A 57,671-nucleotide genomic window follows, 5' to 3' on the forward strand; every position below is an offset into this window, starting at 1 on the left:
CAGGGCCAGCAGTCGGTCTATCCGTTACTGCGCAAACAGGCCGGATATAAGACTGCAACCGTTCTCGCCTAGCCACACATTTCAAAAATTCGATTGCCACAAAGGAGGCGTCCATATAAGACAACATGTTGAAAAAAAGGATCTTATCTGCCCTGAGTCTTGGCATTTCGCTGGCGATCACAAGCACTGCATACGCCGCCTACCCTGAACGTCCCGTCACGCTTGTCGTACCCTACCCCCCTGGCGGCACCACCGACTTGCTTGCCAGACTGGTGTCGATGAAGCTCACAAAAAGCCTGGGCCAAACCTTCATCATCGAGAATAAACCCGGCGCGGGCGGCCAGATAGGTACACAAGCCGTCGCCAAAGCCAAGCCCGACGGCTATACGCTGGTGATGGGAAACATCAATTCTCACGGAATCAACGCAGCTCTTTACAAAGAACTTCCGTATCGACCAGTAGAAGATTTCGCACCCATCATCATCGTCGCCGAAACCCCGAACGTCATGGTCGCGAATAAAAATGCCCCATTCAAGAGCTTTGATGAGTTCATTGCCTACGCAAAACAGAATCCAGGAGTGGTCAGCTTCGGATCAACCAGCATCGGCGGAAGCCCTCACATGTCCGGGGAGCTTCTCAAAGCAAAGGCCGGGATCGACATGGTCCACGTGCCTTACCAGGGCGGCGGCCCCATGCTTAACGACGTTCTCGGCGGCCAAATCCAGGTCGGCTTTGATAACTTACCTTCGTCCGCAGGTCATATCGAGTCGGGCAGCCTGCGCGCGCTCGCCGTAACCACCACCCAAAGGTGGCCCACCTTCAAGGACGTTCCCACCATGGCAGAATCAGGCGTGGCAGACTATGAAGTGTCCGCCTGGTTCGGTATTCTGGCGCCGGCCGGCACACCGGACGATGTGGTACAAAAACTGAACCGGTCCATAGCGTCCGCATTGACTGAAGAAGATATGATAAAGCGGCTTGAGGGCTTGGGTGCACGCGCGGTGAAGAATACACCTGAACAGTTTTCGGACCACATCCGGGCGGAAGTAAGGAAGTGGACGGAAGTGGTCAAGACCAACAAGCTACCTATGCGATAGTCGTTCCACCGGCCTCCTGCGGGACGCCGGCTGCCTTTAGTTCCCCAAAACGTCCACGACTACCAAGCCTCGCCCGTCGACCGCGGCCATAACTCCGGCTGCCTATATACTTGAAAGCCCGAACTGCTTGATCGACGCATGGCTTACCGCATCCCCCAGTTTCAGCGCTTTTTCTACAGTCATCACTTTTTTGGCGGCTTGCGCCAAGCGATAGGAGTGCTGCTTCCCGCGCTGCTGCTAGCCGGCGTCTTCCAGCTGTACAGCATAGGCATGGTTGCAGCCATTGGCGCCGCGTGCGTGGCGATCATCGACCAGCCGGGCGGACCTCGACGCTATGGCACGAATGGGATGTTGGGCGCAGTCCTCCTGGGCTCCATCACTGCTGCCGTCACGGGCCTGGCCACAACGAACAGTGTGATGATCTGGCTGGTGGTGCCGGCCCTTTGTTTCATGTTTTCCATGTTCACCGTGTTTGGCAAGCAAGGAGGATTACTGGGCTTCGCCTGCCTGCTGCTGATGACGCTAACCATGCGCACTCCGCTGAGTCCCCATGACGTTCTGCTCCACACGGTGTATTCCTTTCTGGGCGGAGTCTTTTACTTCCTCTTCAGTTTCGTTGTTCATCGCCTGCTATGGCACCGCGAAGAACAGCAGGCCCTATCGGTCGCCCTGTTCGCCACAGCCGACTACATCGAAGCAAGATCGCAGTTCTACGACGTCAATGCGGATCTCGACGCGACATATCGCAAACTGATACATGCCCAGTCGGCGATGACCGAGAAGCACCAGGCCGCGCGCGACACCGTCTTGCGCGAGTTGCCGAGAGACGGCAGGCATGGCGACCGGCTGAGGGCTGCGTCGCTGAATGTCTTCATCGACATGGTCGCCCTGCTCGATAGTCTGGTCGCGACGCACACCGATTACGCCACGCTGCGGCGGATGGTACCTGACAGCGATGTCCTGATGTTTGCCCGCGATGCCTTGCACAAGCTTGCTGTGAATGTCGCACATATTGCGCTGAACATCGCCCGCAATAGACGTGTCAAGGAACGAAACAGCGTCAAGGCGGAGATTCGTGCCATTGAATACGAAATGGAAAAATACCGGGTAGCCGGACTGGTCGAGAAAGAACCTGAAGTTTATGCCTTGCTGATCCAGGTGTTGCGCCGAATTCGGAATGCCACCCGATTGGTGGACCGCATGGCCGAACACACAAGCAACACCAACACCGCACACCTGGTGGACATGCGACTGGATAAGGCACTCGATCGGTTTCTTTCGCGGCAAACCTGGCGCATAGGCATGTTGACCAGCAACCTGCGCCTGGATTCGCCGCATTTCCGGTATGCAATCCGCGTCGCTATTGCCGCATTGCTCGCCATGACGATTACAGCGCTTGTGTCGTATACCAGTCTGCGCGACCTGGTTCCAGGAGCAGGGCTGCATGGTTACTGGATTATCCTGACGATACTTGTCATCATGAAACCAGGCTTTGCCTTGACCCGACAGCGTAATGGCTGGCGGCTGGTCGGCACACTCATCGGCTGTGCTCTGGCACTGATACTTTTCAATGTCACCAGCAGCCCCGACATTTATCTGGCGGTGCTGGTTATAACCTGCGTATTGGGATATAGCCTGATTCAGGTGAACTACATGGTTTCCGCCATATGCAATACGTTATTTGTACTGCTGGTATTCCATTTTCTGTCGCCGACCACGAATGTCCTGATTGTGGAGCGCTTGGTCGATACCCTTATCGGCTGCGGAATCGCCTTGCTTTGCAGCTATATCCTACCTTGGTGGGAGCATGGTTTCATGGGATCCCTGGCCAACGCGGTCCAGAAAGCCAATCGGGAATACCTGAAGGCAGGCCTCCATTACGCGTCGCTAACTCGCGCACAAGCGGCCGCAAGCGTATTCGGATCCACTGCGGGCAACGCGCTGGACGCCGACCAGCATGAGGCCGAAATGCGTTGGAGACTGGCGCGTAAAAATGTTTACATTGCCTTTGCCAACTTCGCGGGCGCCTTCTATCGAATGATGGAGGAGCCAGTGAAACGTCAAAACAATGTCCCCGAGCTGAACAATCTGATGATTCAATTCCATGTACTGGCCTTGCAGATTAGCGCCACGATCCCCATTCTGGCGAGCCTGGCTACTGTACCGGAAGGCGTCCAGAAATCGCTGGATGCAGTAGGCAATTATCTGGAGGGCAGCGACGCGCATCCTCCCGCTTCCATCGAAACTGAAGGCGAGCTGGCATCGCTGGCGTATCCGTTGCGTCAGATGGTCAAGGCCGCGCAACTGGTTCAACAGGAAATGCGCGGTGTTGCGACACCATGACTGAAGGGCGCTAGGCGGGCGTGGCGCGCCTGAACACCAGCTTCTCCGGTGTGGAAACCTTAGCGTCGAACGCGTATCCATCGCTGTCGAAGTCGCGCAGCTTTTCAGGATCGGTAATCTTGTTGTCGATGACATGCCGGGCCATCAAGCCACGTGCGCGTTTTGCGTTGAAGCTGATCACTTTCCAGGCGCCATTTTTAAAATCCTGGAATATGCATTGCACCACCCTGGCCTGCAGCACCGCAAGATCCACCGCCTTGAAATACTCTTCAGACGCCAGGTTGAGCACCACCGGTTTGCGTTTGCCCACGCCGGACAAGCGGCTGTTCAAGTACGCGGCGATGCGGGGCCGCCAGAAATCGTAGAGCGTCCGGGCTTCGCTGGTAGGCAGGCGTGTACCCATTTCCAGGCGATACGGCTGCATCAAATCCAATGGCCGCAAAACCCCATACAAGCCGCTCAGGACCACAACGTGGTCTTGCGCCCATTTCAGTTTGGCGTCAGACAAGCCTGATGCATCCAGCTTCTCGTAGACATCGCCATTAAAGGCCAGGACAGCCTGGCGCGAATTCGTCTGCGTGAAGGTGGGTTCCCAGGCAGCATAACGTTGCACGTTCAACTGGGCGAGCGTATCGCTGAGCTTCATCAGATCGGCGATCTGGGTCGCGGATTTCTTCTTCAGCACTTTGATCAATTCGCCAGCCTGTTCGACGAACAATGGCTGCGTATGTAGTGTTGTCCGTACCGGTGTATCGTAGTCCAGCTTCTTTGCCGGCGACAGTAACAGCAACATTGTTCTCTTTCCTTATTGCTTATTGGTTTGCGCCATCTGCGTGTTCTTGATGCGCAAGCACCCGACCTTGTCGGCCATCTACCTTGCTGTCCAGCCGCCATCGAGCGTAAGCGTCGTACCGGTCATTTGCTCTGCCGCTTCGGAAGACAGGAATACCGCTGCGCCGCCCAGCTGCTTGGGCGTGACGAATTGCAGCGACGGTTGCTTCTCTGCCAGGAGTTGCTTGGCCGCCTCGTCAATGCTTACATGATTTTTCTGGGCCAGCGCTTCAATCTGTTTCTCAACCAGCGCTGTACGCACCCACCCCGGGCAAATCGCGTTGCACGTAACGCCGTTACCGGCATTTTCGAGCGCAGTCACCTTGGTCAAGCCGACGACGCCGTGCTTGGCGGCAACATAAGCGGATTTCGTGGCTGAAGCGACCAGGCCATGCGCCGATGCAATGTTAATGATGCGCCCCCAGCCCTGCTTTTTCATGTAGGGTAAAACAGCCGCGGTACCGTGGAACACGGCCGACAGATTGAGCGCAATAATGGCGTCCCAGCGATCGACGGGAAAGTCTTCGATCAGGTCTGTGTGCTGGATACCTGCATTATTGACAAGTATGTCAATGCCGCCCAGCGCCTGAGCCGCCTCGTCGATGAACTGGCGTGTGGCGGCAGCCTGCATCAGGTCGGCATTGATGTAATACGCCTTGACGTCGAATTCAAGCTCCAGATTGACCCGCTCTTTTTCTATCGCGGCGGCGTCACCGAAACCATTGATGACCACGTGGGTACCGTTGGCGGCCAGTTCGCGAGCGATCGCCAGACCTATACCACTGGTTGAACCAGTAATGACTGCACGTTTACCTGTAAGCATGTTGTTCCTTTCAGAGTGGGTCCCGATTCAGCGCAAGGCTGCCGCATTAGTGTACCGTCTCGACGCATTGCCTTTGGGACGCTGATGTCCATATCGGACCGATTATGAGTTTTTTTATTTCCTTGCTAGAATAGCGGACTTGCTCGATATGCATCAAATCTCGACCGATTTTTTGCTCGATTTACGGCCAAGCGATATAGCGATCTTGTGGACACCCATCAGGCAGCATATCGGTAGAACAAACAGGACAGGTGGCAGAGTGGTCGAATGCGCTGGACTCGAAATCCAGTGTACGTTTAGGCGTACCGTGAGTTCGAATCTCACCCTGTCCGCCACTCAGACAAGTCGTCCAGCGCCGTCAAGGTGCTTTCTCTCGGCGCCGTTTCCCTCGCCATTGACACACATCTGTTCGAAAAAACACTTCTGCGCCACATCGCCGAGCGACATATTCCACTTGTAGGTATCATGACGTAACCACAATCACCGGAAAATCTCTCCATGATTCACGTCATAGCCACCATTACCACCCAGCCAGGCCAACGCGACAAGGTGTTGGAACTTTTCAGTGCCAATGTTCCCGCCGTGCATGCCGAGGACGGCTGCATCAGCTATGAAGCGGTGGTGGATGTTCCCGCTTTCGGCAAGCCCCAAACGTTGTTGGGCGACGATACCTTTATCGTACTGGAAAGATGGGAAAGCGCTCAGGCGCTCAAGGAACATGGGGCATCGGCCCATATGGCTGAATACGCCCGCAAGACCAGGCCAATGTTGGCCCAACGCGTCATAAACATACTCGAAGCCTGCTAAACACCCGACCTCGGGCCATTCACGTCGGACTTCAGGCTGGCCCGCATTCCGTGATATTGTCAAATCCTTGCGTACCTTTCCTTCATGGATGCGTCAACCTAACCCCACAGCCTTTCCTCTATGCAACCTGTTCTGCCCGCATTCCTGATCGCCCGCTGGTTATTGGTACTCGTGGTACTTGCAGGACTTTATTTCCTCAGCGGCTTTCTGGTTCCTGTACTGGCCGCACTGATCGTGGGATTGGCAAGCTGGCCCTTATACCAGCGTCTTCTACGCCGCTGCGGCGGGCACAATGCCATTGCGGCTTCACTGGCCCTGGTCATCGTCATCATCGTGCTGATTGTTCCGCTGTCGTTGGCATTGACCTATGCCATCCAGGAAGCAAGCAGTTTCATCGCCTGGACCCTGGAAGCCAACCGCAACGGCATGCCGACGCCTGGTTGGATACTAGCCCTGCCTCTTGTCGGCCCCCGTTTGGCAGAATACTGGGCCAACTATCTGGGTGAACCGCATGCGCTCGGAACGGTTGTGGAAATGGTCAGCGGCGAACATCTGGGCAACATCTATCGGATGATGCTGACCGCCACCGGCGACATCTTCCGACTATTGCTCACTGTCGTGTTCATGTTGATTACCCTGTTTTTCGTCTACAAGGACGGCGTCTACATCATGGGCCAGATCGACATCGTCGGCGAGCGCATCTTGCCCGCGCGGTGGAAACGATTCTCCCGCGTCGTGCCGGCCACTATCAATTCCACTGTGACGGGCATGGGCCTGATCGCGCTGGGCGAAGGTGTCGTTTTGGGTTTGGCTTACTGGATCGCTGGCGTGCCGTCGCCCGTGCTGCTGGGCGTGGTGACGGGCTTCATGGCCTTGATACCCGGCGGTGCCCCCCTTTCCTTCACCCTTGTCTCCGTATACCTGGTCGGCTCGGGCAATCCGATGGCCGGCCTGGGACTATTTGTATGGGGTACGGTTGAACTGTTCATCGTCGACAAGACCTTGCGACCGCGTCTGGTTGGAGGACCTGTCAAACTTCCGTTCCTGCCTACCTTTTTCGGCCTGATCGGCGGGGTCAAGACCATGGGCCTGGTGGGCTTGTTCATCGGTCCAGTGCTGATGGCACTGCTTGTGGCGATTTGGCGCGAATGGATACTGGAAGACAAGCACGATGATGTCATTTCGCGGTCGCCCCTACCCCATCCGACAGAATCCCAGCCCAACGCCGCGCTTCTTGTGCATCCGCCGCGCAAACCAAGATGAGGCCATGTCCGTCATACGGCTGGCGAGCGCAGCAAGCGTTCCGTGCCCTGCGGCGCGCGCCGACGCCACACGCCGCCATACTGCTGTCCCACAAGAATAAAAGCTACGCTGGACAGCCTAGCCTGAGCTACCTAGGTCGACAAGCTTAACGCTTCCGGCTGATGGCTGGCCGAAACTCAAATCTGCTACAAGTTGTACATATTTTGGACCTATGGTGATAGGCGGGGCTTCAGCCTTTATGCGGACCGAAAACGATACATTGTCGACGACGCATTCTCCTCTGAACTCACCGGTTTCAAAAAAGAAAATCAACAGCAGACTGGGGAGACGTGATGCATTGCCAGCTAAATAAATCGTCCGAAACAATGGGCTCGCCGTTACATTTCGCAAGTATCGAAGATGCGCCTGGCACACCCCCGGCTTGGTACGTAGCCTATACAGAATCCCGACAGGAACAACTTGCATCCACAAATCTGCAACTGCAAGGATTCCTGACCTACCTGCCCATGTACCTCGGCAACCGGAAGAATCCGGCAAAAGCGATTGCCGAGCCCATGTTTCCGCGCTACCTGTTCTTCAAGCCTGCCAACCAAAAACAATCCATCAGCAGCGTCAGATCGACGCGCGGGATCAGTGCGGTCGTGAGATTCGGTTCCTATTTCGCACAAGTTCAACCCGAAACGTTGGCATCCATCCAACATCATGAAGAACTCAGCGCTCAACAGAACCAGTCTGCTGGCGTACTGCCGCAACGCGGTAGTCGTGTCAGGCTGTCTGCTCCCACACTGAATGGCATGGAGGGCCTTGTCCATTCGGTTTCAGCCCAGCGAGTGATCGTACTGATGGAAATTTTAGGCCAAGAGACCAGGGTGAAGTTGCGGCCGCATCAAGTGGAGCCTAGCTGAGCTATTCCAAGGAACACGTTCAATAACACCTCGCTGGGGTGAGCGAGGCGCGACAGCTGTGTTCAGTCCACTGACCCCGAGATCAAACATTGCAGTAGTGGAAGCCCAGGTGATTTTGCCTTTTTTGGCAAAAACACTGCGGCAGCCTGTTCAACGTTCGTCAATGAAAAAGTGGATCCGATGAAACAATGGCATATTTCCCCGCGCTGGCATGCAATGCCGCGCCTAGCCTCCGTCAGTGTGATGATAGCTACTTTCGCGCTGCTCTCTGCATGCAGTATGTCGCCAGGCATGCATATGGGCAAGCCGCAGGATGTGGCCAAGGCTCTTGAAGAAGAAGGTGCGCCGCCGGGCGCGCTGATGACGATATCCCCACAGCTCATCGAGCAGCAACGCTCCGCCCGCGACAGAACGGTCAATCATCAGGTGAAGCAATTCTTCGGTGCACCAGAGGAATACAGGGTGGGCCCGGGCGACATCCTGAATATTGTCGTCTGGAATCACCCCGAACTAAGCTTGCCGATGGCCGGGTCCAACGTAGCCACCAACGCGCTGAACATCGCCGACGTGGGCAATGGCTACAACGTCAGTCCCGACGGACGCATACAGTTCCCCTTCGTCGGAGCCGTCAAGGTGGCGGGCATGACCGAGTATCAGATTCGCACCATGCTGACGCGCCAGATGAGTCCGTACGTTAGCGAGCCGCAGCTCACGGTACGTATCCAGGCTTATCGGAATGGACGAGTATATGTCGACGGCGAGGTACGTTCACCAGGTCTGCTGACCATGAACGACATCCCCATGACCTTGCCTGAGGCCATCAATCGTGCCGGCGGCCTTACCCCCGATGCGGACCGTTCATCGATCGTCTTGACGCGCAATGGAGTGGCGACCCCCATCAGCATGCCGCAACTTACCCGCAATGGCATCAACCCCGCGCAGATATACCTCGCCGATGGCGATCTATTGCGTGTCATCAATAAGAACGACTCCAAGGTCTTCATGCTGGGTGATGTACACAGCCCGCGTGCCCAGGCGCTGCAGGACGGCGAACTGACACTGGCACAGGCCCTTGGCGAGGCTAGCGGCATCAACCCCGAAACTGGAAATCCGCGGCAGGTCTACGTCATTCGTAAAGGCAGCCAGGGGAACGCCGAAATCTATCATCTCGACGCCAGTGTGCCCACTGCCCTGGTCCTGGCCGCCGATTTCGAGCTCAAGGCCCGCGACATGGTATTCGTCGATCCTGCTCCGATCGTGAGATGGAACCGAGTCATAAGCATGCTGCTGCCCAGTTACGGTGCTGTCAGCGCCACCCGGGATATGACACGATGAACCGCCCCGACATGAACACTCCCTATCCACTGGCTCCTGCCGGCCAGACCTCGCCGGTGATCTTTGCCCAGCCCTATGCACCGCAAATGAACAGTGAAGACATCAATTTTCTGGGACTGCTCGATACCGTAAGGAACGCACGTTGGCTGGTCATCAGCACTGTCATGACGGCCTTGCTGATAGGCGGTGCCTATGCGTTATTCACCCAACCCGTCTACCAGTCGGACGTACTCATCCAGGTCGAGCAAAACCGGACGAGTCCAACGGGAAACCTGCTCAGCGAGCTGTCATCCATTTTCAATGTCCAATCTCCGGCAACCGCCGAGATCGAGATCCTGCGGTCTCGTCTCGTTGTGGGCGAGGCCAGCGACAGGTTGCAGCTGTATGTTGACGCGAAGCCGAACTACCTGCCCATTGTCGGTCGATGGCTTTCCAAGCATGTCACCGGTCTCTCCAACCCCCGCCTGTTCGAAATGGGAAGCTATGTTTTTGGCGGCTATGTCTGGGGGAAGGAATCCATTAGAGTGGGCCAGCTTGATGTCCCTCCTGAACTGGAAAATAAAGAGCTCACGCTCACACGCACCTCAGCAGGCTACACGCTGCACGGTCCTGATGGGGAATTGCTGGCGGAAGGCGCCGTCGGGGCCATTGCGCGGATTCAATCGGGCGACCAGCAAGGCAGCATAGTGATAAGCGAACTGGCCGCAAAGGTAGATGCTCGATTCACCCTGATACGTCGAACGCGTCAAAACATCATCCAGGATTTGCAGGACAAACTGGTTATCGATGAAAAAGGTAAACCGTCCGGCGTACTTTCCATGACGCTCAACGGAACGGACCCCCTGCAAATCACCAACATACTCAATGCCATCGGCGTCGCCTATGTGAAGCAGAATACGGAACGCAAGGCCGCCGAAGCGGAGAAGTCGCTGGACTTCCTGGAAGGCTTCCTGCCTCAGCTCAAGAAGCAGATGGATGACTCCGACAATAAGTACACCGCGTTCCGGGACGTGAATGGCACCTTCAATCTTGGGACGGAGGGCACACTCTCGCTGAATACCTCGGTCGCCATGCAAACCAAACTGTTCGAACTGCAACAGCGACGCAGGGAACTGAGCGCACAGTTTGGCGCTTCACATCCCACGATCCGTTCCCTTGACGGCCAGATCACGGCGTTGGAAGGCGAAGTGGCCAGGCTGACCGCACACATCAAGACACTGCCCGAGCTGGAACAGCAGCTGCTTAATCTTATGCGCGATGTAAAGGTCAACGGTGAACTGTACGCCAGCCTGCTCAATAGTGCTCAGCAACTGCGACTGGTCAAGGAAGGCAAGGTCGGCAATGTACGCATGGTGGATACGGCAGTGATACCAGATCTGCCAGTGCGTCCTGACCGTCCCCTGGTATTGGCCATTTCGGCGCTGCTGGGTCTGTTGCTCGGCACAGGTCTCGCCTTGATGCGCGGATTCCTTCGCAATGGCGTCAAGGCACCCAACGATATTGAGTCGACCCTGGGCATGAGCGTATTCGCCACGGTGCCCCGGGTGATGCCTGGCGCTCGCCGCTCACCGCGACTCACCGGGCGTAAAGGCGTGAAATATGTGCTTGCTGAAAGCTCCCCGGGCGATCCCGCAATAGAAAGTCTGCGAAGTCTGCGCACCACGCTGGGCTACGCGCTCCAGGATGCCGAGAACAACATTATCATGCTGACCGGACCCACTGCGAATATCGGTAAAACATTCACCAGCGTCAACCTGGCGGCCGTGTTGGGGGCAGCCGACAAACGAGTGCTGCTCATCGACGCAGATTTCCGTAGCGGCAGCATGCACCGGTATTTCGAACTCGAACGGTATAACGGATTCAGTGACCTGATCCACGGCAGTGCGACGCTGTCCGAAGTCTTGCACAAATCGGTCATGCCGAATGTCGACCTCATCACCACCGGCGTGCTCCCGCACAATCCTGCAGAAGTGCTGCTGTCTCCCAATGCAGTCCAGTTGCTGCATCAGCTGGCAGAAAGCTATGACGTCGTCCTGCTCGATACCGCACCAGTACTGCTGGTATCCGACGCCATGGCGTTGGCGCCTCATGTGGGAACAGTATTCATGTTGGCCCGGGCACAGGTAAGCACCTTGAGCGAACTGGAAGAATCGGCAAAACGCTTGAACCAGGTTGGCGCGCAGGTCAAGGGCGTGATCTTCAATGATTTCGATGCCTCAAGCCAGCGCTTCAGTTCGCGTTACGGCAATTATCAACACGGCTATGTCCCTTACGGGAGCAACGTATCCCGATGAACAGCAATAAAGAAAAATACCAGAAGCTGTGCACCGCAGAGCCTTCCATTCCGATCTTTTCGCAAGACTGGTGGCTGGATGCCGCGGCAGGTTCCAGCAACTGGGACGTTGCCCTGGTGGAGAACCGCGACAACATCATTGCATGCATGCCCTATGTAAAAACCAAACGGGCCGGCCTGAAGATTTCAACGGTTCCGCCGTTGACATATTGTCTCGGACCATGGGTGCGACCTGTTACCGCCAAGAACGTCAATTGCATCAGCAGGCAGAAAGAGGTGCTGGAAAGCTTGATCGAACAACTTCCCACGTTCGATCATTTCAAGCAGCAGTGGCATTACAGCCAAACGAACTGGTTGCCTTTTTACTGGCGTGGCTTTGAACAAACGACTCAGTACACCTATGTAATCGGCCTGCAAACCGACGCCGGCTCGACTTGGCAAGGGCTGCACGAAAGCACAAGAAGGGAAATTCGAAAGGCCATGGGCAGGGGAGGACTTTGTGTGCGCGACGACCTGTCGGTGGATGAATTCCTGCCACTGCACAGGAAGGTCTACGAGCGTCAAAATATGTCCATGCCGTACTCCGAGGACGTCGTAAGGGTGTTGGATAACGCCTGCGCCGGACGTAATCGCCGGAAGATTTTTATTGCCGAAGACCCGCAGGGGGCACGACACGCCGGGGTCTATCTGATCTGGGACGATACCAGTGCCTATTACCTCATGGGCGGCAGCGATCCCGAATGGCGCAATAGCGGCGCGATGAGTCTGTGCATGTGGGAAGCGATCAAGTTTGCATCCGCCACGACGGAACGCTTCGACTTCTGCGGCTCCATGATAAAGAGCGTCGAACGTTTCGTGCAGGCATTCGGCGGAATGCAGACGCCGTACTTCGCGGTTTCAAAGACGTCGTCCAAACTGGCAGCTTCCATGCTGTTCGTCAGGTCCCTGACGAACGCTCACGCAGCACGATGAACAGCATGGACTTCCTCATGTCGTCACGAGACAGCACAATCTCGTGGCTGAACACGATTCTGTGCGAACGCCTCAGCAAACACCTGAAACTCATGCAGTGTGGGAAGGGGTATCTTCTTCTAACGGTATCCGGTAGCGCGACCAACATCCGGATCCGGTCCGAGCCAGCGACCTTTTCGCAGGCTGGTTCGGATTTACCCTGCGCCAGCTGGGATCCCCAACCTGAAGGGTGGAAATCCGCCCTGGGTGTTCCTCTACCCGCCCCCGGTGCCTCAAGCGTACCCTCGCCATTGATCGAGAAGATCGACACAACTTATATCATTCACTACGACCTCCTTGGACTCGCTTGCTGGATGCTGTCGCGCCAAGAGGAAGTCGGCCGTGTAGACCTGGACAAGCATGGGCGCTTCCCAGCCCGTTCGTCGCATGCCTACAAGCACGGTTACCTGGAACGACCTATCGTCGATGAATGGCTTGCCATACTGGCGCAGGTCGTACAGCGTGCATGGCCTCAACTGGCACTGGCCAAGCCACAATTCACGGTTCGGGTTTCGCATGATGTCGACACTCCTGCCCGCTATGGCTTCTCCAGTGTCGGAAGACTGCTGCAAACCATGGCTGGCGACGTTCTGCGCCGACACGAGGTGCTTGAAGCGCTGCGGGCGCCGCTGATATGGTCGCAGTCCAAGAAGAAGCTGCACAGTGCCGACCCCTTCAACACCTTCAACTGGATCATGAGCGCTTCCGAGCGCTACAAGATCATCAGCGCTTTCTATTTCATCTGCGGCAAGACCTATCCGGCTCATGACGCACGCTATGACGTCCGACACCCAGCCATCCGGGAACTCATGCGCGGCATCCATACAAGGGGTCATGAAATAGGCCTGCATCCCAGCTACAACACGTACAAGAGACCGGACATCATCGCTTCGGAGGCGCGTGTCCTTATCCGGACTTGCCGTGAGGAAGGCATAAAGCAGGCCACTTGGGGCGGCCGCATGCATTTTCTGCGCTGGCAGACACCCGCAACGCTATATGGTTGGGAGCAGGCCGGCATGGCGTACGACAGCACGCTTACCTACGCCGATCACCCGGGTTTTCGTTGCGGAACATGCCATGAGTACCCTGCCTTCGATCCGGTCGCCGGCAAGGCACTGCAGCTGCGCATTCGCCCACTGATAGCCATGGAATGCAGCGTTCTCGCGCCCCGCTACATGAATCTGGGCTCCGGCGACATTGCCCTGAAGAAGTTCATCCAGCTGAAACAGTCTTGTCGGGCTGTGAACGGCGACTTTACTTTGCTGTGGCACAACACCCTGCTGGAGCGTCAACAGCAACGCGCTCTTTACGAGCACGTGCTGACTGCATGAGCACCGCCATCCTGCACGCGAGGTAGCGGATCGCCTGGTTGATTACGAGCACTGAAATGAACGACAGAAAAAAAAGAATCCTATTGATCAGTTGTTTTTTTTATCCGCAGAACCGGATTCCAGTCCTGCGGATCGGGCAGTGGGCCAAGTACTGGGCCTCGGAGGGTCATGAGGTCACCGTGCTGACAACAAAAAAATATTCGTTCATGGGACCGTTCGGACTGGACCCCGACCTCCCGGCAGAAGTGCTGGTGATCGAAGTGCCCAGCCTCCCGCAGATTTTTGACCGTGCCAAACCCAACACCGAAGGCGGCAAGAGCCACACCGCAAGTGAGCCCATCAATGCCGAGTCGGGCTTCAAGAAAAAAGTAAGGAGCCTGCGCGGTTACATCGGTTCAACCGTCGACATTCATGATTTCTGGATCGGACCGGCCTACAAGACCGGCATGAAATTGCTGGCGGAGAATCGGTACGACGCCATAGTGAGCTCTTATTCACCGCCGGCAGCTCATATGGTGGCCAGCAAGCTGAAGGAGAGGCACCCGGAGCTAGTCTGGTTTGCCGATTTCCGCGACTTATGGGCAAACAACCACATCACGTCGGCAAAAGGGGTATTCAAGTGGATAGAAAGTGCCAGGGAAAACAGATGCCTGCGCGGACGTGCCAACGCGATCATTACGGTGTCGAAACCGCTCGCGATAGATCTACAGGCACGCCATCCCGAACTACCGGTCTGGGTCATTGAAAATGGCTTCGACCCACAGGAGTTTCCCAGATGGATGCAGGCGGTGTCCGATGGACCGCAACTGACAGGAAACATCACAATATGCTATGCCGGTACGATTTATCCCAACCGGCGCGATCCTACGCCCTTGTTCAATGCCGTGAACGAACTGATCGACAGCGGACAGGTAAGCGCCGAAAAGATCACCATCGAGTTCTACGGTCAAAATGAAAAAGAGCTGGCGGAAATAATCCAACGCACACGCGCCAACCGGCACAACATCATCAAGATAAAGGGTTTTGTATCGCGCCAGGTTTCTCTGGAGGCACAAGGCCGCAGCGATCTGCTGTTGCTGCTGGAATCGGGTGAGCCGCTAGCCAGGGGCATGCTGACCGGCAAGGTGTTCGAGTATCTCGTTAGCGGCATACCTATTCTGGCGGTTGGAATCGACAACACACACGCTGCTGGCGAACTGCTGGAGAACACCGGTACTGGCTACTGTGCCAGCGACTCCGATGAGTTGAAGCGCCTCTTGCTGGCCGCCATCGAGCTGAAATACTTCAGCTTCTACCGGCCGCGCAAGGATCTGATCGCCAAATTCTCCAGGCAGATACAGGCCCAATCGATTATTGACCGGTTGGCGGCGTTCCAGGGCGCGCCATCGTGCTGACCGCGCTCAAAGCGTACTACTTGTCGGCGTCGCTGCTACTGTTCCTGTTCGCCGTCTACTCGAACCGGAACGCCGCGCATGCTTTTGGCTATGGCGTCGCACTGAATATATTCCCACTGGCCTTATTGCCGGAGGTATCAATGGACATTGCGCGTATCGCGGGCATGCCATTGGCCTACCTGCCTGTCATCACGGCGGGGTTGGCCTTGGCGGTACGCAATCATGCGCGTGTGCCGCAGTCCTACCAGACTATGCTGGCACTCGCATTTGTCTATTGTGTGTACACCTTCTTTACCACCGTGATCATGGGCGGCATAACGATCGCTAACGTAGCGTACTGGGCTGCGTGGCCGCTGAACTTTCTTATCTACTTCTCCGCGGCCGCTTTTTTTTCGCGAATAGACACACAGGCCGCGAACAATGTGATCAAGGCTACGGCCGTCATCCTGGTGCTGGGTTGCCTTACAGGACTGGCACGTTACGGCCTGGGTATTGCGCCAGACGCGAATTTCATGCCGCTGGTAAACCGTAATGGAACTGTGGTGTTCATTGTGATGGTGTTCCCGCTGCTTTTCCATGTCTATAAAGAGCAGGAGAAGGCCAGAGCCCGGCTATTGTTTTGCATAGGATGCATATTCGTGACCCTGGCCTTTACGTTCTCCAGGTCGGGAATCATCGGCGTGGTGGCGTGCATCCTCTTGTACTACTTGCGGTTCTCGCTTGGCGGCCTGGCAAAAACGGCGGCGGTCGTGCTGTTGATTGTGACGGTGGCGTACAGCGGTGTGGCAGACAAATCATTGCAACGACTCGAACGCGTTATCGTCACTTCGCAGATGTTGATACACGGCGAAAGCCTGGACAACAGCATGAATGACTTTAACCGCGTGATGTTGCTGAAGGGTGCCATCGCCACGGCGACGGACAACTTCTGGTTCGGCACCGGGTTGGGACTGGAGAACTACCAAAAGGCCTTCCACAAAGTCAGTGATTACGGGCAGGCATCCAAAGCTCACAATTTCTACATCTCATACTTTGCCGAGCTCGGTCTGATGGGCTTCTCCTTGCTCATGCTCATTCTCTATCTGGCCTCATGCAAGCTATACCCCCTTTCAAGCCGACATAAGGCGTTCAAAGTTTCATTTGTGGCGATGGCCTTGATGATGACCATGAACGAATACATCCTCATGCCCGAGCTCTGGTTCTTTTACGGAATGCTGGCCGGAATATCGAGGGCCCGCGATTACCTGCTGGTGCCCTTCCAATCGCGTCATCTTCCCGAGCAGCTCTTCAATCGCGTTCCCAATCGGAGTCCCCATGTCTAAGAAGTATGGCTCGCTGGAGCGCAAAATCGCGAAATTCCTCGAACAGTTTCCACTGCTGAAATCGGCCGTCAAGAACGTCTATGGTCGCCTGGTCTTCATGCTAAACAGGCCAGCGAGCATAACCGTTTCAGACCATCGGCTTGAGGCGGTGGGTGACGGCATTCTCAACACCTTCTTTGGCTATTACGATAAAACACCGCTCTCCAAAGCGGGCTTCCTGCTTTGTCACTCGACCACACACGCGACAGACCGAAAACCGGACTGCAGCAAGACACTGGACATACTGGTTTTCTCCGTCGACGACCTGAAGCATCCCGTGCTCAGCGTAAAGACCAGCGTATATAACTGGCAGCAAGGCGCTCGAGCGCACTGGCTGGATGACGACACCTTCATTTTCAATGATTTCGACGCGTCGAATCAGTGTTATATAAGCCGCGTATTTTCGCTGAAAGAAAGCAGGGAAATCAAACGATTCGATTTTCCGGTGCAGGACTCATTTCGCGATGACTACTTCCTTTCCATCAACTATCGGCGTATTCAATCGTTGCGGCCAGACTACGGCTACCGCAACATGCCGGGTCTGGACGATCGGGGCATGGCTGAACTCGAGCAAGACGGGATATGGAAGATAGATCAGAAAACAGGGGCATCGTCACTGCTGTATTCCATTGCCGATGTCTGCGCAATCGCGCCCGACAGTCGGTTCGACGCCGCCCGGCACAAGATCAACCACGTCATGATATCTCCAGGCGGCGACAGGTTCATATTCCTTCACCGCTATTTCGTCGGGAATAGAAAATTCGACCGTCTATTTCTCGCCGCCGCGCATACGCCCGATCTGAAGATGCTGGCTGACAACGAAATGGTGAGTCACTGTTTCTGGATTAACAACCATTCAGTGATTTCCTTCATGCGCGGCCCTTCGGGACACGATGGTTACTACGTACTAAATGTCGACGATGGCAGTATCAGCTCTTACTTCAACGGCAAGCTCGATTCAATGGGCGATGGCCATCCGCACGTACATGATGACTGGTTCATCACCGACACGTATCCCGACAAATCCCGTATGCAGCATTTGTTCAAGGCCAGCCTGACCACCGGCGACGTGCAGGAAATTGGACAGTTTTTCCAGCCTTTTGAGTTCCGTGGGGAAACCCGCTGCGATCTGCATCCGAGGGTGTCTCCGGATGGCAGCAAAGTCTTTTTCGATTCCGTATTCAATGGAAAAAGAAAGCTCTACGTGTTGCAACTTCATGCTTGAAGCGCCGTCTGCTTCACGCTGAGTGACCCACGTCACGCTTCTGATTTCCACTACTTCAGTGGAGTTAAACCATGTCTTTCTCAGTTCTGATGTCGGTCTACCACGCCGAGAATCCAGAGTTTCTGCGCCAGGCGCTCCAGAGCTTGAACGACCAGACGCTCAAGGCCAGCGAAGTGATTTTGGTGGAGGATGGACCTTTGCCGGATGCTATGACCCACGTCATCGCCGCCTTTCGGGAAGCGTTGAATATCCGCTCGATCCAGCTTGCGACGAACGGCGGCCTCGCGCGTGCGCTGAACGAGGGTCTGAAGCATTGCCGCCACGATCTCATCGCGCGCATGGACAGCGACGATATTTCGCTGCCGGACAGATTCGAAAAACAGATTACCTTCATGCAGCGCAATAGCGACATTGCTGCCAGCAGTGCTGCGCTCGATGAATTCGACGAACAAGGGCGTGTCTTCTCTTCGCGCATATTGCCGCTCACTCACGAGGAATTGACGAAATTTGCCAAGACGCGCAGCCCCATCAGCCATGCCGCCGCAGTGTTCAGGAAATCGGCCATTGATGCGGTGGGCGGATATCCACCGTTCAAGCGCTCGCAGGACGTCGCCTTGTGGTCGCTGCTGATCGTGCGGGGATACCGGCTGGCCAATCTGCCCGACAAGTTATTCATGGTACGAGCCGGCGCAGGATTCATGGCTCGCAGCGGACTGCATAGTTTCAAATATGAATATGCGGTGATTTGCTACCAGAGGAAAATTGGCTTCCTTTCGACCTTCGATTTCGTCAAGAATACCCTGATCAGGTTCTTGCTGGCCATCGCTCCGGCACGCTTAAAGAAGCTGCTCTATTCTCACGCGAAACTGGACATTGACGGCGTCTGGAATGCACTTCCGAAACGAACATTCGACCTGGCGTTCTCATTCCTGGGCCTGGTCCTTCTGTCGCCACTGATCTTATTGGCCTGGGTCGCCGCCACGCTGGACACGCGCAGCAATGGCCTCTTCGTTCAGGAGCGTATCGGGCGGGCAGGGAAAAAATTCAACATTTACAAGATCAAGACCATGCGCGACCGCGAGGACCCGGGAAGTTCCATAACCACCTCGTGCGACACCCGGGTTACGCGCACAGGCGCCTTCCTGCGCAAAACCAAGCTCGATGAGCTGCCGCAACTATGGAACGTGCTGGTCGGGGACATGAGCTTTGTCGGACCGCGACCCGATGTTCCCGGCTATGCCGACGACCTGCAAGGCGAAGACAGGATCATTCTTTCGCTGCGGCCCGGCATCACCGGACCTGCTTCGTTGAAATACAAGAATGAGGAAGAAATTCTTGGCCAGCAAGCCGATGCCCTTCGCTACAACCGGGAAGTCATCTGGCCCGACAAGGTAAGAATCAATAAGGAATATATCCGCGAGCACAGCTTGCTCAAGGACATCAAGTACATCATCAATACCGTTGCCAAGGGCAACTCCTGAGCAGTCGACCCCACAATGCCATCACTATCCTGATATACGAAGGTGCGCCCATGCTTAACACCCCTTTTCCACCGTGGCCCAGTTTCACGGCCGAAGAAGCCGATGCAGTCCGCGAAGTCATACTATCGAACAAGGTGAACTACTGGACAGGCCAGGAATGCCGTAAGTTCGAGCAGGAATTTGCGGCCTGGACCGACTGCCAGCATGCGGTTGCACTGAGCAATGGCACGCTGGCCCTTGATGCTGCGCTGAAGGCACTGGGCATTGGGCCCGGCGACGAAGTCATTGTCACGCCTCGTACCTTCCTTGCTTCTGTTTCCTGCATTGTCAATGCCGGCGCAAGACCCGTGTTCGCCGAGGTGGATCGCGATTCACAGAATATCACCGCATCCACCATACGGGCCGTGCTAAGCGAGAGAACCCGGGCCATCATTTGTGTCCACCTTGCCGGCTGGCCATGCGACATGGACCCCATCATGGCATTGGCCCAAGAGCGCGAACTATTCGTCATCGAGGACTGCGCGCAGGCACACGGCGCTTACTACAAAGGCCGGCCTGTGGGCTCAATAGGCCATGTCGGCGCCTGGTCTTTCTGTCAGGACAAAATCATGACGACCATCGGCGAAGGCGGCATGACCACAACCAACGACCGCCGCCTATGGTCCAGAATGTGGTCGCTCAAGGATCATGGAAAGAGCTGGGACGCGCTTTACAAGCGCGAGCATCCGCCCGGTTTTCGTTGGCTGCATGAAAGCTTTGGCACCAATTGGCGGATGATGGAAACGCAGGCGGCAATTGGTCGCATCCAGTTGCGGCGCATGTCCCGCTGGCATGCTTCGCGGCTCGCAATGGCCAGACAAATTTGGGCGACGGCGGCGGAATTGCCGGGGCTGCGCGCACCGGTGCCGCCGTCCGATCTCACCCACGCCGCGTACAAATGCTATGTCTTCGTCGAGCCGGAAGTGCTGGGAGCCGGATGGAGCCGCGATCACATCATGGAGGAGATCAACGCCCGGGGGGTACCTTGCTATTCCGGCTCATGCTCGGAGGTCTACCTGGAAAAGGCGTTCGACGCCACGAATTTTCGCCCGGAACGGCGCCTGCCGATTGCCAGAGAACTGGGGGAAACCGCATTGATGTTTCTGGTACATCCTACGTTGGGCGAGCAGGAAATCGAGAAAACATGCAGCACGTTGACCCAGGTCATGCGGCGGGCGGTCCAAAAACATGCTTATGCTTAGAAAGTTCAGTTTCAGGGGTGAATTCTTCAAGAACGTCATCACGCTGATGACGGGGACCATCGCCGCCCAGCTATTTACCGTTGCCGTCAGCCCTATTCTGACTCGGCTGTATACGCCCGCCGACTTTGGCGTGCTCGCCTTGTTCACTGCCATGAATGCCGTCCTGAGTATTGTGGCCGCCGCCCGATATGAGACGGCCATCATGTTGCCGCGTGAAGACGGCGATGCGCTGAATATCGTGGTGTTGTCGACTGCCGTTACGCTGATATTCGTTGCGCTGCTGCAGGCGGGTATATTTGTATTTGAAGGGCAAATAGTCGCCATTGCGGACACCCCTTTGATGGGCAAGTGGATTCATGCCTTGCCGCTAAGCGTAGCCTTGACCTCATGCACCCAGATCATGGTCTTCTGGAATAACCGCGCCAAGCGGTTTCGGCAGTTGTCTACTGCCCGGGCGCTACATGGGATCGGCATCGGAAGTACCCAATGCGTGCTTGGATACGGAGTTGCCAGTTCGATAAGCTTGATCATTGGACACATAACGGGACATGTACTGGGGCTTGTGGCACTGGTTAAGGCCAATATGGCATCCATGACGGAACTCCGCGCTTCCATCAGTTCAGTGGCAATCAGGAACAATGCGAAACGGTATAGGCGTTTTCCGATGTTTTCCATGTGGGGCGCCCTGTTCGACAGCAGCGCCGCACAAGTTCCGCTATTCGTTGTCGCCAGCTTCTATTCCGCGTCCGAAACGGGACTGGTCGGATTCACCATAAAGGTGTTGTCCTTGCCGCTGTTCCTGGTTTCGAGCGCAATTTCTGAAGTCCTATATCAGAAGACAACTCAATTGGACAGCACGAATCCGGCTGCGCTCGGACGCCACATCGTGGGGATTTTCATACTTCTAGGCGGCATTGCCATCCCGTTCTGCACATTGTTCATGTTCTACGGCGTCGAAATATTTTCCTTTGTATTCGGTCAGAACTGGGCACGCGCCGGCGAGTTTGCCGGGCCTCTGTCGGTGGCGGCGGGAGTCCGGTTCATGGTCAGCCCGTTGAGCGTCGTATTGAATTTGAATCACAACGTCAAGAAAGCGGTGGGATGGCAAGTCACTTACTTTTTAACTCTTACCTCCTTACTGATACTGAGCTCGCAGCAGAGTATCAGTTTCCTGCTCGATGCTTTCGTGGCCCACGAAATCGTGTTGTTCACCGTGTATTTTGCCATCATCCTCAAAGCGACACGCTACAGGAATCCCGTTGAACGCGGGTCTTCTCCAGGCGATGTACTGTCCCGCGGCCAGGCCATGGGCAGTGCCCCCGCAAAGTGATGGCGCCATATCCGAAAACCCAATAGCTTCTGGCACGGCCAAGGAGAAATTTATGTGCGGTATCACTGGCGGCTGGTGGGCGGAACCACCCCGCGATCTGGGTGGGCGCTTGACGAACTCGTTGAGCAAGCTCAGGAAACGCGGTCCGAACGACGAAGGCCGCGAACTGTTCGATGTCTGTAACGGCCAATTGGCGCTGGGACATACCAGACTTTCCATAATCGATCTGAGCGATGCAGGACACCAGCCCATGCACACTCGAGGGCGGCGGTACAGCATCGTCTTCAACGGCGAAATATACAACTACCGTGAGCTGCGGCAGGAGCTAGTGCTGCTTGGCCACACATTCCACTCCGACTCGGACACCGAAGTACTTCTAAAGGCCTGGCAGCAATGGAATGTTGACTGCCTGGTGCGCCTGGAAGGCATGTTTGCCTTTGTCGTCTACGATGCCGGTAAACGCACCTTGAGTTGCGCGCGAGACGCTTTTGGCATCAAACCATTTTATTTTGAGCAAAAGCACGATTCTTTCACGTTCGCTTCGGAGCCGGCCGCGCTTGGCACACTACGTCAGGACAGGACCCAGGCGAACTGGCAACGTTGCTATGACTACCTGGTGCACGGCGACTTCGATAATCAGCAACACACATTCATCAACGGAATCCAGCAATTACTGCCCGGGCACTGGATGGAGGTCGACCTGACCAACCCCGCCTCTGGTGTGCAGCAGGTCTGGTGGCAACCGGACCTTGCTCAAACCAGTTCACTCAGCTTCGAACAGGCAGCCGAGGCGGTTCGCGAGCAATTTCTTCACAATGTCCGCTTGCATCTACGCAGCGACGTGCCACTGGGCGCGGCACTTTCCGGCGGGATCGATTCGTCGGCCATTGTGTGCGCCATGCGATATCTGGACCCCGGCCAACCGATAAATACGTTCAGCTACATTGCCCCCGGATATAAACAATGCGAGGAAAGCTGGATCGACCGGATCAACCAATTCACGGGCGCCAAGGCCCATAAGGTCAGTGCCTCCGGTGAAGACCTGACTCGAGACCTCGACAACTTGATTCAACTACAGGGGGAACCGTTCACCAGCACCAGCGCTTATGCGCAGTATCGGGTGTTTCAACTAGCCCATGAAAACAACATGACCGTCACGCTCGAAGGACAAGGTGCCGACGAACTGCTGGCAGGTTACGCCGGCTACCCCGGGCACAGGATGCTGAGCATGCTCGAATGCGGCGACCTGCCCGGTGCCGAACGCTTTGCCAGGAACTGGGCGCGCTGGCCCGGACGCAGCTACGGGCGCGCCTGGCAGTACCTGGCTGCCATCACTCTCCCGGATACTCTGTTCGGCGTCGCCAGCAAGGCGATGGGACGCAGCTTCACGCCATCGTGGATCAACGCCGAGGCCCTTGCCAACGCCGGCGTCAGCATGGTGTTTGAGCGCGAGAAAATTCATTCCGATGCCAAGGGTCGTCGCGTCATGGAACGACTTGCGAGCTCATTGACAAATCGGCATCTGCCGGGCTACCTGCGCGAAGGCGACCGGAACTCCATGCAATTCTCGCTGGAAAGCCGCGTACCCTTCCTGACCTTACCCCTCGCGAATCTGCTTTTTTCGTTGCCCGAGCATTACCTGATATCGCGTGGCGGCGAGACAAAAAGCGTATTTCGGGCCGCGCTGCGCGGCATCGTTCCCGATGATTTGCTGGACCGCAGAGACAAGATAGGTTTCGAGACGCCGGAGTCATCATGGTTCATCGAAAAATCCGAAAGCGTCAGACAGTGGTTGCAAACGAGTCACGACATACCATTCCTGAACGCGCGGGCGCTTCTGAATCAGTTCGACTCGATTGCCGGCGGTAAAGCCCCGTGCACGACACAAGTGTGGCGTTGGGTCAATTTCCTGAAATGGTACGAACAGTCGGGCTGCACCGAAAATGGCTGATATATCGGTCCTCGACTATGGCGCAGGAAATGTGAACTCGGTCATACGAATGATAGAGAGGGCTGGCGGACAGGCACGGCGGATCTCCTCGCCGGAAGAAGTATCAGAGTCGGCGAAGCTGATTCTGCCCGGAGTCGGAGCATTCGATTACGGGATGTCGCAGCTTCATGCACGGGGCCTGGTCCCTGCCCTGACTACCATTGCGTTGGAAAAATCCATTCCAGTATTGGGAATATGCCTGGGAATGCAACTCATGTGCACGGGAAGCGAAGAAGGGACGTTGCCCGGCCTGGGCTGGATTGACGCCCACGTCAGGCGTTTTTCATTTGCGGATAATTCCAGACTGCGAGTGCCACACATGGGCTGGAACACAGTCCAGGTGCCAAGGACCAACCCCTTGCTGGCCACCGACGAGGGCGAGCAGCGGTTCTACTTTGTGCACTCATATTTCGTGTCGTGCAATGACCCGGGCGATCCAATTGCCACCGCCAATTATGGCGGGAAATTCGTCGCGGCGTTTCAACGAAACAATCTCTCCGGCGTACAGTTTCACCCGGAGAAAAGCCATCGCTTCGGCCTGCGGCTTATGAATGCCTTTGTTGGTGACGAACATGCTTGAGCATCGAGTGATACCGGCACTGCTCCTGCGCGATGGAGGTCTGGTCAAGACGCGTCGATTCAAGGACGCCAAGTACATCGGAGATCCCATCAACGCCATCCGCATCTTCAACGACAAGGAAGTGGACGAGTTGATTGTGCTTGATATCGATGCATCAAGGCGTTGCAGTGAACCTGACTATGCAACGATCGAACAAATTGCGGGAGAGTGCTTCATGCCCGTTTGCTATGGCGGCGGCATACATTCGGTCGAGCAAGCCGCAGGGCTGTTCAATCTGGGAATCGAAAAGATTTGCCTGCAGTCTGCCGTCTTTGATGATCCGGATCTGATCTCACGGATTGCCGATCGATTCGGCTGCCAGAGCGTCGTCGTATCGGTGGATATCAAGCACAACTGGTTGAAGAAGCCGATGCTGTATGAAAGCCGCAAGGGCCGCAAACGCGAGCAAGACTGGCTTGAGTTCGCCCAAGCCGCAGTCAAGGCGGGTGCGGGCGAAGTACTCCTTACCGCAGTAGAGCGTGAGGGCGCGATGACAGGCTACGACCTGGCACTGGTCAGGCAAGCAGCCGATGCACTGAAGGTACCGCTGATTGCACTAGGGGGGGCGGGAAGCCTGGCCGATATCAAGGCAGTCATAGACGCGGGCGCTTCGGCAGCGGCCGCGGGATCGCTATTCGTCCTCCATGGACCTCACCGGGCCGTGCTGATCACTTACCCGCCCTATGCGGAGCTTGAAAAACTTCAGGAGCAATATCGATGAATCGACCGTACCAAGTATGTACCCGTTGTGTCATGGACACGAGCGCTTCAGATATTGTTTTCGATGCGATGGGCGTCTGCAATTACTGCAGCCAGTTTCTCATCCACTCGAAAGACATCATTTACCAGGACCCCGTCGCCAAGAAGGCAGAACTGGACCGTATCGTCGCCCAAATAAAAGCGGCGGGAAAGAACAAGCGCTACGACTGTATCGTAGGCGTGTCTGGAGGCGTGGACAGTTCATGGGTGCTATACCAGGCCGTCAAGCTGGGGTTGCGGCCGCTGGCCGCACATATGGACAATGGCTGGAACAGCGAGCTGGCGCAGCACAATATTGCCAATCTGGTGCAAGGCCTGGGGGTGGATTTGCATACGCATGTCATAGATTGGCCCGAGTATAAGAAGCTGATGCAGGCTTTTTTCGATGCGGACGTCATCGATGTGGAATTACTCTACGACAACGCGATGCTGGGCGTGAATTATCGGCTGGCCGTCCAGCACGGCACCCGGTACATACTTGCTGGCACCAACCAGGCGACCGAGGGCATGCGCATGCCGCCAGGCTGGAACTGGTTCAAGTACGACAAGACGAATATCAAAGCGGTGGCCCGGAATTTCGGCCGGGTGCAGATGAGGACGTTTCCCGTGATCGGCACGCTGGATTATGTGCGATATCGCGTATTGAACCGAATCCGATGGACGTCGTTTCTGGACATGATGCCGTTCAACAAGTTCGAAGCGCTGAACGAGTTGACCGACAGGTATGGCTACAAGCCCTATCCCTACAAGCATTACGAATCGATATTCACCCGGTTCTATCAGGGCTACATTCTTCCGAACAAGTTCGGCATCGATAAGCGCCGCCTGCACCTGGGGACGCTGGTGGCCGCAGGCCAACTCAGTCGCGAGAAAGCGCTTGAAGGTCTTGAAGGAATTGCCTATGCCAGCAATGCGGACCTGGAACGTGATAAGCAATACTTCATCAAGAAAATGGGCTGGTCCTCTTCAGACTTATCGGCCTACCTGAGTCGCGACCCAAAGCCGCACAGCCTCTACGGAACCGAACAACCATTGTGGAATATGTTCCAGCGCAGCTATGCAACGCTTTGTCGGGGTCAGGCAAGATAGTCCGGAGCATCGGCCACCAGACTATCTTGCCTAGGCGATCACGGCTTGCAAGCAGAAAGTCTTCACCGCGTCGGCAATTTCCACCAATTCCTGTTCAGTCAAATGCTCACCGATCGGAAGGCTGAGCAAATGGCCATCATTGCGATTGGCGAACATATGCTGGTCGGGTTCGCCCAGGTAGCGGTATGCCTGAAGCTTGGGCAATGCGATCGGATAATGCACTCCCGTCTGTATGCCGCCCTCTTTCAGAAAGGCGGCCAGTGCTTCGCGCGACGCGGTACGCACGACGAACAAGTGAAAGGCGTGACGACAGCCATCGGCAACCCTGGGTAATGTGAGGCCATCAATGCCATCGAGTTGGGTGGTATAGAACGAGGCCACCTCGTTGCGACGATTTATCCATGCATCGAGATAGCGAAGCTTGACCGTAAGGATCGCTGCCTGCAGGCCATCGAGCCGGCTATTGCGACCCTCGAATTGATGATCGTACTTGTCGACACGACCATGGTTGGCAATCATGCGGCACTGCCGTGCCAGACGTTCATCATTGGTCGTGATGGCGCCACCATCACCGTAGGCGCCAAGATTTTTCCCCGGGTAAAAGCTGAAGGTCCCTGCATGCCCGATGGCGCCCACACGCCGGCCCTTGTATTCGGCCCCATGTGCCTGAGCACAGTCCTCGATAAGCTTCAATCCCGACTCACGGGCCAGCGCCATCAATCCATCCATGTCACAAGGATGGCCATACAGATGGACCGCTATGATGGCAACCGTTCGCGATGTGATGCGGCTATGCACATCGGCCACATCGAGCGTATAAGTGACTGGGTCCACATCGGCAAACACTACTTTGCAACCGCTGCGCGTCACGGCTTCGCTAGTGGCAATAAAGGTGTTGGCCGGCACAATGACTTCGCCGCCACGCGGGAAGTTCATCGCCTCCAGCACTATTTCGATGGCATCCGTGCCATTGCCCACACCGACGCAATGTTCGGCCTGCTGATACGCGGCGAACCTTCGCTCGAACGTCTCCACGACTTCGCCGCCGATGAATGCGGAGTCCCTTATGACTCCTGCAATGGCCTTGTCGATCTCGGATTGCATGTGCAGGTATTGGGAATGTAAATCAAGGAATTTGATCATTGATGTCTCTTATTTTGCGTGCGGGACTACCTGCATAAACGCCAGGCGCGACAATATCTCGTGTTACCACTGCACCGGCACCAACCACCACGTCATCGCAGATTTGAACCGGCAGTATGGTTGCATTGGTGCCTATCGATACCCTGTTGCCCAGGCGCGTCGGCATCCACAGCGTCTTGTTGCCCCGCGCTGGCCCTCCGTGGCGAAACAGGTCATTTACAAACTTGGCCCCGTGTGAAACAAAACAGTCCTCACCGATTTCGACCAGTTCACAAACAAAGGCATGGGACTGTATGCGGCAGCGGTTGCCAATCTTGACGCCTCTTTGGATTTCGACGAAAGGGCCGACAAACACGTCGTCACCCAAAGTGCAGTCATAAATATTCACCGGATCGACCAGGGTCACCCTTGCGCCGAACACGACATTGGCAACGGAGATGCTTCTGATGCTCGGGCTATTCACTACGCGGCTCCCAGCTTTGAATACTTGGGACGAAAATGTAGTTTTACTTCCCGTCCGGTCTCTATCGATTCGTAGATTGCATTAATAAGTTCCAGACTCTTGCGTCCTTCGAGACCGTCCACCATGTGCCGCTTCTGATTGACAATGCAGTCGACGACATGTTTGTAATAGGCTTGGTGGCCGAATCCGTAAACGTTCGGTGGGTTGACTGAATACTTCGCCATCACCTGATCGTCTTCCGGTTCCGGCTCGACAAAATTCCAGACCTTCATTTCGTTCACTGCAAATCCGCCGATCTCCACTGCGCCTTTCTCCCCAAGTATGGAAATGGAGCCCTCCAGATCTTTGGGCCTTACTGCCGTGGTCGCTTCTATGCAGCCCAGCGCGCCGTTGCGAAAATGCAATATCACGACAGCGGTATCTTCAGCCTCGATATGCGCAAGTGCAGTGGTACTCATGGCCACCACGCTATCGACCTCCCCCATCATCCACTCAAGCAGGTCAACATGATGGCTGGCCTGATTGGTAAGTACGCCGCCATCCAAAGCCCATGTACCACGCCAGGCGTCCTGATCGTAGTAAGACTGGGGACGGCACCAACGCACGCGCACCGTTCCCATTACCAGCTTGCCAAATCGGTCGCGCTCCAACGCCTCGCGCAGTTTCATGACCGGGACATTGAATCTGTTCTGCTTGACGACGAACAACTTGATCCTGGCCCGCTCGCAAGCCCTGATCATGTCGTCAGCATCGTCCATGGTGAGAGCCATCGGCTTTTCTACGACAATATGCTTGCCGTAGGGTGCCAGTTCCTTCACATGGCGCGCATGGTGCCCGCTCTCGGTCAGCACTACGACTACGTCGATATCGATCTCGCGCATCATGCGGTGCATGTCGATGAAACCCGGCACGTTGAAAAGCTCGGCGGTGGCGGCCGCCCTCTCTTCAAGAATATCGCAGACCGCCGCCAGTTCAGCGCCGGCGATCTGATTCTTACCCAAGAGTTCGGCGTGTCGCTTCGCTATCCGGCCGCATCCCACCAATGCAAATTTCAGAGTCATTCCACCCTCTCGATAGTCAGTTCATGTACCTGGGAGACCCGGCCAATGCCGAAGTACTCAATGCCCTTGAGGCCGTCATCATGCAGATCGAAAATGTTCCGCCCATCGAAAATGACGGGATGCTTCAGCCTTGCCTTGATTGCATTAAAGTCAGGACTTCGGAACTCCTTCCATTCCGTCACGATAATCAGGGCGTCGGAACCGTCCAGCGCGACCATGGGGTGCTCGGCATAGGACAACTGACTATTCTGGGGACCGAAAATCCGCCGCGCCTCGTGAATGGCCGCCGGATCGTAGGCAACGACTTTCGCGCCCAATCGTAGAAGCGCTCCGATGACCACCCTGCTTGGCGCTTCCCGCATATCGTCGGTATCGGGCTTGAATGCCAGTCCCCACAATGCAAAGATTCGACCGGTGAGGTCCGGACCAAAACGCGCGACGACCTTTTCGACCAGGACGGACTTTTGCTGCTCGTTTGCCTGCTCCACAGCCGCGAGCACCTTCAAGTCCTCTCCCACGGCGGCCGCTGTGCGAAGAAGCGCCTGTATATCCTTGGGAAAGCATGACCCGCCATATCCGCAACCCGGATAGAGGAAATGCCAGCCTATCCGCGTGTCCGAGCCTATCCCCTGCCGGACCTGTTCAATATCTGCCCCAAGCTTTTCGGAAAGCAAGGCAAGCTCATTCATGAACGATATCCGTGTAGCCAGCATGGCGTTTGCCGCGTATTTGGTCAGTTCCGCAGAACGTGCATCCATCACCAGCAAGCGGTCATGCTTGCGCTGGAACGGCGCGTACAGGGTACGCATGATATGAATCGCATTCGGATCGTTCGAACCAATAACGATACGATCGGGACGCATGAAGTCTTCGATCGCCACACCCTCTTTCAGGAATTCCGGGTTCGATACGACGCTGAACTCAATGTCGGTGCACCGGCGGTCCAGCTCTGCGCGAATCACCGCCTCGACTTTGGTGGCGGTGCCGACAGGCACCGTGCTTTTATCGACAATCACTTTGTAGTCGGTCATGTACTTGCCAATATTCCTGGCTGCGCCAAGGACATACTGGAGATCGGCCGATCCGTCTTCGTCAGGCGGAGTGCCAACGGCAATCAACTGCAAAGTACCGAACTCGACGGCACGCCTGACGTCCGTCGTAAAGTTCAGCCTGCCGGCCGCTACATTCTTTTTTATGATCTCATCGAGTCCCGGTTCGTAAATGCACACACCGCCTGCCTCCAGCAAGGCGATTTTCACGGGATCGACATCAAGACAAAGCACATCATTTCCGACGTCGGCAAGGCAAGCGCCCGTTACGAGCCCGACGTAGCCGCTGCCGATGACCGTCACCCTCATACATCCTCCTCCCCACTCTGCGCATGGCATCCCTGGCTTCGCAGCCAGAGCCCCGTAGTCGTCCGTTAAGTAATTGATACAGACGTTATTGAATGCATCATAGAGAGGAACAATATGTGCGCACATCCGGTCTTTGCACTACCCCATGCGGCCGTCCGAACACCAGTGACTGCTGAATTTCTTACCCCGTCTGACGTATGTCTGGGAGTCGGCGGACTACTTATTATTGGCATATGAAAAAAGAAGTTTCAAATCGCTAGTTCAGAAGCCGGACAAGACCGGTCATCCAGACCGGCAAGACAAGGAGAAGGGAGGGATGAGCTACATTGTTACTGGCCGCGACCCCGCGGAAGGTCTGCGTGCATCATCCAGGCGCAATTCGTTCCGGGGACGACTACTAGCCCTGTCGCGCATTCAAAAACGCGCCCTTCAAATCGCTGCGGACACGTTGCTTATCTGGCTCGCCTTATGGCTTGCATTCTATTTGCGTCTGGACGATATGGACGCTGTCCGACCTTTTGGAGGACATGCGTGGCTCTTCGTTGCCGCTCCAGTACTTACTGTGCTGGTACTGGCACGATTCGGCCTATATCGTGCTGTCCTGCGCTACGTTGGCTATCAAGCCCTGGCGACAGTCGCCATGGCGGTAAGTATCTCCTCAGCCTTGCTGGCCATCTTCATTTTTTTCTACCCTGAGCCGGTCGCACTGATTCCCCGCTCTATCGTCATCATCTATTGGATGCTGTGCCTCATGTTCATTGCGGGTTTGCGCATCACGCTCAAGCAATACTTCCGGGGACAGGCTTTTACCCTCACATCATTTCGGCCCGATTCCATTCGCCGGGTGGACAACAACCCTAGCGGGAAGATCCGAGTGGCCATTTACGGCGCCGGCGATGCGGGCAACCAGTTGCTGATGGCTTTGCGGCTTGGCAATGAACGTCATGCCGTCGGGTTCATTGACGACGATCCCGATCTGACTGGCCGCGTTATTGCTGGGATGCCGGTTTACGGGCCGCAGCAGCTCAATGCGCTGATCAATGAACGCTACGCCCAGGAAGTATTGCTGGCCATTCCATCGGCCTCCCGTGCGAGGCGCGCAGAAATCGTCGACCTGCTAGCTCCCTATCCTTTCAGTGTCCGCACTGTCCCCGGCTTCATGGACCTCGCGAGCGGCCGCGTCAAGGTCCAGGACTTGCGCGATGTAGATATATCCGATTTGCTGGGACGTGATCCTGTACAGCCAAATCGGGAACTCCTGGAACAATGCATACGGGATCAAGTCGTCATGGTGACCGGGGCGGGAGGTTCCATTGGAGCTGAATTATGTCGCCAGATCGTCCTGAGCCGTCCCAGCACGCTGATATTGTTCGAACAAAGTGAGTTCAATTTATACAGCATACAGGGCGAGCTGGAAGCTTTCGTACATCATTCCGGGGAGCTCGATATCAGGATCGTACCGGTGCTCAGTTCCGTACGTAATCAGGATCGCCTTTTCGACGTCATGTCCATCTGGCATGTCAACACTGTCTATCATGCTGCCGCCTATAAGCATGTGCCGATGGTGGAACGCAATATCGCCGAAGGCGTCATCAACAACGTTTTCGGCACGCTGTATTCGGCGCAGGCAGCGTTACGAGCCGGTGTCAGCAACTTTGTGCTGATATCCACGGATAAAGCCGTACGCCCCACCAATATCATGGGGAGTACCAAACGACTGGCAGAACTGATTCTGCAGGCCCTTGCCTGCGAAGCTCATCCACGGCTTTACGGCGAGGATGGCAAGCCAGCCATTCAAAACCGAACGCGCTATTCGATGGTGAGATTCGGCAATGTACTGGGCTCGTCAGGATCGGTCGTCCCCCTCTTTCGTCAGCAAATACGCAACGGAGGTCCCGTCACTGTCACGCACCCTGAAATGACGCGCTATTTCATGACCATACCGGAAGCTGCGCAGCTGGTCATACAGGCGGGCTCCATGGGTCAAGGCGGCGATGTGTTCGTGCTGGATATGGGCGAACCCGTAAAAATCGCCGATCTTGCAAGAAAGATGATTGCCCTGTCCGGCCTGAGCGTACGCAGCACGATCAATCCCGGAGGCGACGTCGACATCAAGTTCATCGGCTTGCGTCCAGGAGAAAAACTATATGAAGAGCTCCTCATCGGCAACAACGTAAGCGCTACCGAACATCCTATGATCATGCGTGCAAACGAAAAGCGGCTGGAATGGGAACAGCTCAAGCCTGTCTTGACCGATCTTCGTAATGCTGTAAAAAATGACAACTATCCGCGTATCCAGCAATTATTCATAGAGCTGGTTGACGGCTACCAGCCCGAGGAGGCAATGGTCGACTGGATACACCTTCAACAAACAGCGGCGAGCCGCGTCGAATCCGACATGCAGGACTCTCTGCCAACCTTTCGTGCGACCCCCGTCTGATTTAAAGTTTGAAGTATGAAAACGTAAACAATCCACGCCTATAAAGGCGGCTGGTTGCATTTGGATTCGTATTAGGTCGTTTCGCTAACAACTGTGAAATGAGATTCCGGACACAATGAGGCACTCAGACTAAAAATAAGGTGCTGTCATGAAACGATTGTTATTGGCTGGAGCGGCTACTTTGGCAATGCTGGGTTCATCAGCAGCAATGGCACGAGTCGATGTCGATATCTCCATTGGAGTGCCAGGGGTCATCTATAGCGAACCTGACTATTATTATCCACCGGTAAGATATGTAGAGCGGCCCCGCGTGATAGTGGTACCGGAGCGCCGCTACCACAGGCCAGTAACGGTTTATGGCCCGCGCTATTACCGCGAAGACTATCGTGATGGCCGACATTACAGGAAGCACCATAACAAACATCATGGCAAGCACCATAGCAGACGTGGGCATCGGGATGACTGAAGCGCATCCCTGACGAACGAAAAGCTGCAATTGCAGCTTTTCGTTCGTCAGGCAGTATTCCGGGCTCAGCACGTAAGGCTGGTTGCTCCACCCATATATGGACGCAAAACCTCGGGGATAATCACACTACCGTCCTGCTGCTGGTAATTTTCAAGCACTGCGACAAGTGCGCGACCAACAGCCAGGCCTGAGCCGTTCAATGTGTGCAGGTATTCCGGCTTACCTTTGTCAGCGCGATATCGGGCCTGCATCCGGCGTGCCTGGAACGCTTCGCAATTCGAGACGGAGGATATCTCCCGCCAGGTATTCTGGGCAGGCAACCATACTTCAAGATCGTAGGTCTTTGTCGCGCCGAAGCCCATGTCGCCACCACAAAGCAACACCACACGATATGGCACCCCAAGACGCTGGAGTACGGCCTCGGCATGCCCCACCATTTCCTCGAGTGCGTCATAAGAGCTTTCCGGGTGTACGACCTGTACCATTTCCACCTTGTCGAACTGGTGTTGCCGTATCATTCCTCGCGTATCGCGCCCGCCACTGCCGGCTTCCGATCGAAAGCACGGCGTATGCGCGGTCAGTTTCACAGGGAGATCCTGAGCCGGGATGATCGTATCCCGGAACGATCCTGCCAGCGTGATTTCGGAGGTGGAAATCAGATAGAGATCTTCGCTGGCAATGACATTGCCCTGATCATCGAGATTCGGTTCAGCGTCCTGTCCACCTTTGGTCACCCAAAACATGTCGTCCTTGAACTTGGGTAACTGACCCGTTCCAAAGAGTGTGGAGCTGTTGACAATGTACGGCGTATAGCATTCTTCGTAACCATGTTCGGTAGTTTGCAGATCGAGCATAAATTGCGCCAAGCCGCGATGCAGGCGCGCCATGGGTCCACGCAGCATCATGAACCGCGCACCGGAAAGCTTGCGGGCCGTTTCAAAGTCCAGCCCGAGGGGTTCGCCCAGACTGACATGGTCTTTAGGTTCGAACGAAAAAGGCTGGGGATTGCCGTTGGCATCGGCCTGTACATGACTAGGAAGCCACCGACGCATCTCGATATTGTCGTCGCTGGATGCCCCTTGAGGCACGCTGTCGTGAGGCAGGTTGGGCAGCGTCATCAGCCATTCGCCGAGTTCGCCCTGTACGGATGAAAGATCCAGTTCGAGCTGCTTGAGGCGGACCGGGATCTCCTGGGATTCCGCCATTTCCTTGCTGGCATCCTCACCCCTGGACTTGAGCTGCCCAATCAGTTTGGACACGGCGTTGCGGCGGGCCTGCAAAGCCTCGGTCTCGACTTGGAGCGATTTGCGGCGGGCTTCAAGCTGGCCGAACCGTTCAATGTCGAACGAGACGCCGCGGATGCCCAGGGCCTTCACAACGGAAGGCAGATCTTTACGCAACTGATTGGGGTCTAACATAATGAACCAAATGTGGATTAAAGGAATGGATAATAGCGGCAAGGGAACCGCCAGCGATTTTACCTGCCCTGTACGGTTCCGCCCGTGCGGCAGTTACTCCTTGCCATGACGCTTATCGAGGTCGCGCAGGAAAGCCAGTTTTTCGGAGATTTTACCTTCCAGGCCTCGGTCGGTCGGCTTGTAGAACTTTGCGCGCACACCGTCGGGAAAATAATTTTCGCCCGCCGCGTAGCCATGAGGCTCGTCATGTGCGTAGCGATAAGCCTTGCCATGACCAAGTTCTTTCATCAATTTCGTGGGCGCATTGCGCAGGTGCACGGGCACTGGGGCGCTGCCGTTGTCCTGAACATATCGGCGCGCCGCATTATAGGCATTGTAGACAGCGTTCGATTTGGCGGCACATGCCATGTACACCAAGGCTTGTGCCAAGGCGAGCTCGCCCTCGGGCGAACCGAGTCGCTCGTAAATATCTGCACCATTCAAGGCAAGCTCGGTCGCCCTGGGATCGGCCAAGCCTATGTCCTCCACTGCCATGCGCACGATGCGGCGCGCCAGGTAGCGCGGATCGGCGCCGCCGTCTATCATGCGAGCGAACCAGTACAGGGTAGCGTCCGGGTCGGAGCCCCGCACCGATTTGTGCAAGGCGCTGATCTGATCATAGAAGGCATCTCCGCCTTTATCGAAGCGACGCAGATCTTGCGACAAGGATGTTTCAAGCCAGGCGGCATCGACAACGGTGCGGCCGGCGCCATGCGCCGATTCCGCCACGACTTCCATGGCATTGATGACCCGCCGTGCATCGCCGTCGGCCCACCGTGCAAGCTGGTCGCGCGCCGCGGGATCGAAGTTCAATACGGCATCGGAAGCCGCATCCCGATTGAGTAGTACGATGGCACGGTCGATGAGTTCCATCAATTCATCGACTGACAGAGACTGCAACACGTACACCCGCGCGCGCGAAAGCAGCGCCGAATTGACTTCAAAAGACGGGTTCTCGGTGGTGGCGCCTATGAAGGTGAACAGGCCGCTTTCGACATAAGGCAGGAAGGCATCTTGTTGGGCCTTGTTGAACCGATGAACCTCATCGACGAACAAAATGGTGCGTCGTCCCTGTCCCTGGGCTACCTGGGCCGCGACCACAGCCTCCCGTATATCTTTGACGCCACCCAAAACCGCGGACATCGAAAGGAACTGAGCTTCGAAGCCATCTGCCATCAACCGCGCGAGAGTCGTTTTGCCGACTCCTGGCGGCCCCCAGAAGATCATGGAATGAGGTCGTCCCGACTGGAAAGCGACCCGCAAGGGCTTGCCCGGACCCAGCAAGTGGGATTGCCCCACCACTTCGTCCAGTGTGCGGGGTCGCATGCGCTCGGCCAGTGGCGCATAGGCGGAAGCATTGATCGAAGATGTGAATAAATCGTGGGAGTTCATCGAGCGCCCATGCTTACCGCATCTTCACTACATCCACGCCGACGGGCGCAACAAACTGGAATTCGCCGGATGCCAATTTGGGATTGGCCTTGATATTGGAGAGTTCGATATGGGTAGTCTGGCCAAAGGCATCCAGCAATTCCAGACGCACCGGTAGACTGTCCTTCAGGCCTATGTCGACATGCGTAAATCCAGCGTCCGCGCTGCGAGGTGTGGCCCGTAACCAATCGAGCCCGTCCTTGCCAGGCAGTTCAGTAACTGAAAATGCTTCGTCCAGCGAGCCCGAACCGAAAAGTATCGCCGCTGGCGATGCACCTATGGATTGGTCAACCTTGCGCTGAGTCACCTGGGCGAGGTCAGGATCGTATTGATACACGAGTTTGCCATCGGACACGATCAATTGTTCGTAGGGCTTTTTCACAGCCCACTTGAACTGTCCTGGGCGTTTGAAGGCGAACTCTCCGGATTGCGGCCGCTTGCCGCCACCCTTGCTGTCCATCGTTTGCTGCGTGAACTGGCCGGTGCCGGACTGCACCTTGGTGGCAAAGTCACGCAACTGAGCAGGCGCCTCAGCCGCGCAGGCCAACAACGGTGCCGTGGCCAACATCGCAGCGCCGGCCGCAAGGCGCAAGCGTGCGAAATGGCCCGCCGCTTGCCGTAGCGCTGTTCCATGCCGGACGGGATTCTGATTATTCTTCATTGGAGACATTTCCTGCAGGAACCAGAATTTCACGATTGCCATTGGACTGCATGGCGGAAACCAGACCGGACTGCTCCATTTGCTCGAGCAACCGGGCCGCCCTGTTATAACCAATACGCAAATGGCGCTGAACAGATGAGATCGATGCACGTCGGTTCTTGAGTATCACTTCGACCGCCTGATCGTAAAGCGGGTCGGATTCGGCATCGGCAAAACCTGTCACGCTGCCCACGCCATCCCCTGTTTCGCCTTCCAGCGTGCCTTCGAGCAGTCCCTCAATATAGTTAGGCTCTCCCTGTTGCTTGAGTGACTCTACCACGCGGTGCACTTCGTCGTCATGAACGAATGCACCGTGCACCCGCGCAGGAAAGCCCGAACCCGGAGGGAGATAAAGCATATCGCCCTGCCCCAGCAAGGCTTCCGCGCCCATTTGATCGAGAATAGTGCGGGAGTCGATCTTCGACGACACCTGAAACGCAATCCGCGTTGGAATATTCGCCTTGATCAAGCCAGTGATAACGTCCACACTTGGGCGCTGTGTGGCCAATATAAGATGGATGCCCGCCGCGCGCGCCTTCTGGGCAAGGCGGGCGATAAGTTCTTCGATCTTTTTGCCGACAACCATCATGAGATCGGCGAGCTCGTCGATGACGACGACGATCATGGGCAAAGTACTTAATGGCTCGGGAGCATCGGGCGTTAGTGAAAAAGGATTCGGAATGGGCTCTTCGCGCTTTATGGCTTCAGTTATCTTGCTGTTGTAGCCAGCCAAATTACGTACGCCCATCTTGCTCATGAGGCGATAGCGTTTTTCCATTTCCCCTACGCACCAGTTCAAGGCGTTGGCGGCATGACGCATATCGGTGACGACGGGTGCGAGCAGATGCGGGATCCCCTCGTAGACGCTCATTTCCAGCATCTTCGGATCGATAAGAATAAGGCGCACCTGGCTCGCGTCGGCCTTGTATAAGAGAGAAAGAATCATCGCATTGATTCCCACCGACTTACCGGAACCAGTGGTGCCTGCTACCAACAGATGAGGCATTTTGGCCAGGTCGGCCACGACGGGGTTGCCAGCGATGTCTTTACCCAGCGCCATGGTAAGCATGGATGCCCCAGCGTGATAAGTCTGAGAGCCGATTATTTCAGACAGCTTGACCATTTGGCGCTTGGCATTGGGAAGTTCGAGACCCATCAAGTTCTTGCCCGGGATCGTTTCGACCACACGGATGCTGACCAGGCTCAAGGCACGGGCCAGATCCTTGGCCAGGTTGACTATCTGGCTGCCCTTCACTCCCGTGGCCGGCTCTATCTCGTAACGGGTGATGACCGGCCCTGCCTGAGCCGACACGACCACAGCCTTGACTCCGAAGTCAGAAAGCTTCTTCTCGATCAGCCTGGAGGTGAATTCTATCGTTTCGGGCGACACGGTTTCAGGCTGCTCGACCGGCATGTCGAGAAGCCCCAAGGCCGGTAGAGAACCAGCACCTTGCGTTTCAAGCGGTGCGGTGAACAAGGTCTTTTGCTTTTCTTTTTCGGCCCGCGGCGACTTCGGCACGGAAGTAATGGCCGGCTCGATACGAACCGGTACTTCGTGCACCAGCTGCTCATGCTTGGCAACCACAGTCTCGTCGCGTACTGCCTTGTTGGCTTCACCCAGGCGACGATCCTCGCGAGCCGCTTTCAGCTCGAGTACACGCCGGACAGCCTTTTCAATGGCGGAACCCACTCTCTCTGAAAGGTACAGCCAGGAAAAACCAAAGAACAGGCTGGCGCCTACTGCTACAAATGCCAGCAATAGCAAGGTACAACCCGTCGTGCCAAGCGACATGGACATCAGGTCGGACAGCAGTTGTCCCAGTTGGCCGCCAGCGCCCGCTGGCAATTTGGCGCCAAACTGCTTCAACTGTAGCGCTTCTATGCCCATCATGCCGACAAACAATAGGAAAAAACCAATGCCGACCTCCCAATGAACGCGCGGCAGGCTCTCAACCTGTGGCTTGGGCAGCAGGATGCTGGTGAGGCGGTAAAAACCGATGGCAACGCGTTGTGCGAGCAGCACCACCAGAAGCCATGCAGAATAGCCGAACAGGAAAAGCAGGAAATCGGAGATATATGCACCCAACGTCCCGCCACGGTTCAGCGTGTGGGTGGAGTGCACGGAGTGAGACCACGCGGGATCGGTAGGATCCCAGCTGGCAAGCACCAGGCCTAGCCATGCCGCCAGGGCGGCGAAGAAAATCCAGCGCGCTTCACGCAGTAGTCCCGACAGCCGAGACTGCAAGGGCGAAGGACCATTACGCACGTTGCGCGAAGACCGGGGAGAGGTAGCAGGTAATCTAGCCATAGACTCATTATAATTGGCTGTTCATGTATTTCGGATCTTCTGTAATGACAACTCTCAAACACGCCAAAGTTCTTATCCTGGGTTCGGGACCAGCCGGCTACAGCGCCGCCGTCTATGCGGCTCGCGCCAATCTGAAACCGGTGCTCATTACCGGATTGGAACAAGGGGGTCAGCTCATGACAACCACCGACGTGGACAACTGGCCAGCCGATGTGCAGGGAGTACAGGGTCCCGACTTGATGCAGCGCTTTCAGGCACATGCAGAACGTTTCAACACCGAGATGGTATTCGATCATATCGCCAGCGTCGATCTCTCAAAGCGTCCTTTCACGCTTACGGGCGATACCGGGGCGCAGTATACCTGCGACTCCCTGATCATTGCCACGGGCGCGTCGGCCCAGTACCTGGGCTTGCCGACCGAGCAAAGCTTCATGGGCCGAGGCGTATCCGGCTGCGCCACTTGCGACGGTTTTTTCTATAAGAACCAGGACGTTATCGTCGTGGGCGGCGGAAACACCGCGGTGGAAGAAGCCCTTTATCTGTCGAATATCTGCCGCACCGTCACGTTGGTGCACCGTCGCGACAAGTTCCGTTCCGAGCCAATAATCCTCGACAGACTGATGGATAAAGTTGCCAACGGTAACATTAAGCTCAAGCTCTTCTACGAACTCCAGGAGGTTCTCGGGGATCAATCCGGCGTAACCGGCGCGAGGCTGCGCAATAATCAAACCAACGCAACTGAAGATCTCGACGTAACAGGTGTGTTTATCGCGATCGGGCACAAGCCGAACACAGGTCTGTTCGAAGGCCAGCTCGACATGAAGAACGGCTACATCATAACCAAAGGCGGCCTGGACGGAATGGCCACCATGACGTCCATACCCGGCGTGTTTGCCGCTGGCGACGTACAGGACCATGTTTACCGCCAGGCCATCACCAGCGCCGGCACAGGCTGCATGGCCGCGCTGGACGCACAACGATGGCTGGAGAATGCGGGCGAGTAAGCCCGGGCGCAAGGGCGCGGCTACGCAAACGCTTGCCGACCTTAAGCGCCTGCGCAAAGAGGCCCAGGCGGCGGCTGATCATGCCGCTGCCAACGCAAGCAGAGATGAAACGGATCGTGCCGTAACGCCGCCTCGCGGCGAAACTCCTGCACACGGGAAAAATAGTGCCGACTCAATAGCGTCGGCTGCTGTACAGGATGAGCAAGACATCGCGTTGTTTCGGCGTGCGGTAAAAAACGTAAAGGCAATAAAAGATACCCGTCGCGCCATCCTGCCACCGGTTGCTCGGGCTTCGAAAGCGATGCTGCGCGAGCGTCGACAGCGGGCTATCGGTGACGATCCAGTTAAGCTACCTCGTGAGTCCGACCACTACAGCCCCGCCGGAATCGACCAGGGCGATACCTGTTTTCTTCGACGCGGCTGCGGGCCGGATCTGATCAATGGGCTGAAGCGCGGAAAGTGGGTGATCAACGCCAGCCTGGATCTTCATGGCAATACGATCGCCGAAGCCCACGAAAGGCTGGACCGGTTTCTCCTATCGTGCCTGGAACACAATATAAGATGCGTGCGCATCGTGCATGGCAAAGGCTATGGCTCAAAAGATGGCGAGCCCGTCCTCAGGGTCACGGTCAGGCGCTGGCTCAGCCAAATGACCGATGTTCTGGCCTATGTGGAATGTTCCGAGCAGGATGGCGGGTCGGGCGCAGTACAGGTTTTATTGCGCGACACACAACAGGCCGTGTCCTGATGAATCACTGGAACACGATATGAGCTGGCTTTATCTTGCTATTGCAATCAGCGCGGAAATCATCGCCACTACCGCGCTTAAAGCATCGGACGGGTTCACACGACTGTATCCGGCGATGATCACGACAGTGGGATACCTGGTGTCGTTTTACTTTCTGGCGTTGACCTTGCGTGTCATTCCCGTGGGGGTCGCGTATGCAATTTGGTCGGGAGCCGGCATCGTGGCCATTTCGATGATCGGGTATGTCATGTTCAAACAGACGCTCGACGCTGCCGCTTTAATCGGCATAGGCCTTATCATCGCAGGCGTACTGGTCTTGAACATTTTTTCAAAATCGACCATGCATTAAGACAGGCCAGCCGGCAGAAAATGCTTCGGGAATGACAAAGGCCGACAATTGTATTGTCGACCTTTGTACTTTTATATTTTTTATGGGACCTGCAACTTTCTTATGTACCGATTTATCGGCTTGCCCATGCAGGGCTTTGTCTCCTCACCTGCATGGAACGCATTGTGCATGATTTTTCAAAAGCTAACACCTAGGGAATGCACTAAGTTAATGCGGATTTTATCTAAGCCAGGGCGTGATTCGCCATTATGGTGCATCGCGTCATGAATCAGCTGCCTTCTGAAACGCTTACCATACTGGTCGTCGATGATGATCCAGTAACGTGTGCGCGGCATAAAGCCTACTTTGAGCGTCAAGGCTACCTCGTATTGATCGCCGGCAGCGGCCCTGAGATGTGGCACTGCATGCAGCACGCGAAAGTTGCCTTGATATTGCTGGACGTAGGACTGCCAGGCAAAGATGGTCTCGAGCTTGCCCGCGAGTTACGTGCTCACGATGACTATTTGGGAATAATCCTGGTAAGCGGACGTGACGACGATATCGACAAGATCGTAGGGCTGGAGTCGGGCGCCAATGATTATGTGACGAAACCGTTCAATTCCCGCGAGCTGCTGGCGCGCGTAAAGATCGTCCTGAGACAAACCCATCGACTACGTCCGCGTCAATTAATTGAAGTGCAGCAGGAACTTCGCTACTTCGGTGGCTGGACGCTGGATCTCGCTTGCCGCCGACTCAAGGACGACAACGGAGGCGAACTCACGCTATCGCGCGGCGAAATGGATTTACTGATAGCCCTGGGGCAACGGCCGGGCATGGTGGTTAGCAGGAGCACACTCACGCAGGCGATAAGCCAGCGACCGTGGGACGCGTCCGACCGCACGATAGACGTACTGATATCAAGACTGAGGAAAAAATTACGGGACGACCCTCAAAAACCTCGGCTAATCATCACCATCCGTAGCGAGGGGTACGTTATGGTGGGCCGCCAAGAGGCTTGACCTGAGTTCATCACAGCTTGCGTGGCACAGCCGTGCAAGTTCCGAAATAAGATGGTCCATCACAGGCTCGTTTACGATGGGTCCGTTCGTCGCTATTTCAAGCTGACGTGCGGCATCAACGACGAATGTCATGCCCAGGTTGCCGGCTGCGCTGCGCAACCGATGGGCATCGCCCGCGACGGAAATCCAATCCTTGCGCAGTACGGCAGCATCAATGGCACCAAGGTCGGTAGCCACCCCGGCGCGGAATATGTTCAACAATTCCAGCATCATGGCTACGCCGAGCTCCCCGATCTCGGTTTCTACCCAGGCGGCGTCGAGCAGACTTGGGGCCTTGGCAGCGCCGAAAGAAGACGTTGCGTGATCCGCGGGCACGATGGTCACGTTATTGCGCCCCGCCGTCACTGTTCGCAAGGTCTCATTCAATTGCAACGAGGTGAATGGCTTACGCAGGAACGCAGACATTCCAGCCAGCAAGGAGCGCTCCATGACATTGCCCGACAGGTCGGCCGACATGACGATCACGGGCACCTGCTTCCACATTCCCCCTTGCATCTCGCGAATCTGCATAGCCAAGTCTATGCCGGAAGTGCCTGGCAGGTTCATATCCATCAAGATGGCGTCCACCCGGTCTCTTGACTGCAGAATGTGCAAAACTTGGCGACCATCGCCGGCCACAAGTGGATGATGGCCATTCGATGCAAGATAGCGGGTACAAACAAGACGGTTGATTTCGTCATCTTCCACCAGCAAGACTGTCAACGAACCCGCATCACTGGCAGTCGAACGGGCAATAGACCGCGATGCTGTCGCCGGCATGCTGGCCGCACTATCGAACTCAAGGTGAAAGCGGATGCGGCTTCCTTCGTTCAACTTGCTGTCCAGGCGGATATCGCCGCCCATTCCGTCAATCAGGCGCCGGCAGATCGCAAGACCCAGGCCTGTCCCCCCCCGGCGGCCGTGAACCAGATGTTCCACCTGCACGAAGGGCTTGAACACCTCGGCGCACTGTTCCGAAGGAACACCAATTCCGGTATCGGTAATTGAAAAATGCAGCATCACCCGCTGGGCGCGCGATGGGTGGGCCGTCACCGCGATCGTGACTGACCCTTCATCGGTGAACTTGATGGCATTGCCGATAATGTTAAGCAAAACCTGATTGAGTTTGCGTCGGTCGCCCATGATGACGACAGGGACATCCCGATCGATATCGCGGATCAGTGCGATGCCTCGCTTCTGCGCCTGTATCGTCTGCAATGAAAGCATGTCATCGATGACGGCATGCACGTCGAACGGGACGATCTGAGCCTCGTACTTCCCCGATTCGATCCGCGAATAATTCAACATATCGTCCAGGACTTCCAATAGCGTCGTGTTCGCGTAGGAGATCATCCGCGCGTACTCGCGCTGACGCTCATCCAGCTTGGTATCCTGTAACAATTGCACAGCGCCACTTACTCCGCTGAGCGGCGTCCGAAGTTCATGGCTGAGAGATGCCATGAACACGTTTCCCGCCTGCGCTTTCTCCTCGATTCGTCTGAATCGGCAAACGAGATGAAACGTGTAATACATCCACATCGGAATGACAATTGCCAAGACCAGCATGGTTATCCAGTACAGCTTCGGAATAGTGATCTCCCTCCGTTGAGCAATAAAAAGCCCGGGTTGGGTACCGGGTCTTAAAGAACAACAAGTAGCCGGCCTTTTACTTGGTCACTGCGTCCTTTGCGTTCTTGGCCAAGAACTCCAGTACCAGCTTGCGTTCGCCGTCGTCCAGGCCGGCACGCGGGAACATGCTCTGCGTGATGCCCATCCATTGACTCATTGTATAGTCGCCGGGCTCTCGCGCCACGTGACACAAGGTACACCGTCCATAAAACAACTTTTCGCCCGGCGACATGGACCCGAGAGTCGCCCCTTTCAGGTTTTGTGCGCGGGTAGCGAGGTTCATTGAAGCGATATCCAGCGCGATGCCCTTGTTCTGTTCGATGGCAGGGGGTTCGAATGCCCGATTTTCGGATTCGGGATCAATACATTTTTTGAGGCTGGCCACGCAGGTATTGGCGCTTGTCGCCTGACTCAGCCCGCTAGCCGGAACACTGGTCGTGATGACATTGATCGATCCACTGTTGCATCGGCCTTTCGAGTCGAATTGCACCCATCCGCCTTCTTCCAGACTGACGACACCCTTCATGATCTGTTCAGTCACGCGTGCGCCCGCAATCACGGCACCGCGTTCGTTGAAGAGCTCCACCAGGTCGCCATCCTTGATGCCATTGGCCTTCGCATCTTCAAGGCTCACCAGCACATGCTGGCGTCCCTGGATGTGCTGCTCATTGCGAAGGTCGGTATTGGCCATTTGCGAATGCAGGCGATTGAATGGATGCGGACTGACCACATGCACCTGGCCGGGCTTGGCATTACCCAAATATTCGATGGGCTCCAGGAACTTAGGGATCGGCGGGCAATCAGCAACCTTGGCTTTGGCGATGACGTCGCAATACAGTTCGATCTTGCCCGACGCGGTATGCAGCGGCTTGTTAACCGGATCAGTATAGAAATCGCCATGGCGCACCCATTGATGCATCGGTTCGGGTACGTCCAACTTAACGTGCCCTTTCTCCCAGAACTCATCAAAAGGAATACCCGGGTTGGCATGCGCATAGGCATTTTGAAGGATTTGCTTAACGGTCAGGCCTTCAGTGAATTGAAAGCCTACGCCCATCAGATCGCCGAGACGCTTGAAGATCTCAAAATCATCCAGACTCTCACCATAAGGCTCGATCACCTGCCGCATGGCATAGATCTTATCGTTGCCATAGGTACCGCCGGAACTCATATCATCGCGTTCAAGCGCCGACGTAGCCGGCAATACGATATCGGCGAAACGCGACGAGGCGCACCACCATGGATCCTGGCAGATGAACGTCTGGACCTGCTGGTTTAATGCACGCAACAACTCATTCGTGTCCTGCTGGTGCGACATCACATTATTTCCGGAGGTATAAACGAGCTTGACATCCGGAAAGGTGTCTTCAGTACCATCACGCGTGTACTTCTTGCCCGGATTCAGCAACATCTCGCTGATGCGCGATGCAGGGCAGCGCGAAGTCAACGGATTACGCCCTTGAGGAATGCCGATAGGCATCACCTTGGTCGATTGCGGCATTCCGCCGCCACCATAGTGCCAGCTGAAACCGATGCCTTCACCCGGCTTCCCGATTTTGCCCAGCATCGCGGCCAGATTGATGGCTGCCCAATGAGGCATCTCGCCATGATGAGCGCGCTGTAACGACCAGCCAATGGCAAACTGCGTCCGCTTGGCGGCGAACAGCTCTGCCAACTCGACGATTTTTGCCGCGGGAATACCGGTGATTGCTGCGGCCCATTCGGGTGTCTTGGGAGGTGTCCCGTCGGCGTCCTTGCCCAACAAATAGGGCAGGAATTTGTCCAGTCCGACGGTGTATTTATCCAGATACGCCTGGTCGTGCTTGCCGTTGGTATATATGTACCAGGACATGGCAAGGAACAAGGCAGTATCCGTATTGGGCACGATTTTCACCCAGTCCGAGCCCATGGCAACGTCGGTGGGTGTGTATTGAGGGTTGATGGAAATGAACTTGACGCCCCTTTCCTTGATCTTCTTCCAGCGAGGGTACATCTGGTGATCGGCCACCGTGAACTCGACGCGATTATTCTTCCAGGGATCGCAACCGACCCAGACCATGACTTCGGTCTTGTCGGCAATGACTTCCCACGCGGTCTGCGGCGAATACACTTCCATATCGCCGATGATGTGCGGCAAGCTGATCTGCGACGCGCCGGCTGAATAATCGCCCGTGGTGACGGAATGGCCTCCTATCAGGTTGAACAACCGGCCCTGAAGAACCTGTGGTCGCAGAAGTCCCGCATGCGACCAACCACCGTACGAAGCACTGAACAATGACTGATTCCCGTGCTTTTCAGCCGTGGTAAGGATCGCATTGGCTGTGATGGCCAGTGCTTCCTCCCAACTCACCCGGACGAAGGGCTCCTTGCCCCGCAGATGCGGTTTCGTATCACCGGTGGGGTCGGCCAGATACGACTTGCGGATCATTGGGTACTGAACCCGGGTCTTGTGATAGACGCGACCGAGCAGCCCCTCGGTAAGCATTTTCGTGGGCATGGCGTCCAGGTCGGGCAGAGCCTGGACACCGATCAGCACACCGTTCTGCACGACAGCCTTGAAAGGTCCCCAATGACTGGCACTAGGTATGGTCACCGTGTCGGCCGCAAATACCGCATTTGCGCCGAACCATGTGAGTCCGTTGGCGGCTACCGTGGATGCCACCGTGGTCTTGAGGAATGTTCTTCTACTGACTTGCATGTTGCACTCTCGCCTAAAGTCGTTTACTTCAGAAACTGCCTAATCCAAAGTGTACGGAGCGGTCGTGAACCCGATGAGCGGATCGAGTTAATGCAGCGGAGAGATTTGTTAATCGCGTTAACAGGCGCCAGCATTGCACACTGCCTCGCTGTGCAGTGCCTTCATATATCACGCCTTGGCCCGCCATGCCGTGGCAACTGATGCCAGAAGATGACGGCCGCGACCAGGCCAAATGCACCGGTGGCGGCAATGCCCGCGCTCAGCGATATCAGCGCGGTCAGACTAGACAAAAGAATAGGACCCGCACTGGTTCCAATGTCGGCGATCAGCCGCCACAGCCCCAGAAACTGGGTCCTTCCCACCGACGGCGACGCATCAGCACCCAGGGTCATGACGATACCCGACCCAATGCCATTACCCAGCCCCATCAGCATGCACACGAGAGAAAAGCTGAGCAAAGCGCCCGTGAGCGGTAAGGCAAACAGGGAAGCCGCCAGAATGAGCGAACAGGGTAACGCCACCCAGAGACGGCCATACTGATCCATAATTTTGCCGGCGGGATAAAACACCAGCATATCGATGGACGACACCAGACCGAAGACCACGGCGGTCATCGCAGGCGTCAAACCGATGGCGTCTGCCCACAGGGGTATGGCGACCTGACGCGACGCACGCATTGCGCTGATCAACAGTATCCCGAAGCCCAGTGTGAGAAACACATGCCTGTGCGTCGAGGCAATACCACTCATGCGTGACGTAGGCGGCGCAACGACGCCTATGTTGTCGCGCAGCTGCAGCTCGGGCAAAGCAAAGGATAAGGCGCCGGCGGCCACAAGCGCTGCAATTGCCACGTAGTACGCTCCCGCCAAACCTACCATATGCATCAGGGCCGCGGCTGCAAACGGACCTATGAACATGCCAATACGTTGTGTTCCACCCAGTGTCGAGAATGCACGCGCACGCATATGCACCGGGACCGCGTCCATCAGATAGGTTTGCCTGGCCAAGTAGAACACGGCTGTTGCAAGTCCCATAAGCAGCACACCAAGCGCCAGCAATACCGGATGACGAGCCACTGCGCACAACGTGAGCGCCAGCACGCTCAACACCGCCGCGCCGATCAGCGAGCGCCGTTCACCATGTCTGGAAGTGATCATCGCTGCGGGAATGTTGCCTGCCAGGGACCCTAGGCCGACCAGGGCGGCAATGAAACCCGCCGTGGACGGCGAGGCGCCGATGTCGATGGCGCTCAGCGCTATCACGGGCAGGATTGCTCCGTTGGCAATACCGAACAGCACCGACGGCCCGAAAGCCGGGATGATTATTTTGTTCCAGCGGAACGGTGTATCGCTCATGTAAAGCTCTGTGACTCGTCGGCGACCTTCCGCGCTGACATCAGGAATGGACAAAAAAGTCCAAGGGCATCATTTTGCCATTACCACGAGGCAAGCTACGGGCGTTCTTCCTATTCTGCTGTGTCAGGCATAGTCGCGATATATTTTGGTGGCGCCTGAACGTGCCAGAGGAACATTAAAACCGCAACGTCACTCTATTGGGCAGTACGATAGATGGTAGCGCTACACAAGCAAGAGCCCTGCTTATCTGTGTAAACAGGGCTCTTTCAGATTTCGATGGATCAGTTCAAAACTGACTACATATTTTCGATCATGACCTGGCCGAAACCGGAGCACGAAACCTGTGTGGCGCCTTCAAGCAAGCGCGCAAAATCGTAGGTCACTTTCTTGGACAGGATGGATTTTTCCATGCTGGAAATGATCAAGTCGGCGGCTTCTGTCCAGCCCATGTGGCGCAGCATCATTTCGGCGGAGAGGATCTCGGAACCCGGATTGACGTAATCTTTACCCGCATATTTAGGCGCTGTGCCATGCGTGGCTTCGAACATGGCGATGGAATCGGACAAGTTGGCTCCGGGAGCGATACCGATACCGCCGACCTGTGCGGCAAGCGCGTCGGAGACATAGTCGCCGTTAAGATTCAGCGTGGCGATGACGTCGTATTCGGCAGGACGCAACAGGATCTGCTGCAGGAAGGCGTCGGCAATGACGTCCTTGACCGTAATCTCGCGACCGGTCTTGGGATTCTTGAATTTGCACCATGGACCGCCGTCGATGAGTTGCGCGCCGAATTCCTTTTGAGCAAGCTCATAGCCCCAGTCGCGGAAGCCACCTTCGGTGAACTTCATGATGTTGCCCTTATGCACCAACGTGACCGATGCCTTGTCATTGTCGATGGCGTACTGGATGGCCTTGCGCACCAGGCGCTGCGTGCCTTCACGCGATACAGGCTTGATGCCGATACCTGAGGTTTCGGGGAAACGAATCTTGGTGACGCCCAGTTCATTTTGCAGGAACGCGATCAGCTTCTTGGCGTTGGCGCTTTCCGCTTCGAATTCGACGCCTGCATAGATGTCTTCCGAGTTTTCACGGAAGATCACCATATTGGTTTTCTCAGGCTCTTTCACGGGCGACGGAACGCCCTTGAAATACTGGATAGGCCGCAGGCAGACATACAGGTCGAGTTGCTGGCGTAATGCCACGTTCAGCGAGCGGATACCGCCGCCGACCGGCGTCGTGAGAGGACCTTTGATCGAAACGACGTAATCCTTGACAGCTTCCAGCGTTTCTTCAGGCAACCAGACGTCGGGGCCGTAGATTTTGGTGGATTTTTCACCCGCGTAGACTTCCATCCAGTGGATCTTGCGCTTGCCACCGTAGGCCTTGGCAACTGCAGCGTCAACGACTTTGAGCATGACAGGCGTGATGTCGGCCCCGGTGCCATCGCCTTCGATGAAAGGAAGAATGGGCTCGTCGGGGACGTTGAGCGAAAAATCGGCATTGACCGTAATTTTTTGGCCCGCTGCGGGTACCTTGATGTGCTGGTAGGACATGAATGCTCCAGTTGTGCTCTATAAGGAGTAAGAATCGGATAAGTGCCAAACGAAAATGCGTAGTCTTATATAAGAGTAGTTTATCCTAAATCGTGGTCTGTATCCGACCTTAAAGCATACTGCGAACTGCCCTGACGTCAAAGAGGCTTTAAAATGGTCATTTTCATCGAACAATGTGGTGGTAAGCCACGGGATGTCTTATGTTCAATCCATCGCGCGAACAGGTGCGACAGTTTTTTACCGAAGCCTGGACCAAGCGGAAGGCGGGCGGTGTGTTGACACCGCTCGAAACAATGGCGACCGACCTGGTCGAACTGCACCCTGAATATCACGCAGACTTGGGAAACCCGGAAATCGCGGAAGCCGACTTTTCTGTGGAAAAAGGCCAGACCAACCCATTTCTGCATTTATCCATGCACCTGGCCATCAACGAACAATTGTCAATAGATCAGCCACCGGGCATCAAGAAAGCCTTCCAGGGTCTGCTGGCCACGCGCGACGCCCACGAAGCCGCCCACATCATCATGGAAGCGCTGGGCGAAGTCATCTGGGAAGCCCAGCGGCTGGGCACCCCATTTGATAGCGATAAATACCTGGAATTGATCCGCCGTCATGCCACGCGTGGTTGACGGCGTTCCGACTGAATACTACTTGCGTACCGCCAGAGGTGACTCGAGACTGGACAACCAAGCCGCGATATTGGCGATATCTGTCGAGGAAAGCGGCGCCGCCATAGCGCCCATTACAGCATTCTTGCGAATATTCGCCGTGGCGGGAGCGCCACTTGCACCGCGTTGGTAGGCGCGCAAGGCATGCCGTAGATAATCTTCATGTTGCCCGGCCAGTATGGGATACGTAGGCAATACCGATGTCTTGGCATCGGCACCATGGCACGAGGCACAGGCGAATTTTTCAAATGCCGCTTTGCCGGCGGCCACATCGGCGGCGACAGCACCGGATGCAGTGGAGAACATGGCGGCGGCCGCCAGAGCGAATGACAGTTTTTTCATGCTGGCCCCCGATTATTTAAGGCTGGAGTAATAGGCGGCCAGGTCGGCCATGTCTTGTGGCGACAGGCTTTGCGCGATGGCTTCCATGGTGGGGAACGAGCGGCCGCCATTGGCGTATTCATTCAGGGCGGCAACGATATACTCTGCATTCTGGCCGGCAATCATGGGAACGTTATAGACCTCTGGAAAACTGGCCTTATAGCCCGGTATGCCATGGCAACCGATGCACATCGAGATCTTAGAGAGAGCGGCCTTGGCGTCGCCCACGGGCGCGGCATCCGCCGCGAGGGCTTGGCCCGCATAAACACAGGAAGCCATAACGGCCAGCGCAGCAAAAGTGCGCGTCAGGGGGGATCGCAGCTTCATAATAGCTCTTGTTAGACAGTGAATAACTGTTGATTTATGTCAAGCAACCAACGAAAAATGGAGATTGTACGATAATTGAGGCTAACGATACACGAATGTCCTTCGACTTGGTAATGCTGACTACCTATCTGGAACGAATAAATGACTCCTGCCGCCGCACCTTTCCCATCCGAACGCTTCACCGGCACCGAACGCTATGTGGCGACCGCCGACCTTAAACTGGCCGTCAATGCGGCGCTGGCTTTGCAGCGTCCCCTGTTGATCAAGGGGGAACCCGGCACCGGCAAAACAATGTTGGCCGAAGAGGTCGCCGCAGCATTGGGCCGACCGCTGCTGCAATGGCACATCAAATCCACCACAAAGGCACATCAGGGCCTGTATGAATATGATGCCGTTTCACGGCTTCGGGATTCTCAACTGGGCGACGAGAAAGTACGAGACATCGGCAACTACATCGTCAAGGGAACGCTATGGCAGGCCTTCGAGGCTGACGAACCCGTGGTCATGCTGATCGACGAGATCGACAAGGCGGATATCGAATTCCCCAACGATTTGTTGCGTGAGCTGGACCGCATGGAGTTTCACGTCTATGAAACCCGCCAGACAGTGCAGGCCAAGCACCGGCCGCTGATCATCATCACATCCAACAATGAAAAAGATTTGCCTGATGCCTTTCTGCGTCGCTGCTTCTTTCACTACATCAGCTTCCCGGACCGCGATACCATGCAGGAAATCGTGGCCGTCCATTATCCGTCGATCAAAGAAGATGTATTGCGAGCCGCCATGGACACCTTCTTTGCACTGCGCGAGGCGCCCGGACTAAAGAAGAAGCCTTCGACGTCTGAATTTCTGGACTGGTTGCGCTTGCTCCTGAATGAGGCTGTGTCCGCCAAAGACATCAGCAGCACAACAGGCGATCTGCCTCTGATGGCCGGCGCACTGCTCAAGAACGAGCAAGACCTCACGCTTCTGCAACGCCTGGCGGCCATGACACGGGTCAGCCAGCGCCGTTGAGCACGGCGCACCTGTCCAGACCACTTTTCAGAGGGAAGATCGCAACATGAGCCTGCACCAGGGTTTCCGAGAACTGCCGACACCGACAACGCTGGAGGGCTACGGCGTAGCGCTCGTTCCCATGCAAAAAGAGCACGCGCCCGGCCTCGAGCTTGCAGCCGCCGACGGAAAGCTATGGCAACTCCGCGTGACGTCAGTGCCAGAACCGGGTACGACCCCGGCCTACGTGGACACGGCACTTGACGGCCAGCGCATGGGCCACATGCTGCCATTTTCCATCATCGAGCAAGACAGCGGCGACATCATAGGCAGTACCCGCTATCACGATATCGTCCCCGCCGTTGCACGGCTGGAGATAGGCTACACGTGGTACGCCAAGCGCTGGCAGCGCACGCATGTGAATACCGCCTGCAAGCTATTATTGCTGCGCCATGCATTCGAAACACTGGGTGCCGTGGTCGCCGGCTGGCGCACCGACAACTACAACTTTGCCTCACAGCGCGCGATCGAGCGGCTGGGCGCCCGAAGAGACGGCGTCCTGCGCCATCATGCGCTGCGTCGCGACGGCAGCGTACGGGATACGGTCATGTACAGTCTTCTGGCCGGCGAATGGCGGGAAGTCGAAAAGCATCTTGAATATCAACTGAGTCGGCACCATGCTGATTGACTTCTTCTATCATTTGCGAGCACGCAAGCTCCCGGTATCGGTGCAGGAATACCTAACCTTGCTGAGCGCGTTGCAAACCAGCCTTATGCCGCCCAGCATCGATGATTTCTATCACCTGGCCCGCATGACCCTGGTCAAGGATGAGACCTTGTTCGACCGTTACGACCAGGCCTTCGGCGAGTTCTACCACACCTTGCAGGCGGCGACGCCGACCGACAAGGAAATCCCGCTGGACTGGCTTATCAAGGAGTTCCAGAAAAACCTCAGTCCTGAAGAAAAAGCGGCGATCGAGAAGCACGGTTGGGACAAGCTCATGGAGCTCTTCAAAGAAAGACTGGAAGAGCAGAAAGAACGCCACGCCGGCGGCAACAAGTGGATAGGTACCGGAGGATCATCGGCGTTTGGCCACGGCGGCTACCATCCGGAAGGCATACGCGTGGGAGGGCCGTCGGCCGGAAACCGGACCGCCATCAAGGTCTGGGAAAAGCGCGAGTATCGCGATTACGACGACCAGCAGGAGTTGGGCACGCGCAACTTCAAGATGGCGCTACGACGCCTGCGCCGTTTTGCGCGCGAAGGCGCCGATCTGGAACTCGACCTGGATCACACCATTGCCAGCACGGCAAAGAATGCCGGGTTTCTGGACCTGCAAATGGTGCCTGAACGGCACAACACCGTTAAAGTGGTGATGCTGCTGGACGTAGGCGGCAGCATGGATGACCACATCGCTCGGGTCGAAGAACTATTCTCGGCGGCACGCAGCGAATTCCGTCATCTGGACGTGTACTACTTTCACAACTGTCCTTATGAATCCCTTTGGCAAAATAATCGGCGCCGTACGGCGGAACGCTTCGATACCTGGGATATTCTGCGCAAGTACAACGATGACTGGAGGCTTATCATTGTGGGCGATGCAACCATGAGTCCGTACGAAATCCTCCAGCCTGGTGGCTCGGTCGAACACTACAACAAAGAGACCGGCGCCGCATGGCTGCAGCGCCTGCTGGAAAACTGGCCCAAGTCGGTCTGGCTGAATCCCGAACCCGAAGCCTATTGGCAGTATCGGCAATCCATCGCTATTATCAAGAACATCATGCATGAGCGCATGTACGGAGTAACCGTCAGTGGGCTGGAACAAGCCATGCGCGCGCTCTCAAAATAGTATGCATGAAAACGCCCTTGCCGAAGTCTGTTAAAAAGACTTCGGTTACTTTGACCTTACTCTCTACTCGGATAATTGCGCATGCTACTGTCGCTTTCGGAAATCAAATTCCGCTTGCTTGCCTTGCTGGTATTGACCTTCATGGCATTGCCGGCAACGGCCCTGGACCTTCCCTCTGGAATCACGCAGGTCACGTCCATCGAAGGCGTCACCGAATACAAGCTGGATAATGGCCTGCGGGTATTGTTGGTACCGGAAGGGTCGAAACCCACCACCACGGTAAACATGACATACCTGGTCGGAGCGCGGCACGAAAACTATGGTCAGACCGGAATGGCGCATTTGCTCGAACACTTGCTGTTTCGCGGCACGCCAACCATGCGCAATGCACTGGCGGAGTTCTCCAAACGAGGGTTGCAGGCCAACGGATCGACCACCAGCGACCGGACCAATTACTACGCCAGCTTCGCCGCCAATCCGGAAACCCTGGAATGGTATCTGGGCTGGCAGGCCGACGCCATGGTGAATTCGCTTATTGCGAAAGAAGACCTCGATTCTGAAATGACCGTAGTGCGCAACGAAATGGAACGGGGCGAAAACAGCCCATTCCAGGTGTTGATGCAGCAGATGCAAGCCACTTCATTTCGCTGGCATAACTATGGCAACAGCACCATCGGCGCACGTTCCGACGTCGAGAACGTAGATATCGGTCAACTGCGGGCTTTCTACCAGACATACTATCAACCGGACAATGCCGTTCTGATCGTGGCCGGTGGCTTCGACCCCGCGCAGACGCTACGGACCATCGCGCAGGCCTTTGGCAAGATCCCCCGCGCGGAACGCAAGCTGCCGCCCGAGTACACCGTGGAACCCGTTCAGGACGGCGAACGGCAAGTCACACTGCGCCGCCAGGGCGGTAGCCCGCTGATTGCAGCCATGTACCACGGACCTGCTGCATCCAGCCCAGACTACACAGCGCTTGATCTTGGCGTTGGCATACTGGCCGACACACCATCGGGCCGTTTGTACCATGCCCTCGTCGGGAATAATCTCAGCACCGACATCTTCGGTTTTGCGGCCGGATTGAACCAGCCCGGCTACGTTCTGTTCGGGGCCCAATTACAGCCGGGGATGGATCAGACCAAAGCAGTGCGCACACTGGAAGATACGCTGGACTCGATCGCGTCGAAGCCTTTCACCGATTCGGACCTGGATCGCATTCGCAATAAATGGCTGACTGACTGGTCGCAGACGTACGCGAACCCAGCGGACATGGCAGCAGCTTTATCCGAAACGGCCTCTGACGGCGACTGGCGCCTGTTCTTTTTGCGGCGCGACCAGGTAAAAAGTGCAGAGTTGCCCGAAGTGCAACGCGTCACGGCGGCTTACCTGGTTCCAAGCAATCGGACGATCGGCTTATACATTCCCACCGAGCAGCCCACTCGCGCGCCGCAGGCGACCAAGATAGATCTGGATGCCTTGTTGAAGGACTACAAAGGCCAGGGTACCGGCGAAGCCATTGCCGCATTCGACCCCAGTCCAGCCAATATCGATGCGATGACTCAGCGTGCACCCCTTGTATTGCCGAACGGGGAGGTGAAGCTGGCCCTTTTGCCCAAACCGACGCGCGGCGACCGGGTAGAGGCGAATTTGCTTTTGCAGTTCGGCACGGCCGACACGCTTAAGGGGAAACGCGTCATTGCGGGTGCGGTTGCATCCCTGCTCGATCATGGCACCAGCACGATGTCCCGGCAGGAAATCCAGGATAAATTCGATGCCTTGCAAGCCAATGTAAGCTTCGGCGGAGAAGCTGGCGTCGTCGCGGTGGACATGTCGACTACAAAAGAGCACTTGCCTGCCCTGGTCGAGCTTGTGTTGCATATACTTCGCGAAGCAAACTTTCCTGCCAACGAACTGGTCGAATACCAGCGCCAAGCCAGTACGGCGATCAAGAACGCCATGTCCGAGCCAAGCGCGCTTGCATCGCGAACGCTTGCACGGCACGATAATCCGTGGCCGCGTGACGATGTGCGCTACACGCCCAGTTTCGACGAATCGCAGAGCGAAATCGCCGCCATTACTCAAAAAGATCTGATCGAGTTCCACTCGCAATTTTATGGTGCCGGCAGCATGGCGCTGGCCGCAGTAGGCGCCTTTGATCCTGCAGCGGTCAAGACGGCGCTGAGCACGGGCCTGCAGGGCTGGCGCAAGGCACCCGCCTATGAACGCGTGTCACACCCTTACAACGCCGTGGCGCCCGCCGAGTTCGACATCAATACGCCGGACAAGGCCAATGCATTCTATCTGAGCAAAATGCCGTTGAAGCTGCAGGACACTGATCCGAAGTACCCTGCCCTGTATCTGGCCAATTACCTGCTGGGCGGTTCAGAGACTTCCCGTCTCTGGAACCGGATACGGGTTCAGGAAGGATTGTCTTATGATGTACGCAGCCGCCTGGACGCATCGTCCTTCGAACCCTCGGGCGGATGGACGCTCTATGCCATTCACGCACCCGAGAACAGCCAACGGCTTGAGGATGCAATGGCCGAAGAACTTCAGCGTGCACTGAAAGAAGGATACACACAGGAAGAAGTCCAGGAAGGCATCAACGCGCTGCTCAATTACCGCAAGCTAGCGCGCACACGAGACGGCGTACTGGCCTCGGCGTGGATCAACTACATGGAGTTGGGCCGCAGTTTCGAATGGTCAGAAAGAATGGATAAGGCGCTGGCCGCTTTGACCGTCGACGACGTGAACGCGGCGCTACGTTCATCACTTGACCCGGCCGGCTTCAGCACTGCCGTGGCAGCCGACGAGAAAAAGCAAAAACCGAAATAGCGCGGCAGCGCCATTTCGGTATCCTGGATCAGGAAAAGAAACTTTTCACGCGGTCGGTCCAGGATTCGCTTTTGGGCGAATGCTTTTCGCCGCCCTGCGCCAAAGATGTTTCGAACTGGCGCAAGATCTTCTTCTGTTCATCGGTCAGCCTTACCGGCGTTTCGACCGAAATGTGGCAATACAGATCGCCTGGATAACTGGCTCGCAGACCCCTTATGCCCTTCCCCCGCAGACGGAAAGTCTTACCTGTCTGCGTACCCTCGGGTATGGTAATGGCACCCCGTCCCGACAATGTGGGCACTTCCAGTTCGCCACCCAGTGCCGCCGTCGTGAATGGAATCGTCAGTTCGCAGTGCAGGTCTTCGCCGTCGCGCTGGAAAATACCGTGCTGCTTCAAGTGAATTTCGACATAAAGATCGCCGGGAGGGCCGCCATTCACGCCCGGTTCGCCATTACCCGACGACCTGATACGCATGCCATCATCGATACCCGCGGGTATCTTGACCTGCAAGGTCTTGTTCTTGCGCGTGCGGCCGACTCCGTCGCACGTGGCGCATGGCTCGGTAATTTCCTTGCCACGGCCATGACAGGTCGGGCAGGTTTGCTGCACACTGAAAAACCCCTGCTGCATACGCACCGTGCCGCTACCATCGCAGGTATGGCAAGTCTTGGCGTGGGTGCCGGGCTTGGCACCGGAACCATGACAAACTTCACAGCTTTCCCAACTGGGTACGCGAATTTCAGTATCAAACCCGTTGGCGGCCTGCTCCAGGCTAATGTCCAGCGTGTATTTAAGGTCGGCACCGCGGTACACCTGTGCGCCACCGCCACGACGGCCCGCGCCACCAAAGATCTCGCCAAAAATATCACCAAAGGCATCGGCAAA

General features: G+C 56.1%; 47 protein-coding genes and 1 tRNA gene (1 of these 48 running past the window's edge). 31 read left to right on the plus strand and 17 right to left on the minus strand.

Annotated elements, in window-relative coordinates; translation table 11 throughout:
• Positions 1 to 125: 125 nt before the first annotated feature.
• Positions 126 to 1,097 carry a Bug family tripartite tricarboxylate transporter substrate binding protein gene (locus CR155_RS14290; protein ID WP_102070727.1) on the plus strand — a complete coding sequence of 324 codons (972 nt, stop codon included), beginning with the start codon at positions 126 to 128 and terminating at the stop codon, positions 1,095 to 1,097.
• A 138-nt stretch (positions 1,098 to 1,235) separates the two neighbouring features.
• Positions 1,236 to 3,440, plus strand: coding sequence for an FUSC family protein (locus CR155_RS14295; protein ID WP_102070728.1), 2,205 nt, complete (start codon positions 1,236 to 1,238; stop codon positions 3,438 to 3,440).
• 10 nt (positions 3,441 to 3,450) lie between these two features.
• Here CR155_RS14295 and yaaA read toward each other — a convergent pair whose 3' ends face one another.
• Positions 3,451 to 4,233, minus strand: a complete 783-nt coding sequence (gene yaaA, locus CR155_RS14300; protein ID WP_102070729.1) for a peroxide stress protein YaaA — start codon at positions 4,231 to 4,233, stop codon at positions 3,451 to 3,453.
• Positions 4,234 to 4,311: 78 nt separating this feature from the next.
• Complete coding sequence (locus CR155_RS14305; protein ID WP_102070730.1) at positions 4,312 to 5,094, minus strand: 3-hydroxybutyrate dehydrogenase; 783 nt, start codon at positions 5,092 to 5,094, stop codon at positions 4,312 to 4,314.
• 245 nt (positions 5,095 to 5,339) lie between these two features.
• Between CR155_RS14305 and CR155_RS14310 the strand changes: the two genes are divergently transcribed.
• From CR155_RS14310 to CR155_RS14395, 18 genes are all read left to right on the plus strand, one after another.
• Positions 5,340 to 5,429 (plus strand) — tRNA-Ser (locus tag CR155_RS14310).
• A gap of 163 nt (positions 5,430 to 5,592) precedes the next feature.
• Entirely contained in the window at positions 5,593 to 5,901 is a 309-nt protein-coding gene (locus CR155_RS14315; RefSeq protein WP_102070731.1) for a putative quinol monooxygenase, read from the plus strand.
• Between the two features lie 120 nt (positions 5,902 to 6,021).
• Entirely contained in the window at positions 6,022 to 7,164 is a 1,143-nt protein-coding gene (locus tag CR155_RS14320) for an AI-2E family transporter (RefSeq protein ID WP_102070732.1), read from the plus strand.
• Positions 7,165 to 7,496: 332 nt separating this feature from the next.
• Positions 7,497 to 8,069, plus strand: coding sequence for a transcription termination/antitermination protein NusG (gene nusG, locus CR155_RS14325; protein ID WP_102070733.1), 573 nt, complete (start codon positions 7,497 to 7,499; stop codon positions 8,067 to 8,069).
• Positions 8,070 to 8,312: 243 nt separating this feature from the next.
• On the plus strand, positions 8,313 to 9,404 hold the full coding sequence (locus tag CR155_RS14330) for a polysaccharide biosynthesis/export family protein (protein ID WP_102070909.1): 1,092 nt from the start codon (positions 8,313 to 8,315) through the stop codon (positions 9,402 to 9,404).
• On the plus strand, positions 9,401 to 11,698 hold the full coding sequence (locus CR155_RS14335; protein ID WP_233214307.1) for a polysaccharide biosynthesis tyrosine autokinase: 2,298 nt from the start codon (positions 9,401 to 9,403) through the stop codon (positions 11,696 to 11,698). Before CR155_RS14330 ends, CR155_RS14335 begins: the two co-directional genes overlap by 4 nt.
• Positions 11,695 to 12,669: a GNAT family N-acetyltransferase gene (locus CR155_RS14340; RefSeq protein WP_102070734.1), complete on the plus strand. Its 975-nt coding sequence runs from the start codon at positions 11,695 to 11,697 to the stop codon at positions 12,667 to 12,669. The genes CR155_RS14335 and CR155_RS14340 overlap by 4 nt, the downstream gene beginning before the upstream one ends.
• A gap of 17 nt (positions 12,670 to 12,686) precedes the next feature.
• Complete coding sequence (locus tag CR155_RS14345) at positions 12,687 to 14,039, plus strand: polysaccharide deacetylase family protein (protein WP_199171769.1); 1,353 nt, start codon at positions 12,687 to 12,689, stop codon at positions 14,037 to 14,039.
• 56 nt (positions 14,040 to 14,095) lie between these two features.
• On the plus strand, positions 14,096 to 15,433 hold the full coding sequence (locus CR155_RS14350) for a glycosyltransferase (RefSeq protein WP_102070735.1): 1,338 nt from the start codon (positions 14,096 to 14,098) through the stop codon (positions 15,431 to 15,433).
• Positions 15,427 to 16,755 (plus strand): O-antigen ligase family protein, encoded by a 1,329-nt coding sequence (locus CR155_RS14355; protein WP_102070736.1) that lies wholly within the window; start codon positions 15,427 to 15,429, stop codon positions 16,753 to 16,755. Before CR155_RS14350 ends, CR155_RS14355 begins: the two co-directional genes overlap by 7 nt.
• Complete coding sequence (locus CR155_RS14360) at positions 16,748 to 18,019, plus strand: TolB-like translocation protein (protein ID WP_102070737.1); 1,272 nt, start codon at positions 16,748 to 16,750, stop codon at positions 18,017 to 18,019. Before CR155_RS14355 ends, CR155_RS14360 begins: the two co-directional genes overlap by 8 nt.
• A gap of 71 nt (positions 18,020 to 18,090) precedes the next feature.
• Positions 18,091 to 19,500, plus strand: coding sequence for a sugar transferase (locus CR155_RS14365; RefSeq protein ID WP_102070738.1), 1,410 nt, complete (start codon positions 18,091 to 18,093; stop codon positions 19,498 to 19,500).
• 50 nt (positions 19,501 to 19,550) lie between these two features.
• Positions 19,551 to 20,741, plus strand: a complete 1,191-nt coding sequence (locus CR155_RS14370) for a DegT/DnrJ/EryC1/StrS family aminotransferase (protein ID WP_102070739.1) — start codon at positions 19,551 to 19,553, stop codon at positions 20,739 to 20,741.
• Positions 20,728 to 22,071 (plus strand): lipopolysaccharide biosynthesis protein, encoded by a 1,344-nt coding sequence (locus CR155_RS14375; protein ID WP_102070740.1) that lies wholly within the window; start codon positions 20,728 to 20,730, stop codon positions 22,069 to 22,071. The genes CR155_RS14370 and CR155_RS14375 overlap by 14 nt, the downstream gene beginning before the upstream one ends.
• Before the next feature lie 52 nt (positions 22,072 to 22,123).
• Positions 22,124 to 24,022 (plus strand): asparagine synthase (glutamine-hydrolyzing), encoded by a 1,899-nt coding sequence (gene asnB, locus CR155_RS14380; protein WP_102070741.1) that lies wholly within the window; start codon positions 22,124 to 22,126, stop codon positions 24,020 to 24,022.
• Positions 24,015 to 24,641 (plus strand): imidazole glycerol phosphate synthase subunit HisH, encoded by a 627-nt coding sequence (hisH, locus tag CR155_RS14385; protein ID WP_102070742.1) that lies wholly within the window; start codon positions 24,015 to 24,017, stop codon positions 24,639 to 24,641. Before asnB ends, hisH begins: the two co-directional genes overlap by 8 nt.
• Positions 24,634 to 25,401, plus strand: coding sequence for an AglZ/HisF2 family acetamidino modification protein (locus CR155_RS14390; RefSeq protein ID WP_102070912.1), 768 nt, complete (start codon positions 24,634 to 24,636; stop codon positions 25,399 to 25,401). Before hisH ends, CR155_RS14390 begins: the two co-directional genes overlap by 8 nt.
• On the plus strand, positions 25,398 to 26,528 hold the full coding sequence (locus CR155_RS14395) for an N-acetyl sugar amidotransferase (protein WP_102070743.1): 1,131 nt from the start codon (positions 25,398 to 25,400) through the stop codon (positions 26,526 to 26,528). Before CR155_RS14390 ends, CR155_RS14395 begins: the two co-directional genes overlap by 4 nt.
• Before the next feature lie 30 nt (positions 26,529 to 26,558).
• Here the strand turns inward: CR155_RS14395 and CR155_RS14400 are convergent, their stop codons facing one another.
• From CR155_RS14400 to CR155_RS14415, 4 genes are read right to left on the minus strand one after another with little or no spacing between them, the layout of a single operon-like run.
• Positions 26,559 to 27,671 (minus strand): DegT/DnrJ/EryC1/StrS family aminotransferase, encoded by a 1,113-nt coding sequence (locus tag CR155_RS14400; RefSeq protein WP_102070744.1) that lies wholly within the window; start codon positions 27,669 to 27,671, stop codon positions 26,559 to 26,561.
• The gene (locus tag CR155_RS21280) at positions 27,655 to 28,077 is read right to left on the minus strand and encodes an acyltransferase (protein WP_199171770.1); all 423 of its coding nucleotides are present in this window, start codon (positions 28,075 to 28,077) and stop codon (positions 27,655 to 27,657) included. The genes CR155_RS14400 and CR155_RS21280 overlap by 17 nt, the downstream gene beginning before the upstream one ends.
• 56 nt (positions 28,078 to 28,133) lie before the next feature.
• A complete protein-coding gene (locus tag CR155_RS14410) occupies positions 28,134 to 29,195 on the minus strand; it encodes a Gfo/Idh/MocA family protein (protein WP_102070746.1) in 1,062 nt (353 codons plus the stop codon).
• Positions 29,192 to 30,553: a UDP-glucose dehydrogenase family protein gene (locus CR155_RS14415; protein WP_102070747.1), complete on the minus strand. Its 1,362-nt coding sequence runs from the start codon at positions 30,551 to 30,553 to the stop codon at positions 29,192 to 29,194. Before CR155_RS14415 ends, CR155_RS14410 begins: the two co-directional genes overlap by 4 nt.
• A gap of 316 nt (positions 30,554 to 30,869) precedes the next feature.
• On the opposite strand from CR155_RS14415, the gene CR155_RS14420 reads away from it, so the two are divergent.
• Both CR155_RS14420 and CR155_RS14425 read left to right on the plus strand, forming a co-directional pair.
• On the plus strand, positions 30,870 to 32,993 hold the full coding sequence (locus CR155_RS14420) for a polysaccharide biosynthesis protein (RefSeq protein ID WP_102070748.1): 2,124 nt from the start codon (positions 30,870 to 30,872) through the stop codon (positions 32,991 to 32,993).
• A gap of 148 nt (positions 32,994 to 33,141) precedes the next feature.
• The gene (locus CR155_RS14425) at positions 33,142 to 33,459 is read left to right on the plus strand and encodes a virulence factor (RefSeq protein ID WP_102070749.1); all 318 of its coding nucleotides are present in this window, start codon (positions 33,142 to 33,144) and stop codon (positions 33,457 to 33,459) included.
• Between the two features lie 65 nt (positions 33,460 to 33,524).
• Here CR155_RS14425 and serS read toward each other — a convergent pair whose 3' ends face one another.
• The 4 genes from serS to CR155_RS14445 form a co-directional block, all read right to left on the minus strand.
• Positions 33,525 to 34,877: a serine--tRNA ligase gene (serS, locus tag CR155_RS14430; RefSeq protein WP_102070913.1), complete on the minus strand. Its 1,353-nt coding sequence runs from the start codon at positions 34,875 to 34,877 to the stop codon at positions 33,525 to 33,527.
• Positions 34,878 to 34,970: 93 nt separating this feature from the next.
• Complete coding sequence (locus CR155_RS14435) at positions 34,971 to 36,308, minus strand: replication-associated recombination protein A (protein WP_102070750.1); 1,338 nt, start codon at positions 36,306 to 36,308, stop codon at positions 34,971 to 34,973.
• 13 nt (positions 36,309 to 36,321) lie between these two features.
• The gene (gene lolA / locus CR155_RS14440; protein WP_102070751.1) at positions 36,322 to 37,008 is read right to left on the minus strand and encodes an outer membrane lipoprotein chaperone LolA; all 687 of its coding nucleotides are present in this window, start codon (positions 37,006 to 37,008) and stop codon (positions 36,322 to 36,324) included.
• Positions 36,998 to 39,355, minus strand: coding sequence for a DNA translocase FtsK (locus tag CR155_RS14445; RefSeq protein ID WP_102070752.1), 2,358 nt, complete (start codon positions 39,353 to 39,355; stop codon positions 36,998 to 37,000). Before CR155_RS14445 ends, lolA begins: the two co-directional genes overlap by 11 nt.
• A 44-nt stretch (positions 39,356 to 39,399) precedes the next feature.
• On the opposite strand from CR155_RS14445, the gene trxB reads away from it, so the two are divergent.
• From trxB to CR155_RS14465, 4 genes are all read left to right on the plus strand, one after another.
• Positions 39,400 to 40,359, plus strand: a complete 960-nt coding sequence (gene trxB / locus CR155_RS14450; protein ID WP_102070753.1) for a thioredoxin-disulfide reductase — start codon at positions 39,400 to 39,402, stop codon at positions 40,357 to 40,359.
• Positions 40,346 to 41,107 carry a Smr/MutS family protein gene (locus CR155_RS14455; RefSeq protein ID WP_158238281.1) on the plus strand — a complete coding sequence of 254 codons (762 nt, stop codon included), beginning with the start codon at positions 40,346 to 40,348 and terminating at the stop codon, positions 41,105 to 41,107. The genes trxB and CR155_RS14455 overlap by 14 nt, the downstream gene beginning before the upstream one ends.
• A 19-nt stretch (positions 41,108 to 41,126) precedes the next feature.
• Positions 41,127 to 41,456, plus strand: a complete 330-nt coding sequence (locus CR155_RS14460) for a DMT family transporter (RefSeq protein ID WP_102070755.1) — start codon at positions 41,127 to 41,129, stop codon at positions 41,454 to 41,456.
• 263 nt (positions 41,457 to 41,719) lie between these two features.
• Positions 41,720 to 42,454, plus strand: coding sequence for a response regulator (locus CR155_RS14465; RefSeq protein ID WP_102070914.1), 735 nt, complete (start codon positions 41,720 to 41,722; stop codon positions 42,452 to 42,454).
• Here CR155_RS14465 and CR155_RS14470 read toward each other — a convergent pair.
• The 4 genes from CR155_RS14470 to icd all read right to left on the minus strand — a co-directional run bounded on the left by CR155_RS14470 (position 42,398) and on the right by icd (position 49,728).
• Positions 42,398 to 43,954 (minus strand): ATP-binding protein, encoded by a 1,557-nt coding sequence (locus CR155_RS14470; protein WP_158238282.1) that lies wholly within the window; start codon positions 43,952 to 43,954, stop codon positions 42,398 to 42,400. The genes CR155_RS14465 and CR155_RS14470 overlap by 57 nt on opposite strands.
• A gap of 205 nt (positions 43,955 to 44,159) precedes the next feature.
• Positions 44,160 to 46,820: a molybdopterin-dependent oxidoreductase gene (locus CR155_RS14475; RefSeq protein WP_102070757.1), complete on the minus strand. Its 2,661-nt coding sequence runs from the start codon at positions 46,818 to 46,820 to the stop codon at positions 44,160 to 44,162.
• A gap of 161 nt (positions 46,821 to 46,981) precedes the next feature.
• Entirely contained in the window at positions 46,982 to 48,175 is a 1,194-nt protein-coding gene (locus CR155_RS14480; RefSeq protein WP_102070758.1) for an MFS transporter, read from the minus strand.
• Positions 48,176 to 48,471: 296 nt separating this feature from the next.
• A complete protein-coding gene (icd, locus tag CR155_RS14485) occupies positions 48,472 to 49,728 on the minus strand; it encodes an NADP-dependent isocitrate dehydrogenase (RefSeq protein ID WP_102070759.1) in 1,257 nt (418 codons plus the stop codon).
• A gap of 200 nt (positions 49,729 to 49,928) precedes the next feature.
• Here icd and CR155_RS14490 point away from each other — a divergent pair, with 200 nt between their 5' ends.
• Positions 49,929 to 50,357, plus strand: coding sequence for a DUF1841 family protein (locus CR155_RS14490; protein WP_102070760.1), 429 nt, complete (start codon positions 49,929 to 49,931; stop codon positions 50,355 to 50,357).
• A gap of 18 nt (positions 50,358 to 50,375) precedes the next feature.
• On the opposite strand, the gene CR155_RS14495 is transcribed toward CR155_RS14490, so the two are convergent.
• Complete coding sequence (locus CR155_RS14495) at positions 50,376 to 50,738, minus strand: c-type cytochrome (RefSeq protein ID WP_102070761.1); 363 nt, start codon at positions 50,736 to 50,738, stop codon at positions 50,376 to 50,378.
• Between the two features lie 12 nt (positions 50,739 to 50,750).
• Positions 50,751 to 51,104 carry a c-type cytochrome gene (locus tag CR155_RS14500; RefSeq protein ID WP_199171771.1) on the minus strand — a complete coding sequence of 118 codons (354 nt, stop codon included), beginning with the start codon at positions 51,102 to 51,104 and terminating at the stop codon, positions 50,751 to 50,753.
• A gap of 141 nt (positions 51,105 to 51,245) precedes the next feature.
• Here CR155_RS14500 and CR155_RS14505 point away from each other — a divergent pair, with 141 nt between their 5' ends.
• The 4 genes from CR155_RS14505 to CR155_RS14520 all read left to right on the plus strand — a co-directional run bounded on the left by CR155_RS14505 (position 51,246) and on the right by CR155_RS14520 (position 56,785).
• Positions 51,246 to 52,118 (plus strand): AAA family ATPase, encoded by an 873-nt coding sequence (locus tag CR155_RS14505; protein ID WP_102070762.1) that lies wholly within the window; start codon positions 51,246 to 51,248, stop codon positions 52,116 to 52,118.
• Positions 52,119 to 52,164: 46 nt separating this feature from the next.
• Entirely contained in the window at positions 52,165 to 52,785 is a 621-nt protein-coding gene (locus tag CR155_RS14510; RefSeq protein ID WP_102070763.1) for a GNAT family N-acetyltransferase, read from the plus strand.
• On the plus strand, positions 52,775 to 53,947 hold the full coding sequence (locus CR155_RS14515) for a vWA domain-containing protein (RefSeq protein WP_102070764.1): 1,173 nt from the start codon (positions 52,775 to 52,777) through the stop codon (positions 53,945 to 53,947). Before CR155_RS14510 ends, CR155_RS14515 begins: the two co-directional genes overlap by 11 nt.
• Positions 53,948 to 54,034: 87 nt before the next feature.
• Complete coding sequence (locus tag CR155_RS14520; protein WP_439650449.1) at positions 54,035 to 56,785, plus strand: M16 family metallopeptidase; 2,751 nt, start codon at positions 54,035 to 54,037, stop codon at positions 56,783 to 56,785.
• A gap of 28 nt (positions 56,786 to 56,813) precedes the next feature.
• Here CR155_RS14520 and dnaJ read toward each other — a convergent pair whose 3' ends face one another.
• Positions 56,814 to 57,671, minus strand: partial view of a molecular chaperone DnaJ gene (dnaJ, locus tag CR155_RS14525; RefSeq protein WP_102070766.1) — the 3' portion only. 261 nt of this gene lie beyond the right edge of the window; the window shows 858 of its 1,119 coding nt (coding positions 262-1,119); its start codon lies off the right edge, out of view — the gene reads right to left on this strand; its stop codon occupies positions 56,814 to 56,816.

The organism is Pollutimonas nitritireducens (assembly GCF_002849615.1).
GTDB lineage: Bacteria > Pseudomonadota > Gammaproteobacteria > Burkholderiales > Burkholderiaceae_B > Pollutimonas > Pollutimonas nitritireducens.

What these genes read in the sequence shown, in the direction of transcription:
- CR155_RS14375 (WP_102070740.1), top strand. Translation starts at nt 20,728, where the DNA reads ATGCTTATGCTTAGAAAGTTCAGTTTCAGGGGTGAATTCTTCAAGAAC.
- CR155_RS14470 (WP_158238282.1), bottom strand. Translation starts at nt 43,954, where the DNA reads ATGGCATCTCTCAGCCATGAACTTCGGACGCCGCTCAGCGGAGTAAGT.
- CR155_RS14475 (WP_102070757.1), bottom strand. Translation starts at nt 46,820, where the DNA reads ATGCAAGTCAGTAGAAGAACATTCCTCAAGACCACGGTGGCATCCACG.
- CR155_RS14330 (WP_102070909.1), top strand. Translation starts at nt 8,313, where the DNA reads ATGATAGCTACTTTCGCGCTGCTCTCTGCATGCAGTATGTCGCCAGGC.
- CR155_RS14350 (WP_102070735.1), top strand. Translation starts at nt 14,096, where the DNA reads ATGAACGACAGAAAAAAAAGAATCCTATTGATCAGTTGTTTTTTTTAT.
- CR155_RS14515 (WP_102070764.1), top strand. Translation starts at nt 52,775, where the DNA reads ATGCTGATTGACTTCTTCTATCATTTGCGAGCACGCAAGCTCCCGGTA.
- serS (WP_102070913.1), bottom strand. Translation starts at nt 34,877, where the DNA reads ATGTTAGACCCCAATCAGTTGCGTAAAGATCTGCCTTCCGTTGTGAAG.
- CR155_RS14410 (WP_102070746.1), bottom strand. Translation starts at nt 29,195, where the DNA reads ATGACTCTGAAATTTGCATTGGTGGGATGCGGCCGGATAGCGAAGCGA.
- CR155_RS14425 (WP_102070749.1), top strand. Translation starts at nt 33,142, where the DNA reads ATGAAACGATTGTTATTGGCTGGAGCGGCTACTTTGGCAATGCTGGGT.
- CR155_RS14510 (WP_102070763.1), top strand. Translation starts at nt 52,165, where the DNA reads ATGAGCCTGCACCAGGGTTTCCGAGAACTGCCGACACCGACAACGCTG.
- lolA (WP_102070751.1), bottom strand. Translation starts at nt 37,008, where the DNA reads ATGAAGAATAATCAGAATCCCGTCCGGCATGGAACAGCGCTACGGCAA.
- icd (WP_102070759.1), bottom strand. Translation starts at nt 49,728, where the DNA reads ATGTCCTACCAGCACATCAAGGTACCCGCAGCGGGCCAAAAAATTACG.
- CR155_RS14415 (WP_102070747.1), bottom strand. Translation starts at nt 30,553, where the DNA reads ATGAGGGTGACGGTCATCGGCAGCGGCTACGTCGGGCTCGTAACGGGC.
- CR155_RS14370 (WP_102070739.1), top strand. Translation starts at nt 19,551, where the DNA reads ATGCTTAACACCCCTTTTCCACCGTGGCCCAGTTTCACGGCCGAAGAA.
- CR155_RS14360 (WP_102070737.1), top strand. Translation starts at nt 16,748, where the DNA reads ATGTCTAAGAAGTATGGCTCGCTGGAGCGCAAAATCGCGAAATTCCTC.
- CR155_RS14345 (WP_199171769.1), top strand. Translation starts at nt 12,687, where the DNA reads ATGTCGTCACGAGACAGCACAATCTCGTGGCTGAACACGATTCTGTGC.
- yaaA (WP_102070729.1), bottom strand. Translation starts at nt 4,233, where the DNA reads ATGTTGCTGTTACTGTCGCCGGCAAAGAAGCTGGACTACGATACACCG.
- asnB (WP_102070741.1), top strand. Translation starts at nt 22,124, where the DNA reads ATGTGCGGTATCACTGGCGGCTGGTGGGCGGAACCACCCCGCGATCTG.
- CR155_RS14500 (WP_199171771.1), bottom strand. Translation starts at nt 51,104, where the DNA reads ATGAAGCTGCGATCCCCCCTGACGCGCACTTTTGCTGCGCTGGCCGTT.
- CR155_RS14435 (WP_102070750.1), bottom strand. Translation starts at nt 36,308, where the DNA reads ATGAACTCCCACGATTTATTCACATCTTCGATCAATGCTTCCGCCTAT.
- CR155_RS14315 (WP_102070731.1), top strand. Translation starts at nt 5,593, where the DNA reads ATGATTCACGTCATAGCCACCATTACCACCCAGCCAGGCCAACGCGAC.
- CR155_RS14495 (WP_102070761.1), bottom strand. Translation starts at nt 50,738, where the DNA reads ATGAAAAAACTGTCATTCGCTCTGGCGGCCGCCGCCATGTTCTCCACT.
- CR155_RS14395 (WP_102070743.1), top strand. Translation starts at nt 25,398, where the DNA reads ATGAATCGACCGTACCAAGTATGTACCCGTTGTGTCATGGACACGAGC.
- CR155_RS14390 (WP_102070912.1), top strand. Translation starts at nt 24,634, where the DNA reads ATGCTTGAGCATCGAGTGATACCGGCACTGCTCCTGCGCGATGGAGGT.
- hisH (WP_102070742.1), top strand. Translation starts at nt 24,015, where the DNA reads ATGGCTGATATATCGGTCCTCGACTATGGCGCAGGAAATGTGAACTCG.
- CR155_RS14400 (WP_102070744.1), bottom strand. Translation starts at nt 27,671, where the DNA reads ATGATCAAATTCCTTGATTTACATTCCCAATACCTGCACATGCAATCC.
- CR155_RS14465 (WP_102070914.1), top strand. Translation starts at nt 41,720, where the DNA reads ATGAATCAGCTGCCTTCTGAAACGCTTACCATACTGGTCGTCGATGAT.
- CR155_RS14480 (WP_102070758.1), bottom strand. Translation starts at nt 48,175, where the DNA reads ATGAGCGATACACCGTTCCGCTGGAACAAAATAATCATCCCGGCTTTC.
- CR155_RS14295 (WP_102070728.1), top strand. Translation starts at nt 1,236, where the DNA reads ATGGCTTACCGCATCCCCCAGTTTCAGCGCTTTTTCTACAGTCATCAC.
- CR155_RS14335 (WP_233214307.1), top strand. Translation starts at nt 9,401, where the DNA reads ATGAACCGCCCCGACATGAACACTCCCTATCCACTGGCTCCTGCCGGC.
- CR155_RS14445 (WP_102070752.1), bottom strand. Translation starts at nt 39,355, where the DNA reads ATGGCTAGATTACCTGCTACCTCTCCCCGGTCTTCGCGCAACGTGCGT.
- CR155_RS14460 (WP_102070755.1), top strand. Translation starts at nt 41,127, where the DNA reads ATGAGCTGGCTTTATCTTGCTATTGCAATCAGCGCGGAAATCATCGCC.
- trxB (WP_102070753.1), top strand. Translation starts at nt 39,400, where the DNA reads ATGACAACTCTCAAACACGCCAAAGTTCTTATCCTGGGTTCGGGACCA.
- CR155_RS14455 (WP_158238281.1), top strand. Translation starts at nt 40,346, where the DNA reads ATGCGGGCGAGTAAGCCCGGGCGCAAGGGCGCGGCTACGCAAACGCTT.
- CR155_RS14320 (WP_102070732.1), top strand. Translation starts at nt 6,022, where the DNA reads ATGCAACCTGTTCTGCCCGCATTCCTGATCGCCCGCTGGTTATTGGTA.
- CR155_RS14365 (WP_102070738.1), top strand. Translation starts at nt 18,091, where the DNA reads ATGTCTTTCTCAGTTCTGATGTCGGTCTACCACGCCGAGAATCCAGAG.
- CR155_RS14490 (WP_102070760.1), top strand. Translation starts at nt 49,929, where the DNA reads ATGTTCAATCCATCGCGCGAACAGGTGCGACAGTTTTTTACCGAAGCC.
- CR155_RS14290 (WP_102070727.1), top strand. Translation starts at nt 126, where the DNA reads ATGTTGAAAAAAAGGATCTTATCTGCCCTGAGTCTTGGCATTTCGCTG.
- CR155_RS14505 (WP_102070762.1), top strand. Translation starts at nt 51,246, where the DNA reads ATGACTCCTGCCGCCGCACCTTTCCCATCCGAACGCTTCACCGGCACC.
- nusG (WP_102070733.1), top strand. Translation starts at nt 7,497, where the DNA reads ATGCATTGCCAGCTAAATAAATCGTCCGAAACAATGGGCTCGCCGTTA.
- CR155_RS14340 (WP_102070734.1), top strand. Translation starts at nt 11,695, where the DNA reads ATGAACAGCAATAAAGAAAAATACCAGAAGCTGTGCACCGCAGAGCCT.
- CR155_RS14305 (WP_102070730.1), bottom strand. Translation starts at nt 5,094, where the DNA reads ATGCTTACAGGTAAACGTGCAGTCATTACTGGTTCAACCAGTGGTATA.
- CR155_RS14420 (WP_102070748.1), top strand. Translation starts at nt 30,870, where the DNA reads ATGAGCTACATTGTTACTGGCCGCGACCCCGCGGAAGGTCTGCGTGCA.